The sequence below is a fragment of the Streptomyces sp. NPDC045967 genome, assembly GCF_056430495.1.
The window spans coordinates 280,855-338,525 of the sequence record NZ_JBWKLE010000006.1; the positions used below are offsets into that span (position 1 = coordinate 280,855).

The 57,671-nt window shown below is 72.9% G+C and carries 47 protein-coding genes and 1 pseudogene (1 of these 48 running past the window's edge); 31 read left to right on the forward strand and 17 right to left on the reverse strand.

Annotated elements, in window-relative coordinates:
• The first annotated feature begins 124 nt into the window (after nt 1–124).
• The 4 genes from AC07FY_RS15960 (at nt 125) to AC07FY_RS15975 (ending at nt 3,986) form a co-directional block, all read left to right on the forward strand.
• The gene (locus AC07FY_RS15960; protein WP_479006131.1) at nt 125–604 is read left to right on the forward strand and encodes an Lrp/AsnC family transcriptional regulator; all 480 of its coding nucleotides are present in this window, start codon (nt 125–127) and stop codon (nt 602–604) included.
• A gap of 45 nt (nt 605–649) precedes the next feature.
• Entirely contained in the window at nt 650–1,327 is a 678-nt protein-coding gene (locus AC07FY_RS15965) for an HAD family hydrolase (protein ID WP_479006133.1), read from the forward strand.
• Nucleotides 1,328–1,414: 87 nt separating this feature from the next.
• Nucleotides 1,415–2,812: a cytochrome P450 gene (locus AC07FY_RS15970; RefSeq protein WP_479006136.1), complete on the forward strand. Its 1,398-nt coding sequence runs from the start codon at nt 1,415–1,417 to the stop codon at nt 2,810–2,812.
• 85 nt (nt 2,813–2,897) lie between these two features.
• Nucleotides 2,898–3,986 (forward strand): FAD-dependent oxidoreductase, encoded by a 1,089-nt coding sequence (locus AC07FY_RS15975; RefSeq protein ID WP_479006367.1) that lies wholly within the window; start codon nt 2,898–2,900, stop codon nt 3,984–3,986.
• Here AC07FY_RS15975 and mltG read toward each other — a convergent pair.
• Both mltG and AC07FY_RS15985 read right to left on the reverse strand, forming a co-directional pair.
• Entirely contained in the window at nt 3,953–4,825 is an 873-nt protein-coding gene (mltG, locus tag AC07FY_RS15980) for an endolytic transglycosylase MltG (protein ID WP_479006138.1), read from the reverse strand. The genes AC07FY_RS15975 and mltG overlap by 34 nt on opposite strands.
• 63 nt (nt 4,826–4,888) lie before the next feature.
• Entirely contained in the window at nt 4,889–6,751 is a 1,863-nt protein-coding gene (locus AC07FY_RS15985) for an ABC transporter ATP-binding protein (protein ID WP_479006141.1), read from the reverse strand.
• A 94-nt stretch (nt 6,752–6,845) separates the two neighbouring features.
• Between AC07FY_RS15985 and AC07FY_RS15990 the strand changes: the two genes are divergently transcribed.
• From AC07FY_RS15990 to AC07FY_RS16005, 4 genes and pseudogenes are all read left to right on the forward strand, one after another.
• The gene (locus AC07FY_RS15990; RefSeq protein ID WP_479006144.1) at nt 6,846–7,298 is read left to right on the forward strand and encodes a MarR family winged helix-turn-helix transcriptional regulator; all 453 of its coding nucleotides are present in this window, start codon (nt 6,846–6,848) and stop codon (nt 7,296–7,298) included.
• Nucleotides 7,299–7,341: 43 nt separating this feature from the next.
• The gene (locus tag AC07FY_RS15995) at nt 7,342–10,278 is read left to right on the forward strand and encodes an FAD-binding and (Fe-S)-binding domain-containing protein (protein WP_479006146.1); all 2,937 of its coding nucleotides are present in this window, start codon (nt 7,342–7,344) and stop codon (nt 10,276–10,278) included.
• Between the two features lie 160 nt (nt 10,279–10,438).
• Nucleotides 10,439–12,256 carry an ABC transporter transmembrane domain-containing protein gene (locus AC07FY_RS16000; protein ID WP_479006148.1) on the forward strand — a complete coding sequence of 606 codons (1,818 nt, stop codon included), beginning with the start codon at nt 10,439–10,441 and terminating at the stop codon, nt 12,254–12,256.
• Nucleotides 12,253–14,031, forward strand: a pseudogene (locus AC07FY_RS16005) (ABC transporter ATP-binding protein); the annotation flags it as partial. The gene AC07FY_RS16000 and the pseudogene AC07FY_RS16005, both read left to right, overlap by 4 nt.
• 68 nt (nt 14,032–14,099) lie before the next feature.
• On the opposite strand, the gene AC07FY_RS16010 reads toward AC07FY_RS16005, so the two are convergent.
• Nucleotides 14,100–14,891 carry a metal-dependent hydrolase gene (locus AC07FY_RS16010; RefSeq protein ID WP_479006151.1) on the reverse strand — a complete coding sequence of 264 codons (792 nt, stop codon included), beginning with the start codon at nt 14,889–14,891 and terminating at the stop codon, nt 14,100–14,102.
• Between the two features lie 157 nt (nt 14,892–15,048).
• On the opposite strand from AC07FY_RS16010, the gene AC07FY_RS16015 reads away from it, so the two are divergent.
• The 3 genes from AC07FY_RS16015 to AC07FY_RS16025 all read left to right on the forward strand — a co-directional run bounded on the left by AC07FY_RS16015 (nt 15,049) and on the right by AC07FY_RS16025 (nt 19,002).
• Entirely contained in the window at nt 15,049–17,571 is a 2,523-nt protein-coding gene (locus AC07FY_RS16015) for a DEAD/DEAH box helicase (protein WP_479006153.1), read from the forward strand.
• An 88-nt stretch (nt 17,572–17,659) separates the two neighbouring features.
• Nucleotides 17,660–18,550 (forward strand): acyl-CoA thioesterase, encoded by an 891-nt coding sequence (locus AC07FY_RS16020; RefSeq protein WP_479006155.1) that lies wholly within the window; start codon nt 17,660–17,662, stop codon nt 18,548–18,550.
• A gap of 50 nt (nt 18,551–18,600) precedes the next feature.
• Nucleotides 18,601–19,002 carry a YchJ family protein gene (locus AC07FY_RS16025; protein WP_479006158.1) on the forward strand — a complete coding sequence of 134 codons (402 nt, stop codon included), beginning with the start codon at nt 18,601–18,603 and terminating at the stop codon, nt 19,000–19,002.
• Here the strand turns inward: AC07FY_RS16025 and AC07FY_RS16030 are convergent.
• Nucleotides 18,966–19,931, reverse strand: coding sequence for a DUF6397 family protein (locus tag AC07FY_RS16030; RefSeq protein WP_479006161.1), 966 nt, complete (start codon nt 19,929–19,931; stop codon nt 18,966–18,968). The two genes, AC07FY_RS16025 and AC07FY_RS16030, sit on opposite strands and share 37 nt — an antisense overlap.
• Nucleotides 19,932–20,014: 83 nt before the next feature.
• On the reverse strand, nt 20,015–20,413 hold the full coding sequence (locus AC07FY_RS16035) for a roadblock/LC7 domain-containing protein (RefSeq protein ID WP_479006164.1): 399 nt from the start codon (nt 20,411–20,413) through the stop codon (nt 20,015–20,017).
• 107 nt (nt 20,414–20,520) lie between these two features.
• On the opposite strand from AC07FY_RS16035, the gene AC07FY_RS16040 reads away from it, so the two are divergent.
• A complete protein-coding gene (locus AC07FY_RS16040) occupies nt 20,521–20,958 on the forward strand; it encodes a PPOX class F420-dependent oxidoreductase (RefSeq protein WP_479006167.1) in 438 nt (145 codons plus the stop codon).
• A 36-nt stretch (nt 20,959–20,994) separates the two neighbouring features.
• On the opposite strand, the gene AC07FY_RS16045 is transcribed toward AC07FY_RS16040, so the two are convergent.
• From AC07FY_RS16045 to AC07FY_RS16065, 5 genes are all read right to left on the reverse strand, one after another.
• Nucleotides 20,995–21,636, reverse strand: coding sequence for a GTP-binding protein (locus AC07FY_RS16045; RefSeq protein WP_479006170.1), 642 nt, complete (start codon nt 21,634–21,636; stop codon nt 20,995–20,997).
• The gene (locus AC07FY_RS16050; RefSeq protein ID WP_479006173.1) at nt 21,636–22,016 is read right to left on the reverse strand and encodes a DUF742 domain-containing protein; all 381 of its coding nucleotides are present in this window, start codon (nt 22,014–22,016) and stop codon (nt 21,636–21,638) included. Before AC07FY_RS16050 ends, AC07FY_RS16045 begins: the two co-directional genes overlap by 1 nt.
• A gap of 17 nt (nt 22,017–22,033) precedes the next feature.
• On the reverse strand, nt 22,034–22,480 hold the full coding sequence (locus AC07FY_RS16055; RefSeq protein WP_479006176.1) for a roadblock/LC7 domain-containing protein: 447 nt from the start codon (nt 22,478–22,480) through the stop codon (nt 22,034–22,036).
• Nucleotides 22,480–25,140 (reverse strand): sensor histidine kinase, encoded by a 2,661-nt coding sequence (locus tag AC07FY_RS16060; protein ID WP_479006178.1) that lies wholly within the window; start codon nt 25,138–25,140, stop codon nt 22,480–22,482. Before AC07FY_RS16060 ends, AC07FY_RS16055 begins: the two co-directional genes overlap by 1 nt.
• Nucleotides 25,141–25,254: 114 nt before the next feature.
• Nucleotides 25,255–26,034 (reverse strand): MHYT domain-containing protein, encoded by a 780-nt coding sequence (locus AC07FY_RS16065; protein WP_479006369.1) that lies wholly within the window; start codon nt 26,032–26,034, stop codon nt 25,255–25,257.
• Nucleotides 26,035–26,211: 177 nt separating this feature from the next.
• On the opposite strand from AC07FY_RS16065, the gene AC07FY_RS16070 reads away from it, so the two are divergent.
• Nucleotides 26,212–26,811, forward strand: coding sequence for a class I SAM-dependent methyltransferase (locus AC07FY_RS16070; RefSeq protein WP_479006181.1), 600 nt, complete (start codon nt 26,212–26,214; stop codon nt 26,809–26,811).
• Between the two features lie 65 nt (nt 26,812–26,876).
• Here the strand turns inward: AC07FY_RS16070 and AC07FY_RS16075 are convergent, their stop codons facing one another.
• On the reverse strand, nt 26,877–27,791 hold the full coding sequence (locus AC07FY_RS16075; protein WP_479006184.1) for an oxygenase MpaB family protein: 915 nt from the start codon (nt 27,789–27,791) through the stop codon (nt 26,877–26,879).
• Between the two features lie 134 nt (nt 27,792–27,925).
• Here AC07FY_RS16075 and AC07FY_RS16080 point away from each other — a divergent pair, with 134 nt between their 5' ends.
• Nucleotides 27,926–28,714 carry a hypothetical protein gene (locus AC07FY_RS16080; RefSeq protein ID WP_479006185.1) on the forward strand — a complete coding sequence of 263 codons (789 nt, stop codon included), beginning with the start codon at nt 27,926–27,928 and terminating at the stop codon, nt 28,712–28,714.
• Nucleotides 28,715–28,790: 76 nt separating this feature from the next.
• On the opposite strand, the gene AC07FY_RS16085 is transcribed toward AC07FY_RS16080, so the two are convergent.
• Entirely contained in the window at nt 28,791–28,973 is a 183-nt protein-coding gene (locus AC07FY_RS16085) for a hypothetical protein (protein WP_479006187.1), read from the reverse strand.
• 154 nt (nt 28,974–29,127) lie between these two features.
• A complete protein-coding gene (gene recQ / locus AC07FY_RS16090; protein WP_479006189.1) occupies nt 29,128–31,113 on the reverse strand; it encodes a DNA helicase RecQ in 1,986 nt (661 codons plus the stop codon).
• A 179-nt stretch (nt 31,114–31,292) separates the two neighbouring features.
• Here recQ and AC07FY_RS16095 point away from each other — a divergent pair, with 179 nt between their 5' ends.
• From AC07FY_RS16095 to AC07FY_RS16115, 5 genes are all read left to right on the forward strand, one after another.
• Nucleotides 31,293–33,533, forward strand: coding sequence for an MMPL family transporter (locus tag AC07FY_RS16095; protein WP_479006191.1), 2,241 nt, complete (start codon nt 31,293–31,295; stop codon nt 33,531–33,533).
• A gap of 66 nt (nt 33,534–33,599) precedes the next feature.
• Nucleotides 33,600–38,330: an aminotransferase class I/II-fold pyridoxal phosphate-dependent enzyme gene (locus tag AC07FY_RS16100; RefSeq protein ID WP_479006192.1), complete on the forward strand. Its 4,731-nt coding sequence runs from the start codon at nt 33,600–33,602 to the stop codon at nt 38,328–38,330.
• A gap of 10 nt (nt 38,331–38,340) precedes the next feature.
• A complete protein-coding gene (locus AC07FY_RS16105; protein ID WP_479006194.1) occupies nt 38,341–39,006 on the forward strand; it encodes a 4'-phosphopantetheinyl transferase family protein in 666 nt (221 codons plus the stop codon).
• A gap of 105 nt (nt 39,007–39,111) precedes the next feature.
• Nucleotides 39,112–41,511: a SpoIIE family protein phosphatase gene (locus tag AC07FY_RS16110; RefSeq protein WP_479006197.1), complete on the forward strand. Its 2,400-nt coding sequence runs from the start codon at nt 39,112–39,114 to the stop codon at nt 41,509–41,511.
• 187 nt (nt 41,512–41,698) lie between these two features.
• Nucleotides 41,699–41,929, forward strand: a complete 231-nt coding sequence (locus AC07FY_RS16115; RefSeq protein WP_479006200.1) for a response regulator transcription factor — start codon at nt 41,699–41,701, stop codon at nt 41,927–41,929.
• Between the two features lie 19 nt (nt 41,930–41,948).
• Here AC07FY_RS16115 and AC07FY_RS16120 read toward each other — a convergent pair whose 3' ends face one another.
• The 4 genes from AC07FY_RS16120 to AC07FY_RS16135 form a co-directional block, all read right to left on the reverse strand.
• Nucleotides 41,949–42,953 carry a serine/threonine-protein kinase gene (locus AC07FY_RS16120; RefSeq protein WP_479006203.1) on the reverse strand — a complete coding sequence of 335 codons (1,005 nt, stop codon included), beginning with the start codon at nt 42,951–42,953 and terminating at the stop codon, nt 41,949–41,951.
• Nucleotides 42,954–43,081: 128 nt separating this feature from the next.
• On the reverse strand, nt 43,082–43,666 hold the full coding sequence (locus AC07FY_RS16125; protein ID WP_479006206.1) for a hypothetical protein: 585 nt from the start codon (nt 43,664–43,666) through the stop codon (nt 43,082–43,084).
• Between the two features lie 95 nt (nt 43,667–43,761).
• Complete coding sequence (locus AC07FY_RS16130; RefSeq protein WP_479006209.1) at nt 43,762–44,238, reverse strand: hypothetical protein; 477 nt, start codon at nt 44,236–44,238, stop codon at nt 43,762–43,764.
• A gap of 87 nt (nt 44,239–44,325) precedes the next feature.
• Nucleotides 44,326–44,880: a hypothetical protein gene (locus AC07FY_RS16135; protein ID WP_479006212.1), complete on the reverse strand. Its 555-nt coding sequence runs from the start codon at nt 44,878–44,880 to the stop codon at nt 44,326–44,328.
• 321 nt (nt 44,881–45,201) lie between these two features.
• Here AC07FY_RS16135 and AC07FY_RS16140 point away from each other — a divergent pair, with 321 nt between their 5' ends.
• From AC07FY_RS16140 to AC07FY_RS16195, 12 genes are all read left to right on the forward strand, one after another.
• A complete protein-coding gene (locus tag AC07FY_RS16140; protein WP_479006216.1) occupies nt 45,202–46,269 on the forward strand; it encodes a hypothetical protein in 1,068 nt (355 codons plus the stop codon).
• 198 nt (nt 46,270–46,467) lie between these two features.
• Nucleotides 46,468–47,556, forward strand: coding sequence for a hypothetical protein (locus tag AC07FY_RS16145; RefSeq protein WP_479006219.1), 1,089 nt, complete (start codon nt 46,468–46,470; stop codon nt 47,554–47,556).
• 23 nt (nt 47,557–47,579) lie between these two features.
• Nucleotides 47,580–48,308: a hypothetical protein gene (locus AC07FY_RS16150; RefSeq protein WP_479006222.1), complete on the forward strand. Its 729-nt coding sequence runs from the start codon at nt 47,580–47,582 to the stop codon at nt 48,306–48,308.
• A gap of 13 nt (nt 48,309–48,321) precedes the next feature.
• Complete coding sequence (locus AC07FY_RS16155; protein WP_479006225.1) at nt 48,322–49,089, forward strand: hypothetical protein; 768 nt, start codon at nt 48,322–48,324, stop codon at nt 49,087–49,089.
• Nucleotides 49,090–49,191: 102 nt separating this feature from the next.
• Complete coding sequence (locus AC07FY_RS16160) at nt 49,192–50,301, forward strand: M14 family metallopeptidase (protein ID WP_479006228.1); 1,110 nt, start codon at nt 49,192–49,194, stop codon at nt 50,299–50,301.
• 78 nt (nt 50,302–50,379) lie between these two features.
• Complete coding sequence (locus AC07FY_RS16165) at nt 50,380–51,729, forward strand: MFS transporter (RefSeq protein ID WP_479006231.1); 1,350 nt, start codon at nt 50,380–50,382, stop codon at nt 51,727–51,729.
• A gap of 38 nt (nt 51,730–51,767) precedes the next feature.
• Nucleotides 51,768–53,006 (forward strand): ATP-grasp domain-containing protein, encoded by a 1,239-nt coding sequence (locus AC07FY_RS16170; RefSeq protein WP_479006234.1) that lies wholly within the window; start codon nt 51,768–51,770, stop codon nt 53,004–53,006.
• Nucleotides 53,007–53,197: 191 nt separating this feature from the next.
• On the forward strand, nt 53,198–54,508 hold the full coding sequence (locus AC07FY_RS16175) for a hydroxyacid-oxoacid transhydrogenase (protein ID WP_479006237.1): 1,311 nt from the start codon (nt 53,198–53,200) through the stop codon (nt 54,506–54,508).
• Nucleotides 54,509–54,552: 44 nt separating this feature from the next.
• Nucleotides 54,553–56,010: an aldehyde dehydrogenase family protein gene (locus tag AC07FY_RS16180; RefSeq protein ID WP_479006239.1), complete on the forward strand. Its 1,458-nt coding sequence runs from the start codon at nt 54,553–54,555 to the stop codon at nt 56,008–56,010.
• 168 nt (nt 56,011–56,178) lie between these two features.
• On the forward strand, nt 56,179–56,559 hold the full coding sequence (locus AC07FY_RS16185) for a helix-turn-helix domain-containing protein (protein WP_479006242.1): 381 nt from the start codon (nt 56,179–56,181) through the stop codon (nt 56,557–56,559).
• Nucleotides 56,560–56,655: 96 nt separating this feature from the next.
• Complete coding sequence (locus AC07FY_RS16190) at nt 56,656–57,615, forward strand: GlxA family transcriptional regulator (RefSeq protein ID WP_479006245.1); 960 nt, start codon at nt 56,656–56,658, stop codon at nt 57,613–57,615.
• A gap of 49 nt (nt 57,616–57,664) precedes the next feature.
• On the forward strand, nt 57,665–57,671 hold the start of the coding sequence (locus AC07FY_RS16195) for an aspartate-semialdehyde dehydrogenase (RefSeq protein ID WP_479006248.1). It continues 1,043 nt past the right edge of the window; only the first 7 of its 1,050 coding nucleotides appear in the window; it begins with the start codon at nt 57,665–57,667; its stop codon lies beyond the right edge, outside the window.

Consider the following 57,671-nt stretch of genomic DNA (forward strand, 5'->3'; position numbering starts at 1 on the left):
CCGCGGTGCGTCCGCCCCTGACGGGGCTCATGCCCGAGCTGACGTGGGTCACCGGGCCGCCCTGGTGCACCGGTCCCCCCGCGGTCCCCCGCCGGCCGAACCGGGCCGTTGGTACAGTCGCGGCATGGCGGTGGACGAGCTGGACACGAGGATCCTGCGCCTGCTGATCGAGCGGCCGCGCACCAGCCTCCGCGAGTACGCGCGCATCCTCGGTATCGCCCGCGGCACGCTCCAGGCCCGGCTGGACCGGCTCGAGCGCACCGGGGTGATCACCGGCACGGGGCCCTCCCTGTCCCCGGCCGCGCTCGGCCACCCCGTCCTGGCCTTCGTGCACATCGAGGTGACCCAGGGGCACCTGGACGACGTGGGCGAGGCGCTGGCCGAGGTGCCCGAGATCATCGAGGCCTTCTCGATCACCGGCGGCGGTGACCTGCTCACGCGCGTGGCGGCTCGGGACAACGCCCACCTGGAAGACGTGATCCAGGGGCTGATCCGGCTGCCGGGGGTGGTCCGCACGCGCACCGAGGTCGCCCTGCGCGAGCGGGTGGCGCACCGCTTGCTGCCGTTGGTGGAATCGGTGGGAAGGACCGCCCGCAAGACCTGAGCACATGCCACGGACAGGACACGACCGGCAGGACGGGCACAACGGATGATTTCCGTCATATTCGATCTCGACGGCACGCTCGTGGACAGCGAGCCGAACTACTACGCCTCGGGGCGCCGCACCCTGGAGCGCCACGGCGTCCGCGGGTTCACGTGGGAGCAGCACGCCCGGTTCATCGGCATCGGCACCCTGGAGACGCTGGAGATCCTCCGCGAGCGGTACGCGATCCGGGCGCCGGTGGAGCAGCTGCTCGCCGAACAGAACGCCGCCTACCTGGAACTGGCCCGTACGAAGACGGAAGTCTTTCCGCAGATGCGGACGTTCGTGCAGCGGCTGCGCGCCGAGGGCGTGCCGATGGCCGTGGCCTCCGGATCCTCGCGCGAGGCGATCGACGCCGTACTGTCCGGCACCGGTCTGGACGCCCTGCTGACGACGGTGGTCTCCGCCGAGGAGGTCGCGCACGGCAAGCCGGCTCCCGACGTCTTCCTGGAGGCGGCCCGCCGGCTGGGCGCCGAACCGTCCGACTGCGTGGTCGTCGAGGACGCTGCGCCGGGCGTCCTGGCCGCCCGCGCGGCCGGCATGGCCTGTGTGGCGGTCCCGTACGCCGCGCAGACCGCCGGTGACGAGGCGTTCGCGCACGCCGGACTGCTCTTCCCGGGCGGGCAGCAGGAGTTCACCGCGGACGCCGCCTACGACTGGCTGGCCGCGCTCCCGGCGGCCTGATCCCAACCTGATCCCCGCGAGCACCCGGGGGCGGTCCCTCGGCAGGAGGGGGCGGCCCTCTGGTGCCCGGGCACGGCGGCTGCCACGATGCACTCCGTGACCGCCACCACGCTGCCCCGGGGCGCCGGGAGCGGGCCGCGCCCGTGGCCCCTGCTCGGCAACCTGCCCGCCTTCGCCCGCGACCCGCTGGCCTTCTTCGAGTCACTGCGCGACGAGCACGGGGACTGGGTGCCGTGGGCGCTCGGACCCAAGCGCAACGTGCTGCTCTCGCGCCCCGAGCACGCCGGCGAGCTCCTCGGGGCCGTCGAGGACACCTTCACCCCGATGGAACTGGGCTGGGCGTTCCACCAGTTGCTGGGGGACGGGGTCGTCGTCGCCACGGGTGAGGACTGGCGGCGCAAACGCGCCCTGGTCCAGCCCGCCGTGCGGCCGCGCCAAGTGCGCGCCTACGCCGCCACGATGGTGGAGTGCGCGGACGCGCTGGCCCGGACCTGGCGCGAGGGCGAGCGGATCGACGTGCAGCGGGAGATGGCCGGGCTCACCCAGCGGATAGCGGTGCGCACGCTGTTCGGGGGCGACGCAGCCGGCCGGGAGGCGCCCATCAGCGCGGCCATGGCCACGGCGCAGCGGGAGCTGGGGGCCGAGTTCCGGGGGGTGACGCTGTTCCTGCCGCCGTGGGTGCGGACGCCGGGGCGGCGCCGGCTGCGCGAGGCGGTGGCCGTCCTGGACCGGGAGATCGCGCACGTCATACGGGAGCACGAGGCGGCCTCGGCTGCCGGAGCCGAGCGGGACGACCTGCTGAGCCGGCTGCTGGCGGCCCGCGACGAACACGGCGCGCCGTTGTCCCGCAAGGAGCTGCGCGACGAGTCGATCACCCTCTACATCGGCGGCCACGAGACCACCTCGACCACGTTGACCTGGGCGTGGCAGCTGCTGGCGGGGGCGCCCGGGGCGCGGGCCCGGCTGACGGAGGAGCTGGACCGGGTGCTCGGCGGGCGGCTGCCGACGTATGACGACTACGCTCGCCTCCCCTGGACCCGGCAGGTGGTCAAGGAGTCGCTGCGGCTCTATCCGCCGATCTGGCTGATCTCGGCGATGGCCGGGGAGGGGGCGAGCATCGGCGGGCGCCCGGTGCCCGCGGCGACGGGCGTGTGGATCAGCCCGTGGTCGATGCACCGGGACGCGCGCTGGTTTCCCGACCCGGAGTCCTTCCGGCCGGAGCGGTGGGACGCGGACGCACCGCACCCGGTGCCCGAGCACGCCTGGATCCCCTTCGGCGGGGGCCCGCGAGCCTGCCTGGGCGCGCGGTTCGCCCTGGTCGAGGCCGCGCTGGTGCTGGCGGTGCTGGGGCAGCGGTTCCACTTGGACAGCGGGGGCGATCGAGCGGGGACTTTCCCGGGGCTGACCCTCCAGCCGGCCGGGCCGGTACGGGCGACGCTGCGAGCGGCAGCGGGCGGGGAAGATCCGGCCGCACACCGTAGTTAGTAGAACCGTGAACGATCTGACGTGGGACGCCGAGCCGGCCCGGGACGCGCGCCCCACCCCGCCCTCCCCCGATCCGGCCGCCGACGTGGACGTGGTGGTGGTCGGGGCCGGGCAGGCCGGCCTGTCGGCCGCCTACCACCTCACCCGGGCGGGGATCGACCACGTGGCCTTGGACCACGCGCCGCGTCCGGGCGGTGCCTGGCAGTTCCGCTGGCCTTCGCTCACCTACGGCCGGGTCCACGGAATGCACTCCCTGCCGGGCATGGAGCTGACCGGCGCCGACCCCGGGCGGCCCTCCTCCGCGGTGATCGGGGAGTACTTCGCGGCGTACGAGGAGCGCTTCGGCCTGCGCGTACGGCGTCCCGTGGACGTCTCGGCGGTCCGCGAGGGCCCCGGCGGGCGGCTGCTGGTGGCATCCTCGGCCGGCGCCTGGTCCGCCCGGGCCCTGATCAACGCGACCGGCACCTGGGACCGGCCGTTCTGGCCGCGCTACCCGGGCCAGGAGACCTTCCGCGGCCGGCAGCTCCACACCGCGGACTACCCGGGGCCCGGGGAGTTCGCGGGGGCGCGCGTGATCGTCGTGGGCGGCGGCACCTCGGCGGTGCAGCACCTGCTGGAGGTGGCGGAGGTGGCCGCCTCGACCACGTGGGTGACCCGGCGGCCCCCGGTGTTCCGCGACGGGAGCTTCGGCGAGGCCGAGGGCCGGGCCGCGGTCGCCCTGGTGGACGAGCGCGTCCGCCGGGGACTTCCCCCGCGGAGCGTGGTCAGCGTGACGGGGCTGCCGCTGAACGAGGCCGTACGGGCCGGGATCGCCTCGGGCGTGCTGGTCCGCCGGCCGATGTTCGACCGGATCACGCACACGGGCGCGGCCTGGGCCGACGGCGGCCGGGTCGAGGCGGACGTCATCCTGTGGGCGACCGGGTTCCGTCCGGCTGTCGACCACCTGGCGCCGCTGCGCCTGCGCGAACCGGGCGGCGGCATCCGGCTCGAAGGGACCAGGGCGGTGCGCGACGAGCGGATCCACCTCGTCGGCTACGGCCCGTCGGCGTCGACCATCGGCGCCAACCGCGCGGGCGGCGCGGCGGTCCGGGAGATCCGCCGCCTGCTGGCCCGCGAACGGGCCGGAGGGCCGGTCGGCCGTCAGCGAGCCGCAGAGCCGGTCGGGGCTCCCTGACCCGGTCGGGAACCGGCCTGCTCGCGGAGCCGGTTGAACTCCGCGACGTGCTTGCGGTGCTCCTCGTACGTCGTCGAGAAGCGGGTGTCCCCCGGTTTCACGGTGACGAAGTACAGCCAGCTGCCGGGCGTCGGGGTGACCGCGGCCCTCATGGCCTCCAGTCCCGGGTTGCCGATCGGCGTGGGCGGCAGCCCCTGGCGTTCGTAGCTGTTGAAGGGACTGTCGATCCGCGTGTCGCTCAGCGTGGTGTCCAGGGTGCTGCGGTTCAGCGCGTAGTTGATGGTGGAGTCCATCTGCAGCGGCATCGACCTCGCCAGCCGGTTGTGCACCACCCGTGCGACCTTGCCCATGTCGGCGCGGCTGTCGGCCTCCGCCTCGATCACGCTGGCCAGGGTGGCCGTCTGGTACGGGGTCATCCCGTGGGCCCTGCCGCCCTCCGCGACGGCCGGGGTGGCGAGCTTCTCGTTGGCCGTCCGCACCATGGAGGCGAGCAGTGCGCCCGGGGTGGTCTGCGCGGTCACCGGATAGGTGGCCGGGAAGAGGAAGCCCTCCGGGTTGCCCTTCGCCTCGGCCGGCAGGGCCGGTTCCCCGGTGGCCAGGGCCGCCTTGGCCGAACCGTGCGGGAGCTTCAGCTCGCGGTCGATCGCGGCGTACACCTGGGAGGCGCGCCAGCCCTCGGGGATCGTCAACCGCCGTGGCTGCTCGGGCGCTTCGCCGCCCCGCAGCAGCGGGACCAGGAGGGCCGCCCCGATCGCGAGCAGCGTGGCGAGCAGGAGTGCCACCCGGCCCCGGCGAGTGAGCCGGGAACGGCGCCGTGGCGGCCGGTGCTCATGACTCATGCGGGAACGCTAACCCGCACGTCCGTCCCGGCCCGGCATCCGACCCCTGCGCCGGTCATACGATCACACGTTCACCGGAGCCAGCTCGGCGTCCGGTGCCGGCTCCCCCGGCAGCGCGGCGTCCCGGTCCCGGCGGACCAGCGCGGCGTAGCGGCCGTCCGCCTTCAGCAGTTCCTCGTGGGTGCCGCGCTCGGCTATCCGCCCTCCGTCCAGGACCACGATCTGGTCGGCGTCGCGGACGGTGGAGAGCCGGTGCGCGATGGTGATCGTGGTGCGGCCCCGGGAGAGGTTGTCGATGGCCCGCTGGACGGCGTGCTCGGTGCGGGTGTCGAGGGCGCTGGTGGCCTCGTCCAGGATCAGCACCGGCGGGTCGCGCAGGATGGTCCGGGCGATGGCGAGGCGCTGCTTCTCGCCGCCGGAGAAGCGGTAGCCGCGTTCGCCCACCAGGGTGTCGTACCCGTCGGGCAGGGACTCGATGTGCGCGTGGATCTGGGCGGCCCGGGCCGCCTCGGTGATCTCCTCGTACGTCGCGTCCGGCTTGGCGAAGCGCAGGTTGTCCGCGACCGAGGCGTGGAACAGGTAGGTCTCCTGGGAGACCACGCCGATGGACCGGGCCAGCGAGTCGAAGTCCAGGTCGCGCACGTCCACCCCGTCGAGGGTGACCCGGCCGCCGGTGACGTCGTACAGCCTGGGCACGAGGTAGCTGAGCGTGCTCTTGCCGGAGCCGGTCGGGCCCACCACGGCGAGCGAGCCGCCGGCGGGGACGGTGATGTCGATGCCGGTGAGGGTCGGGCCGCTCTCGGTGTCGTAGGCGAAGTGCACGTCCTCCAGGCGCACCTCCCCCTCGGCCCGCTCCAGGCGGACCGGATCGGTGCGCTCCGTGATGTCCACCGGGAGGTCGAGGTATTCGAAGATGCGGGCGAACAGGGCGAGCGAGGTCTGCATCTGCACGCCGGTCGACAGCAGGCTGACGGCGGGCCGGAACAGGCCCTGCTGGAGGGTCACGAAGGCGACGAGGGTGCCGACGGAGAGCGAGGGGGCGCCCGTCTGGAGGGCCAGGCCGGCGGCCCAGTAGATGAGCGCGGGCATGGCCGCCATGACGATGCCGATCGTGGACATCCGCCAGCGCCCGGCCATGCTGGAGCGCACCTCGAGGCCGACGAGCTTCTCCGACTCCGCGGAGAACGCGGCGGTCAGGGACGCGCTGCGGCCCATGGTGCGGCCGAGCAGGATCCCGCTCACCGACAGGGACTCGGTGACGGTCGCGGCCATGGCCGCCATCTGCTTCTGCCGCTGCGTGGTGATCCGCTTGCGCTCCCGGCCGACCCGGCGGCTGATCCACACGAACAGCGGGAGCAGGAGCAGCGAGACCAGGGTGAGCCGCCAGTCGAGCGCGAGCATGGCGACGACCGAGGCGATGACCGCCGTCAGGTTGGAGACCAGGGAGGTCGCGGTGGAGGTGACGGTGGCCTGCATGCCGCCGATGTCGTTGGCTATGCGCGACTGCACCTCGCCGGTGCGGGTCCGCGTGAAGAAGGCCAGCGGCATGCGCTGGAGCTGCCCGTACACGGCGGTGCGCAGGTCGTGCATGACGCGCTGGCCGACCGTGGTCGAGATCAGGGTCTGGAGCACGCCGAAGACGCTGGTGACCACGGCGGTGAGGATCATGCCGAGGGCGAGCAGGCTGAGCAGCCCAGTGCGGCCCTGGGGGATCGCGACGTCGAGGATCTCCTTCAGCAGGAACGGCGAGGCGACGCCGACCAGCGAGGAGGCGCCGACCAGCAGGCCGACCACCGCGAGGCGGCCGCGGTAGGGGCGGAAGAGCCCCACGATCCGGCGGAGCTGGCGGGGCTGGTCCGCGGGGGCGGGGCCGTGCGGGTCGAGGGATTCCGTCGACGGGGTCCATTTCGGTTCGTCGTGCGGCATGGGCACCCTCTCGGGGTCGGAGGTGGAGGACGGCGGAGCACAGGCCATTGTTACCTATGCTCACAATGAACGGCATCCTGTTATTGTTCCCGGCATGAGCTCCGCCGCCGACACCGACCGCCTCCTCGCGGAACAGCTGCTGCGCCTGACGCGCAGGCTCCACCGGATCCAGAAGCGCTACCTGGAACCGCTCGGGATCACTCCCGCCCAGAGTCGGCTGCTGCGCCTGGTCTCGCACCACGAGGGCGACCCGGCACCCCGAATGGCGGATCTCGCCGCCCGGCTGGAGGTCGTCCCGCGCGCCGTCACCACCCTGGTGGACGGGCTGGAGGCGGCCGGGTGCGTGCGCCGCGCGCCCGACCCCGCCAACCGCCGGGTCGTCAGGATCGAGCTCACCGACACCGGCCGCGCCACGCTGCGCCGCCTGCGCAACGCGCGGACCGACGCGGCAGAGGAGATCCTGGCCCCGTTGACCGCCGATCAGCGCGAGGTGCTCGGCGGCCTGCTCAACGCCCTGTCGGACGCCCCGGCGGAGCGCCGCTGCTGACACGGGGCCGCCCGTGGGCCGCCACGAGGCGAGGGGTTCGCACATGCCGCTGCTGGAACCGGAGCCGGGGGCCCTGCGCCCGCGCGGCGTCGGCGCTCCCGCCCCCGACCGGCTCCCGGACCACCGGTCCGCCGGCACCCCGGAGCCGCTGCGCACCGAGCTGACCGAGCTGCTCGGGGCCGAGAAGGTGCTGTGGAAGGTCTCCGACCTGGTCCGCTACGCCTCGGACGCCTCCCCCTACCGCTTCGTCCCCCAGGTCGTGGTGGTCGCCGAGGACATCGACGACGTCTCCGCCGTCCTCTCCTACGCCCGTGGCCGCGGGCGTGAGGTCGTCTTCCGTGCCGCCGGCACCTCGCTCAACGGTCAGGCCCAGGGCGAGGACATCCTGGTCGACGTACGCCGTCACTGGGCCGGCATCGAGGTGCTCGAAGGAGGCCGGCGCGCCCGGATCCGGCCCGGCACCACCGTCCTGCGGGCCAACGCCGCCCTCGCCCGGCACGGCCGCGTCCTCGGCCCCGACCCGGCGAGCGCGGCCGCCTGCACGCTCGGCGGCGTCGTCGCCAACAACGCCTCCGGCATGACGGCGGGCACCACGAGGAACTCCTACCGCACGCTGTCCTCGCTCACCCTCGTCCTGCCGGGCGGCACGGTCGTCGACACGGCGGACCCGCTGGCCGACGAGGAGCTGGCACGCGCCGAGCCCGCCCTGTGCCGCGGGCTGATGGAGATCAAGGAGGAGATCGAGGCCGACCCGGAACTCGTGGCCCGGATCCGCGCCAAGTACGAGATCAAGAACACCACCGGCTACCGGCTGGACGCCTACCTGGACGGCGCCACCCCCGTCGAGGTCCTGCGCGGCCTGGCCGTCGGCTCGGAGGGCACGCTGGGGTTCATCTCCGAGGTGGTCTTCGACACCCTCCCGCTGGAGCGGGAACGGTGCACCGCGCTGCTGTTCTTCCCCTCGCTGCCCGCCGCGGCCGCCGCCGTGCCCCTCTTCAACGAGGCGGGCGCCCTCGCCGTGGAGCTGATGGACGGCAACACCCTGCGCGCCTCGGTCAGCGTCGCGGGCGTCCCTGCCGACTGGGCGGACCTGCCCAAGGACACCGCCGCCCTGCTCGTGGAGTTCCGCGCGCCGGACGCGGCGGGCGCCGAGGCGCATGAGAGCCGCGCGGCCCGGCTGCTCACCGGGCTCGACCTGGTGGCGCCGGTCGCCTCGGTCACCAACGCCTTCACCCGCGACGCGCGCACCGCCAACGGCTACTGGACGGCCCGCAGGGCCTTCGTCACCGCCGTGGGCGGCGCCCGCGCCGCCGGCACGACGCTGATCACCGAGGACTTCGCCGTACCGCCGCCGCGTCTGGCCGAAGCCTGCGAGGCGCTCCTCGACCTCCAGGCACGGCATGGCTTCGACGCGGCCGTCGCCGGGCACGCCGCCCACGGCAACCTGCACTTCCTGCTCGCCTTCGACGCCGCCGACCCGGGGGACGTCGAGCGGTACGCGGCGTTCATGGACGCGTTCTGCCGGCTCACCGTCGAGCGCTTCGACGGCTCCCTGAAGGCCGAGCACTCCACCGGCCGCAACATGGCGCCCTTCCTGGAACGGGAGTGGGGCAGCAGGGCCACCGAGCTGATGTGGCGCACGAAACGCGTCATCGACCCCCACGGCGTGCTCGCCCCCCGCGTCCTCCTCGACCGTGACCCGCGGGCCCACCTGCGGGGCCTGAAGACCATTCCGCGCGTGGAGGCGGCGGCCGATCCGTGCATCGAGTGCGGGTTCTGCGAACCGACCTGTCCCAGCGGCGACCTGACGACCACTCCGCGCCAGCGGATCGCGCTGCGCCGCGAGATGACGCGCCAGCAGCCCGGCTCCCGGGTTCTGGACGGGTTGCTGGGCGCCTACGGCTACGACGCCGTCGACACCTGCGCTGGCGATTCCACCTGCGGGCTCGCCTGCCCGGTCGGCATCGACACCGGCGCGCTGATGAGGGAGTTCCGCCACCGTCGGCACGGTGCCCGCGAGGAGCGGGCCGCCGCCCTGGCGGCGGAGCGGTTCGCGGCCGTGGAGTCCGTCGCCCGGCTGATGGTGGCCCTCGCCGACCGGCTGCCGGACCGCGTCCGGGACGGACTGCTCGCCGCCGTCACGGGCGCCGCCCGCAGAGCCGTGAGCCCGGAGCTGGTCCCGAGCTGGCTGCCGCAGATCCCCGGCGCCGCCGCGCGCAGGCTGCCCGCCACCCGGCGGACGGGCGCCGCGGCCGTGTACTACCCGGCCTGCGTCAACCGGATCTTCGCCGGTTCCGGCGCCCGGCCCGGCCCCTCCCTGCCGCAGGCCGTGGTGGCCGTGTCGGAGCGGGCCGGGAAGCCCGTGTGGATCCCGCCGGACGTGACCGGCACCTGCTGCGCCACCATCTGGCACTCCAAGGGCTACGAGGCGGGGAACCGGCTGATGGCCAACCGCACCGTCGAAGCGGCCTGGGGCTGGACCGCGGGCGGCCGGCTGCCGCTGGTCGTCGACGCGTCCTCCTGCACGCTGGGCATCGCGCGCGAGGTGGTCCCCTACCTGACGGAGCAGAACCGGGCCCTGCACAGCGAGCTGCGCGTCGTCGACTCGGTCGTCTGGGCGGCCGAGGAACTGCTGCCGCACCTGGAGATCCGCCGCACGGTCGGCTCCGCCGTCCTCCACCCCACCTGCTCCATGCGGCACCTGGGCGACGAGCCGCAGCTGCTGGCGGTCGCCGGGGCCTGCGCGCGGGAGGTGGTGGTCCCGGACGACCTCGGGTGCTGCGCCTTCGCCGGGGACCGGGGCATGCTGCACCCCGAGCTGACGGCCTCGGCGACGGCGCGGGAGGCCGCCGAGGTGACCGCCCGGCACTTCGACGCGCACCTGTCGGCGAACCGGATGTGCGAGGTGGGCATGGACCGGGCGACGGGACGGTCGTACTCTTCGGTCCTGCTCGAACTGGAGCACGCCACCCGCCCCTGAGCGCCGGTGCGCGCGGCCTGTCTGACCAGGTGCGACGCCTCCGGTGCGGTCAGCAGGACTCCTCGTCGCGGGTCCTCGCCGAAGGAAAACCGATTGCCCGGCCCCGGCCCGAAAGGCGAACCTTGCACGGTTCGGACCACTCGAGCAGTCATGGGGCGTCATGCAGATCAGTGATCTTCCGTACCGGGATCCCGGAGTGGCCGACGCCCGCTCCGGCCCCCGTTTCCTGCTGTGGCTGGGCCGGGGCCAATTGGGCGGTCAGTTCAAGAGCCTGTGCTGGGGGCTGCTGCACTTCTGCGGAGTCGCCGGGCTCCCCTACACGGTGGGCACGGGGGTCGAGGCGGTCGTCGACCGCGACGGCGGCCGGCTGCTGCTGGCCGGCGGGCTGCTTCTGCTGCTCGGCGTCGCCATCTCGGTCGGCGACGCCATGCTGCACCGCACCGCCGTCACCAACTGGATCACCGCCGCGGCCCGCGTGCAGCAGCTGCTGGCGCGCAAGACCGCCGAGCTGGGCTCGGCGCTGACCCGCCGGGTCGCCGCGGGCGAGGTGGTCGCGGTGTCCACCGGGGACGTGGAGAAGATCGGATGGTTCGTCGAGGGCGTCTCGCGCTTCCTCGCCGCGCTCTTCTCGGTCGTCCTCGTCTGTGTCGGCCTGCTCTTCTACGCACCGGAGCTGGGCGTGGTGGTGGGCATGGGCGTACCTCTGGTCGCCCTGGCGGCGCTGCCCCTGCTGCCGCGCGCCACCCGGCGCGCCGACGTCCAGCGGGAGATGGCGGGGAAGGCGACCGAGCTGGCCTCCGACACCGTCGCGGGACTGCGGGTCCTGCGGGGCATCGGAGGCGAGGACCTGTTCCTCGACCGCTACCGCGCGGCCTCCCAGGAGGTCCGCAGGGCGGCCGTGCGCAGCGCCCGGATGTGGGCGGCGATTTCCGCGATCCAGGTGCTGCTGCCCGGCGCGCTGATGATCACGGTGGTCTGGTACGGCGCCGGACTCGTGGTCGACGGGCGCATCGCGGTCGGCGAACTCGTCGCGGCGTTCAGCGCGGTGGCGACGCTCCTCTACCCGCTGCGGCACTTCGAGGAGATCGCCATGGCCTACTCCTTCTCCCGGCCCTCCGCGCAGCGGGCCGCCCGGGTGCTGTCGCTGACCCGTACGGACGCCGGCGAGCGTCCGGGGGTCGCCGCGGCGGCCCCCGCCCCGGGCGGTGACCTGTACGACCCGGAAACCGGACTGCTGGCCGCGGCGGGCCGGTTCACCGCCGTCGTGTGCGGGGACCCGGATGTGGCGGGCCGGCTCGCGGAGCGGCTCGGCGGCCATCCCACGGACACGGCCGCCGGGCCCTCTGTGCTGCTCGGCGCCGTCGCCTTGGACGAGCTCGAACTGGATACCGCGCGCACGCTCGTCCTCGTCCAGGACAAGGATCCGGTGCTGCTGTCGGGAACCCTGCGCGAGCTGTTCGCCGTCCCGTGCTCGGGCGCGGTCGAGCCCGCTGCCGCGCTGGCGGCGGCGCAGTGCGCGGACGTACTGGAGGCGCTGCTCCAGTCGGCGCCGGACGGGGTGGACGACCCGATGGACGTGCGGATCACCGAGCGCGGCCGCTCGCTGTCCGGCGGGCAGCGCCAGCGGCTGGCCCTGGCGCGGTCCCTGGTCACCGATCCGGAGGTGCTGGTGCTGGACGAGCCGACCTCGGCGGTCGACTCGCACACCGAGGCACGGATCGCGGACGGGATCGCGAGGCTGCGGGCCGGGCGCACCACGGTGGTACTGGCGTCCTCGCCCCTGCTGCTGGACCGCGCCGACCGGGTCGTCCTCGTCCACGAGGGCGCGGTGGCGGCGGCGGGAACCCACCGCGAACTGCTGCACCGCGAACCGCTCTACCGGGCGGTGGTGACCCGCGAGACGCAGGACGGGCAGCAGCCGGCCGGCGGGGAACCGGCGTACTTCGACGTGCTCACGGAAGTGGAGGAATCCGCATGATCGGCGTGGCGCCGCCGGACTACGACCCGGCGGCCCCGGAAGCGGCCGCCACCCTGCCCGTGGGCACGCCGGTGACCGTACGGGCCTATGTGCGCGGGCTGTTCCGGCGCCACCGGCGGGCCTTTGTGGCGCTTGTGACGGTCAACGCGGTCGCGGTGACCGCCTCCATGGTCGGCCCGTACCTGCTGGGCCGGGTCGTGGACGATCTGGCGGCGGGGGTCCGCGAGCTCCCGCTGGGGCGTGTGGCGGTGCTGTTCGCGCTGGCGCTCGTCGTGCAGGCCCTCTTCGTCCGATTGGTCCGGCTGCGCGGGGCGATGCTCGGCGAGGAGATGCTGGCCGACCTGCGCGAGGACTTCCTGGTGCGGTCGGTGGGGTTGCCGCCGGGTGTACTGGAGCGGGCCGGTACGGGCGATCTGCTGTCGCGGGTCACCACCGACATCGACCGGCTGGCTAACGCGATGCGCGAGGCCGTTCCGCAACTGGCCATCGGCGTGGTGTGGGCGGGTCTGCTCTACGGGGCGCTGGCGGTGACGGCGCCGCCGCTGGCCCTGGCCGCGCTGGTGGCGCTGCCGGTCCTGGTGGTCGGCTGCCGCTGGTACTTCCGGCGGGCCCCGTCGGCGTACCGCTCCGAAGCCGCCGGCTACGCGGCGGTCGCGGCCGCGCTGACCGAGACGGTTGACGCGGGCCGCACGGTCGAGGCGCACCGCCTGGGCCCGGGCCGCATCGCGCTGTCGGAGCGGCGGATCAAGGAGTGGACGGCCTGGGAGCGCTACACGCTCTTCCTGCGGACGGTCCTGTTCCCGGTCGTCAACGTCACCTATGTGACCATCCTCGGCTCCGTGCTGATGATCGGCGGCTACTGCGTGCTGCGGGGCTGGATGTCGGTGGGGCAGCTGACCACGGGCGCGCTGCTGGCGCAGATGATGGTCGATCCCATCGGCCTGATCCTGCGCTGGTACGACGAGCTGCAGATCGCCCAGGTGTCCCTTGCCCGGCTGGTGGGCGTACGGGAGATCGAGCCGGAGGCGGGGGACGCGACGGTGGGGCCCGAGGGCCGGGACGTCCGGGCGCGGGAGGTCCACTTCGGCTACCGCGAGGGCGTGGACGTCCTGCACCGGGTGTCCCTGTCCGTGCCGCCGGGGACCCGGATGGCGCTCGTGGGCCCCTCGGGCGCCGGCAAGTCCACGCTGGGCCGGCTGCTCGCGGGCATCTACGCGCCGCGGTCCGGTGAGATCACCCTGGGCGGGGCCCGGTTGTCGCAGATGCCGGCCGAACGGGTGCGCGAGCACGTGGCGCTGGTCAACCAGGAGCACCACGTGTTCGTGGGTTCGCTGCGCGACAACCTGCGGCTGGCCAGGGCGGGCGCGGGGGACGCGGAGTTGTGGGCGGCACTGGGCTCGGTGGACGCGGACGGCTGGGCGCGCGCCCTGGAGGCCGGTCTGGACACGGGGGTCGGTTCCGGCGGGGCGGCGCTGACCCCGGCGCAGGCCCAGCAGGTGGCGCTGGCCCGGCTGGTACTCGCGGACCCGCACACGCTGGTACTGGACGAGGCGACCTCGCTGCTGGACCCGCGGGCCGCACGGCACCTGGAGCGGTCCCTGGCCCGGGTGCTGGACGGGCGCACGGTCATCGCGATCGCCCACCGTTTGCACACCGCGCACGACGCGGACGTGATCGCGGTGGTCGAGGACGGCCGGATCAGCGAACTCGGTTCGCACGACGAACTCGTCGCGGCGGACGGAGCGTATGCCGCGCTGTGGCGGTCCTGGCACGGTGGGCCGCGGCGCCGGGGTCCTGTCGTCGAAGTGGCGCCGCGGGCCAGGCGCCGCTTCGACGACAGGACCTAGACGAAACCGAGCGCCGAGGCGCCCCCGTAGCCGCCGAGCAGGACGAACACCGGCATGAGCAGCTTGAGCTCCACCCAGCTCCCGGCCCGGAAGCGCATCATCTTGGGCGGGCCGATCGGATACCAGCGCTTGCCCGCGATCGGGAGGGGCCACAGGATCGGGCAGCCCGAGACCGTCAGGGCGTCGCCGATGTCGTGGACGAGGGCGCCGAGCACGATCGGCAGGCCGAGCCAGAGGTACTCCTGGCCCGGGCCGGTGAACAGCCAGCCCGCCCCGTTGCCGGGCTGGTCGAGCACTCCGGCCAGGATCCACGCGCTGGTGGCACCCAGCAGCCAGACCAGGACGTCGCTGGACATCCGGGCAGCCCGCCAGAGCAGCCCTTCCACCGCCAGCACCAGATGGACGAAGAGCAGGGCGAGCACGCCCCAGCGCTCGGCGGTCACGGCGAGCGCCGAGGCGCCCCCGCCGATCAGGACGGCCCAGAGCCAGGTGTGGGTGAGCGTGCGGTGGCCGCCGGTGCGGCGGGCGTCCTTGCGCGAGCGGGTGGCCTTGTAAACGGCGTAGGAGATCTTGTCGACCACCTCGCACAGCCCCTTGGACAGCGGCCCGAAGGCGCGCGAGATCGTGGCCGACTTGTGGTCGAGGTCCGGCGCGAGGGCCGCTCCGGCGCAGATCAGCGCGCCGACGACGAGCACGGGCCAGGGCATGGGATGCCCGGCCGCCGCGGTCGCCGCACCCACCCCCAGCCAGGCCGCCGCCCCCGAGAGTGAATGCGCCGGACCCATCATGGTCGTTCCCCGCCCCGGTGGTGTGATGTGTGATGTCGTACTCGGGCCGCGTCGACGGTTTCGCCCGGGGCCGTTCCGACGGCACAGCGTACCGCCGATGATCTTCCCTGGGTCGGCCGGTTCCCTCATCCGGGGCGAAGCCAGGCAAGATGGGGGCGTGACCCTCATTGATCAGCTCCCGCCGAACGCCGACCCCGACGCCCTCTTCGAGGCTTTCTCCTCGTGGGCGGAGGACCAGGGCATCACCCTGTACCCGGCTCAGGAGGAGGCGCTGATCGAGGTCGTCTCCGGGGCGAACGTGATCCTGTCCACCCCGACCGGCTCGGGCAAGAGCCTGGTCGCGGCGGGCGCGCACTTCACCGCCCTGGCGCAGGACAAGGTCACTTTCTACACCGCCCCGATCAAGGCCCTGGTGTCGGAGAAGTTCTTCGACCTGTGCAAGCTCTTCGGCACCGAGAACGTCGGCATGCTGACCGGCGACGCCTCGGTGAACGCCGACGCCCCGGTGATCTGCTGCACCGCCGAGGTGCTGGCCTCGATCGCCCTGCGCGACGGCCGGCACGCCGACATCGGCCAGGTCGTGATGGACGAGTTCCACTTCTATGCCGAGCCGGACCGCGGATGGGCCTGGCAGATCCCGCTGCTGGAGCTGCCGCAGGCCCAGTTCGTCCTGATGTCGGCGACCCTCGGCGACATGAAGCGGTTCGAGGAGGACCTGACCCGGCGCACCGGGCGGCCCACCTCCGTGGTCCGCTCCGCGAATCGGCCCGTCCCGCTGTCGTACGAGTACGTGACCACGCCGATCACCGACACGATCACCGAGTTGCTGGAGACCCGGCAGGCTCCCGTCTACATCGTGCACTTCACCCAGGCCCAGGCGGTCGAGCGGGCGCAGTCGCTCATGAGCATCAACATGTGCACCCGCGAGGAGAAGGACAAGATCCAGGAGCTGATCGGCAACTTCCGCTTCACCACCAAGTTCGGCCAGAACCTCTCCCGCTACGTCCGGCACGGCATCGGCGTCCACCACGCGGGCATGCTGCCGAAGTACCGGCGCCTGGTCGAGAAGCTCGCGCAGGCCGGTCTGCTGAAGGTGATCTGCGGGACCGACACCCTCGGCGTCGGGGTCAACGTCCCGATCCGCACCGTGCTGTTCACCGCGCTCACCAAGTACGACGGCAACCGGGTCCGCACGCTGCGCGCCCGCGAGTTCCACCAGATCGCCGGCCGCGCCGGCCGGGCCGGTTTCGACACGGCGGGCTATGTCGTCGCGCAGGCGCCCGAGCACGTCATCGAGAACGAGAAGGCGCTCGCCAAGGCCGGCGACGACCCGAAGAAGCGCCGCAAGGTCGTGCGCAAGAAGGCCCCGGAGGGCTTCGTCGCGTGGTCGGACACCACCTTCGAGAAGCTCATCGCCGCCGACCCCGAGCCGCTGACCTCGCGGTTCAAGGTCACCAACATCATGCTGCTGTCGGTCATCGCCCGTCCCGGTGACGCCTTCCAGGCGATGCGCCACCTCCTGGAGGACAACCACGAGCCGCGCAAGGCGCAGCTGCGGCACATCCGCCGGGCCATCGCGATCTACCGTTCGCTGCTCGACGGCGGCGTGGTGGAGAAGCTGGACACCCCCGACGCCGAGGGCCGTACCGTCCGGCTCACCGTCGACCTCCAGCAGGACTTCGCCCTCAACCAGCCGCTGTCCACCTTCGCGCTGGCCTCCTTCGACCTCTTGGACCCCGAGTCCCCTTCCTACGCGCTGGACATGGTGTCCGTCGTGGAGTCGACCCTGGACGACCCGCGTCAGATCCTGGCCGCCCAGCAGAACAAGGAACGCGGCATCGCGGTGGGCCAGATGAAGGCCGACGGGATCGAGTACGAGGAGCGGATGGAGCGGCTCCAGGACGTCTCCTATCCCAAGCCGCTCGAAGAGCTGCTCTTCCACGCCTACGACGTCTACGCCAAGAGCCATCCGTGGGTGCGCGACCACCCCGTCTCCCCCAAGTCGATCGTCCGCGACATGTACGAGCGCGCGATGACCTTCACCGAGTTCACCTCCTTCTACGAGCTGGCCCGCACCGAGGGCATCGTGCTGCGCTACCTGGCCGGTGCCTTCAAGGCGCTGGACCACACCATCCCCGACGACCTCAAGTCCGAGGACCTCGAAGACCTGATCGCCTGGCTCGGCGAACTCGTCCGCCAGGTGGACTCCAGCCTGCTCGACGAGTGGGAGCAGCTGGCGAACCCGGAGGTGGAGACCGCGGAGGAGGCCCAGGAGAAGGCCGACCAGGTCAAGCCGGTCACGGCGAACGCACGCGCCTTCCGCGTCCTGGTGCGCAACGCGATGTTCCGCCGGGTGGAGCTGGCCGCCCTCGACCACGTCAACGTGCTGGGCGAGCTGGACTCCGAGTCCGGCTGGGACGCGGACGCCTGGGGCGAGGCCATGGACGGCTACTGGGACGAGTACGACGACCTCGGCACCGGACCCGACGCCCGCGGCCCCAAGCTGCTCCAGATCGAGGAGGACCCGGCGCACGGCCTCTGGCGCGTCCGGCAGACCTTCGCCGACCCCAACGGGGACCATGGCTGGGGCATCAGTGCCGAGGTCGACCTCGCGGCCTCCGACGAGGAGGGCCGGGCCGTCATCCGGGTCACCTCGGTCGGCGAGCTCGGGACGCTCTGAGCGCACGACCCGTCCCCGGCGGCCCACCGGCGCCGCCGACTCCCGCTTCCCGCCGGCCCCGCCCGGACCCGACAGTGGAGAACCCCTGATGACGAACCCCGCCGAGAGACTCGTCGACCTGCTCGATCTGGAGCAGATCGAGGTCAACATCTTCCGCGGCGCCAGCCCGCAGGAGTCCCTCCAGCGCGTCTTCGGCGGCCAGGTCGCCGGCCAGGCCCTGGTCGCGGCGGGCCGCACCGTGGAGAGCGACCGCCCGGTGCACTCGCTGCACGCGTACTTCCTGCGCCCCGGCATCCCCGGGGTGCCGATCGTGTACCAGGTGGAGCGGGTGCGCGACGGGCGGTCCTTCACCACGCGCCGTGTCACCGCGGTCCAGCAGGGCAAGACGATCTTCAATCTCACCGCCTCCTTCCACCATCCGGAGGAGGGCGGCATCGAGCACCAGCTGCCTCCTCACCACGTTCCTCATCCGGACACGCTCCCCAAGGTCGCGGACGAGATCCGCGAGCACCTGGGGGCGCTGCCGGAGGCGCTGGAGCGGATGGCCCGCCGCCAGCCCTTCGACATCCGCTACGTGAACCGGCTCCGCTGGACTCCCGAGGAGCTCAAGGACGCCGACCCCCGCAGCGCGGTGTGGATGCGGGCGGTCGGCCCGCTGGGCGACGACCCGCTCGTGCACACCTGCGCCCTCACCTACGCCAGTGACATGACCCTCCTCGATGCCGTGCGCATCCCGGTGGAACCGCTGTGGGGGATGCGCGGGTTCGACATGGCGAGCCTCGACCACGCCATGTGGTTCCACCGGCCGTTCCGGACCGACGAGTGGTTCCTCTACGACCAGGAGTCGCCCATCGCCCACGGCGGCCGGGGGCTGGCCCGCGGCCGCATCTACGACCTGGAGGGCCGACTGCTGGTCTCCGTGGTCCAGGAGGGCCTGTTCCGTCCGTACACCGCCCAGCCTCCCCGGCCCGCCCGGTAAGTCCGCGCGACCCCGCCGCCCCGCCCGCCCACGAGGAACCGAGTCCACCCATGCCCACCCCGGCCCTTCCCTGCCCCTGCGGGCTGCCCGTCGCCTATCCGGAGTGCTGCGGCCGCTTCCACTCCGGTGCCCAGCCGGCCCCCACCGCCGAACGGCTGATGCGCTCGCGGTTCAGCGCCTTCGCCGTCGGCGACACCGCCTACCTGCTGCGCTCCTGGCACTCCTCGACCCGCCCGGCCGGGCTCGACCTGGATCCCGGACAGCGCTGGGAGCGCTTGGAGATCCTCGCCACCGAGCGCGGCGGCATGTTCGAGACGGAGGGTTCGGTGGAGTTCCGGGCGCACTACCGCGCGGGCGGACACACGGGCTCGCTGCACGAGCACAGCGCCTTCTCCCGCGAAGCCGGAGCCTGGGTCTACGTCGGCCCGCTGTCCCCCGTCGACTTCGACTGACCGCGCGCCCCGGTCAGCGCGAACTCCAGACTGGTGCGGTACCAGTGGATCTCGTCCGGCGGCCCGGCCTTGAGCAGCCGCAGCGCCACGGCCGCGGCAGCCGCGGCCTGCGGGTGCCCGTACGGAAGGGGCGGGGCGAGGGCCGCCAGGACGATCCGCTCCGCCGAATCGGGCACGGCGAGCAGCAGTTCCGGCTCCGGTAAGACGGAGGCCAGGACCGCGGCCCGCTCCCACGGGTCGGCGGTCCGTCTCAGCAGGAGCCCCACGTGCCTCCCCCGCCATGTCCGGGGGCGCAAATCTTCCTTGGCCTCGAGCAGTTTCCGGTCGTCCGGGGGCGCCACACCGCGCAACCGCGCCGGCTCGTGTGCCGCGAACTCCCGCAGTTCGGCGGTCAGGTAGAGCCACACCACCGCGCGGTACCGGTTGATCCGGTAGCCGACCGGAGTGAGGTGCCCGCACCGGGCGAGCCGGGTGAAGCGGCTCGGTCCGATGCCCAGCACGCCGGCGGCGGCCTCCGCACCGGCCACGGTCGCCACCGCTTCCCGCAGTGCCTGCGGCCCGCCCTCTCCCGGCCTGCTGCCGGCGGACCTGACCCGGTCCAGCTCGGCCCGCGTGAAGCGCGCGGCCCGGCCGGGGGCCGAGGGCCCCGCCCGCACGATCCCGAGCTGGACGGCCCTGGCGAACTCCGGGCGGGTCAGACCCAGTTCCGCCGCGGCCCGCGCACCGCCCACCAGCTCCGCGGCCCCTGCACCAGCCCCTGCCTCCGCCCGCACCTCGGCAGGGGCTCCGGAAGGGACATCGGCCGACGGCATCGGCATGGCCGCCGCCCTCATGGCCGCCATCGGCATGGCAGTCGTCGGCACGCCAGTCGTCGGCACGGCCGCCGTCATGGTCGTCGGCAGGATCGTGGCCATGGTCGTGGTCGTCATCACGGTCTCCTTCACAAGCGCTGATCACTCTGTGTGAAGACCGTAACTCACAGCAACGACACCGCGAGAGCCCTGTGGATAACTCAGCCCCCGGTGATTCGCCGCTCGGCGACCCCCAGGTGCTCACCCACCCGGTTGACCAGCAGGGTCATCTCGTAGGCGACCTGCCCGATGTCCGACTCCGCCGCGCTCAGCACGCACAGGCAGCTGCCCGCGCCCGCGGCCATGACGAAGAGCACCCCCTCGTCGTACTCGACCATCGTCTGGCGTACCTCCCCGGCCCGGAAGTGCCGCCCCGAGCCCTTGGCCAGGCTCTGCAGTCCGGCCGAGACGGCCGCCAGGTGCTCCGCGTCCTCCCGCGCCAGCCCCGCGCTCGCGCCGGTCACCAGGCCGTCGTTGGACAGCACCACCGCGTGCCGCACCTGCTGGACCCTGCGCGTCAGGTCGTCCAGCAGCCAGTCGAGCTGCTTGTCCAGTGCCATTTCCGAGCCCCTCCCCGTCGACGCACCCGCATGGCCCCCGCCGCGCCCCGCGTAGTCGTCCCGCCAGCCTTCCCCACCAGTGCCTTTCCGGCAAGGAGGATGTCCTCATGGCGAAGAAGATGACCGAACAGGAATGGCGGGAGTTCGTCTCGCACTCCACTCGCACCGGAAAGCTCTCCACCGTCCGCGAGGACGGCAGTCCCCACATCGCCCCCATCTGGTTCGTGCTCGACGGCGACACGTTCGTGTTCAACACCGGCAAGGACACGGTGAAGGGCCGGAATCTGGCCCGTGACGGCCGGGTCGCCCTGTGCGTCGACGACGACCGACCCCCGTTCTCCTACGTCGTGCTCCAGGGCCGCGCCGAGATCATCGAGCACGCCGACGACCCACGGCAGAACCTGCACTGGGCGACGCGGATCGGCGCCCGTTACATGGGAGAGGATCGCGCGGAGGCCTTCGGCCGCCGCAATGCCGTCCCCGGCGAGCTCCTCGTCCGCGTCCACATCGACAAGGTGATCGCCCTGGCCGGCATCTCCGACTGAACGGCACCGGATCTCCGGCCCGGGGCCGCGGCCGGCTCACACCGAACCGGCCTGCGGCTCCACCGACTCCAGCAGCCTGGCGGTGTGCACCCGCCCCGCGTACTCGACCAGTCTGATCAGCACTTCCTTTCCCGAGTCCTTGTCCCGCGCGTCGCACAGCACCACCGGAGTCCCCTGATCCAGGTCCAGCGCCCTCGACACGTCATGGGCGCCGTAACTCCGGGCGCCCGTGAAGCAGTTGACGGCCACCACGAACGGGATGCGCCGGTGCTCGAAGTAGTCCACCGCCGGAAAGCAGTCCTCCAGGCGCCGCGTGTCCGCCAGCACCACCGCCCCCAGCGCCCCCTGGGACAGCTCGTCCCACAGGAACCAGAACCGGTCCTGCCCCGGGGTGCCGAACAGGTAGAGGGACAGTCCGGAGCGAATGGTGATCCGCCCGAAGTCCATGGCCACGGTCGTGGTCCTCTTCTGGTCCACGCCGCCGGTGTCGTCGACGAGTTCGCCCGCCTCACTCAGCTGCTCCTCCGTCCGCAGCGGCCGGATCTCGCTCACCGCGCCGACCAGCGTCGTCTTGCCGACCCCGAAGCCGCCGGCCACCAGGATCTTCAGCGCGAGCGCCGCCAGTTCGGGGTCGTCCCCATGACCGGCATCCACCGGCCCGCCCTCGTGCAGTCCCATCACAGCGCTCGCAATCCCTCGATGACTTCCCGCAGAATCCGTTCGTCCGGCAGCTGCGCGGGTGGTACCGGCCTGCTGACCTTGACGTGCCCGCCCTCCAGCAGGTCGCCGAGGAGCACCCGAACCACCCCCACCGGCAGGTCGGCGTCGGCGGCGAGTTCCGCCACCGACTGGGTCTCCGACCGGCAGAGGCCGAGCAGTGCCCGGTGTTCCGGACCGAGCAGCGACTCGGCAGCCGCGTCGGTGCCCTCCGGATCCACGACGACCAGGGCGATCAGGTCGAAGCGGACCCCGTGGGGTCCGGGTTTCGTCCGCCCGCCGGTCATCGCGTACGGGCGGACGAGCGGGCCCGCGTCGGCGTCGTACCACTGGCCGTCCATGTTCCGGACCGCCGCCCTCAGCCGGCGGCCGGCGGCCGCGCCGCGAACCGGGGCGGGGTGTAGAGGTGTTCGCCGACCTGCTTCACCAGGCGCGCCATCTCGTAGGCGATCAGCCCGATGTCGGCCCCGGCGCCGCTGAGCACGGCGAGGCAGGAGCCGTCCCCTGCGGCCGCGACGAAGAGGAAGCCGTCGTCCATCTCGACCATCGTCTGGCGCACGCCCCCGGCGTGGAAATGCCGGCCCGCGCCCTTGGCCAGGCTGTGGAAGCCGGAGGCGACGGCCGCCAGGTGCTCGGCGTCCTCCCGGCTGAGCCCGCTGGAGGCCCCCACCGGCAGGCCGTCGTTGGACAGGACCACGGTGTGCCGGACCTCCCGGACGCGGACGACCATGTCGTCCAGCAGCCAGTCCAGTTCGCCCGACCTGCGGGCACCCCCGTCGAGCCCGATTCTCTGGTGGTCGATCATCACACGTCTCCCTTGCTGCCTGCGCCGCCTTCACGGCCTGCACTGCCTGCGCCGCCTTCACGGCCATCACGAGCCTCAGGGGCCGCGTGCGGGTGGTTCTCCTGGGCGCCGCGGACCCATCCGGCGCGGTAGGCGGCCATCCGTTCCCGGGCCTGCTCCGGGCTGCGCCCCGGCGGGTCCTCCGCGACGGGCGGCCCGGTCGGTGCCGTACGGGCCGGTGTCTCGCGCAGCTGCGGGACCAGGCTGGCCTGGCGGACCCGCCGCGGCAGTTCCGTCACCGAGGCGGCCGGTGGCGCGGCTGCGGGCGGGGCCGCGAGCGCGCCGCCCGGGACGCGCGGCCGCAGCGCGGCCACCGGAGCGGGCCGGGGCTGCGGCCGGCGGGCGGCGGGCCCCGGGCCCTCGGGGCCTGACGCGTCCTGCCGTACGACGGTCATCGCGGGCGGCTGCTGCGCCCGCTCGGCCGCCTGCGGCGCGCGGACCGGCGCGGCGGCCGGTTCGGGCGCCGGTACGGGTCCGGGCGCCGGTACAGGCCCGGGCCCCGCGGCCCGTGCTCCGGCGGACGCCCCGGGCCGGGGCTCCGGTTCCGGGGCTCCGGCCGTGATCGCCCCCTGGAGCAGCGAGTTCGGCAGCAGCACCACGGCGGTGGTGCCGCCGTACGGGGAGGTCCGCAGGTGCACCTTCACCCCGTGGCGGGAGGAGAGCCGGCTGACGACGAAGAGCCCGAGCCGGTCGCTGTCGAAGAGGTCGAGCGCCTCGGACTGCTCGATGCGCCGGTTGGCGTCGCTCAGGGTCTCGCGGCCCATGCCGAGCCCGCGGTCCTCGATCTCCAGGACGTACCCGGCGCCGACCGGCTCCCCGCTGACCTGGACCTTGGTGTGCGGAGGGGAGAACTGGGCCGCGTTCTCGATGAGTTCGGCCAGCAGGTGGGTGAGGTCGGCGACGGCTCCGCCGACCACGGCGGCCTCCGCGAGTCGGCGCACCTCCACACGCGGGTAGTCCTCGATCTCCGAGACGGCGGCCCGCACCACGTTCGTGAGCGGAACCGGCATGCGCCAGGCCCGGCCGGGGGCCGCGCCCGAGAGGATGATCAGACTTTCCGCGTGCCGGCGCATCCGGGTGGTCAGGTGGTCGAGGCGGAACAGGTCGCCGAGCTCACCCGGGTCGTCCGCGCGGCGTTCCATCGAGTCGAGCAGGGTGAGCTGCTTGTGTACGAGGACCTGGCTGCGGCGGGCGAGGTTGACGAACACGCCGGAGACCCCGCTGGCCAGTTCCGCGCGTTCCACCGCGGCGCTGAGCGCGGCTCGGTGGACGGTGGCGAGCGCCTCGCCGACCTGGGTGATCTCGTCGTCGCCGGGCGGTCCGGCCGGCGTCTCGGCGTCCACGTCGATGTCCTGGCCGGCGCGCAGCCGGTCCATGGCGTGGGGGAGTTTGCGGTGGGCGATCTCCAGCGCCGTGTTGCGCAGCGAGACCAGCTCCACGACGAGGACCCGGCCGATGCGGACGGAGATGACCAGGGAGGCGGCGACGGCCGCCAGGCCCAGCAGCACGGCCGCGCCGGCCGGGCTGAGCGCACCCTCGGCGAACGGGTCCGCCCGGTCGGCGGCCGCCGCGTGCGCGGCTGTCTCGATCTCGCGCATGGAGGCGGCGATGCCGGTGTGGGCGGCCTCCCATCCGGCGGGCACCCCGCGCGCCTCCTTGGCCGCTCCGGCGGCCAAGGCCCGGTCCTCCGCGGCGGTGAGGTCGGCGTAGGCGGCGCTCTTGGCGACGGACTGCCAGGCGGCCTGCTGGGCGGGAGGCAGGTCGCGGGCCGCGGCGGCGGTCAGGTCGCGGCGGGCCTCGATGGTGCCGGTCAGCTGGCGAAGCGTTTCGGTGCTGCGCGGGCCCGGTACGGCGAGCAGCGCGTCCTCCCGCGAGAGGAGCTCCCCGGCGCGGCCGAACTCCGCCAGGACCCGCGAGGCGGGGCCGAGTTCGGCATCCTCGCCGCCGGTCAGGGCGCCGTCGACGGCGAGCGCCGATTCGATCACGCGCGTGTAGATCTCGAAGGCGGCCGCGGGGGTGGCTCGGCGCCCGGTGATGTCCTTGCGGGCGGATTCCAGTGCTTCGGCGTCGGCGACGAACGCGCCGAGGCGGACCACGACGTCCGAGTCGTAGTCACCGGAGTCGGCGACGGTGTTGCGGTCGCCGAGCCGCAGCCGCCCGGCGGCGGCTTCGGTGCGCCGGGCCTGCTGGTCCAGGACGGCCGGGTCGGCGGCGGGGTCGGCGAGGAGCCGGACGGCGGCCCGCCGTTCCGCCTGGATCTCGGTGACGGCGGCGGCGACGGGGGTGCGTATCTCGCTGTCGACCCGCTGGACGCGGGTGAGCCCGGCGATGTCCTGGGCGGTGCTGACGGTGGCGAAGGCCCAGAGGGCGAGCAGGGAGACGACGGGGACCATCAGCAGCGAGACGATCTTCGCGCGGACGGTGGCGGGGCGCAGCCGCACGCGCGAGCCGCGTCCGTGCGGCTGCGGGGCGGCCTGAGCCGGCTGCGGACGCACCTGTTCCGGGTGTTCGTCGGCCGGCGGCCCGGCGTGGGCGCGGCGGCCCGTGCCCGCGCCGCGGCCGCCCGCCGGCGCGGGGAGCCGTGGCGCCGCTGCTTCCGGTTGTCTGCGGGGTGTGCGCATGGGCTCCTCGTTCCGGGGCGGTGCCGACAGTCGTTCGGGGTGCGGGTGCGGCTGCGGGGTGCGGGTGATCGGTGGATGCGGGTGGGTGGGGGGCGACGTGTGCGCGGGAGGTGTTCAGTGGGCGGTCACGGCCCGCTCCCCCAGGCTCCGGACGGAGTCGGAGGCGGCGCGCTCGTCGGCCGTCGGGGACAGTGCGACGAAGGCGGCGGTGATGAACAGGTACGACCCCAGCCCGACGGCGAGCGGGAAGATGAACTGCATGGCCGTGGCGCCGGGCAGGGCGGCGTCCGAGGGCGAGACGCTGACGGCGACGGCGGTCATCCCCGTGTAGTGCATGCTGCTGACGGCGGCGCCCATGACGAGTGAGGCGGCGGCCACGGCCACCGGCGACTTGATGTTGAGCGCGGCCCACAGCGCCGCGGTGGCCGCCACCACGGCGATGGCGACCGAGAGGCCGACGGTCAGCGGGTCGTAGCTGACGCGGCCGTGCAGGCGCAGGGCCGCCATACCGAGGTAGTGCATGCTGGCGACGCCGACTCCGGTGGTGAGCCCGCCCAGGACCAGGGCCCTGCCGCGGGCCTTGCCGTAGCCCACGGCGAACACTCCGGCCCCGACCACCAGCATGGCCACGACCAGGCTGAGGATGGTGAGCGGCACGTTGTAGTGGATCTCGGTGCCGATGACGTCGAAGCCGAGCATCGCGACGAAGTGCATCGTCCAGATGCCGGTGCCGATCGCGGAGGCCGCGGTGAGCAGCCAGTTGCGCCGGGAGGCGCCCGTCGCAGCGAGCGCGCGGACGGTGCAGCGCAGCCCGAGGGCGGCACCGATGGAGGCCATCACGTATGACAGCACAGGTGTCAGCCAGCCGTGGGCGGCGTGGTCCAGGTGTCCCAGGTGTCCCATGGCCACCGGACGCTAGTCCGGGTGAGGGTGCGAACAGGGGGATCATTTCGAAAGCCGCTGTAACTGCTGGAATATGACAGAGATACGTTCATCTCCGATCACGCGACGTATCACCTTGCGCACGGTCCGCAGGCTCGGGCGGGCGGGCCGGTGCGAGATCATGGGCGCATGAGCGAAGACCACACGCACGTGCAGGAGTTCTTCGGGGCGCGCGCCGCCGACTGGGACCGCAAGTTCCCCGACGACGCGCCCGCCTTCGCGACCGCCGTCGCCGAGTTCGGGCTGCGGCCCGGGGACCGGGTGCTCGACGCGGGCTGCGGCACCGGGCGGGCGCTGGCGCCGCTGCGCGCGGCCGTCGGGCCCACCGGGCTCGTCCTGGGGGCCGACCTCACCCCGCAGATGCTCGCGGCCGCGCGGCGGGCGGGGCGCAGCGCGCAGGGGGCGCTGCTGCTCGCGGACGTGGCCCGGCTGCCCCTCCGCGACGGGGCGCTGGACGCGGTGTTCGCCGCGGGACTCCTCGCCCACCTCCCCGACCCGGAGGCGAACCTGCGCGAACTGGCCCGGGTCGTGCGCGACGGCGGCCGGCTCGCGCTGTTCCACCCGATCGGGCGGGCGGCCCTCGCCGGCCGCCAGGGCCGGGAGCTGACCCCGGAGGACCTGCGCGCCGAGCACAACCTCGGTCCGCTGCTGGCCCGTTCGGGTTGGGCCATGACCTCGTACGCCGATGAGGACGCACGCTTCCTGGCACTGGCCGAACGCCGCGGCTGAGGTGTCCTCGTACACCGGCACCGCGCCCGGACGCGTGCGGACGCCCGCCGCGCGGCGAACCGGGGCTACGCCGGAGGCTGCGCCTCGGCCCCGGTGGGCCGGCGCGGATGCGGGACGGGACAGCCGCCTGCGCCGGACACCGGAAACGTGCCGAGTTCGCCCACGTCGTAACCCCCGGGACGGCTCTTGATGTTCGTGTTCTGCCGGGCGTAGTGCGGGGCCTTGCGCGGGGGCAGCAACCGAACCGCACGGCCGCGCAGGCGCAGCGCGCCCTGCACCAGCCGCCGGGTGCGGGGGTGGGGACGGGGGAACCGGAAGGCGTTCAGCAGCGGCTCGTCGAGGAGGGCGAGGCTCGCGCCGCGGACCGCGGGGGCGAGGGGCGCCGGATACCAGGAGGCCATCAGGTCCAGGGTGGAGTCCGCGACCGCGCGTCCTCCCTCGTCCCAGCCGAAACGAGCCTTCTCGTAGGCGTCGAGCACGGACTCGAACTCCTCGAAGGAGCCGGGAATGTCCGCGATGCCCATATGCCTGCCCAGGGCGGCGTAGTAGTTCGCGGAAGCCCGGCGCTCGTGGTGGGTCAGCGGGCGCCAGCCGTACGCGTCCAGCCAGCGGGAGGGGACCACCACGAACGTGCACAGGACGTAGCGCATGTCGTCGTCGGAGATGTCGTAGCTCCGGTGCATCTGGTTCACGCGGCGGATCGCCGTGCGCGCGGTGTCGCTCTCGAAACCGTGCTCCACGATCGCGTCGAGGAGCAGCGTGGTGTCGTCGTAGCGCCGCTGGGGGCGGTCCGTGAACTCGGCCGTCTCCGCCAGCAGACCCCCGATGGAGGGCACGGCGTAGGTGCGGAACAGTGCCAGCTCCAGGGCGCGGGTGAAGTCCCACGGGAACTCGTAGGTGGCGGTGAGCCGGTAGATGGCGAGGAAGTCCTTGTCGGGGTCGAGAGCGAGGATCTCCCTCAGCCGGTCGTAACGCTGCACCGGTTGCCCTTTCTGTGGCGGAGTGCCAACTCTACGTGCAGGTGGCAGCCTTGAAAATGGTCGGCCGCAGGGCCTCGACGGGTGGGTTACCCGCTGGTTAAGGTGCGCCGACGAGAGAGCGACGGGGAGGCCAGGTGTCCGACGACGAGGGCGACGAGGGGGGCGGCTCGCTGTACGTGCTGACCGCCGTGCTGCTGACCCCCGCGCAGTTCCCCAGCATCCTGGGCGACGACTTTCCCGAAGCCTGCTCCCTGCTGGGCGTGGCACCGAACGCGGAAGGGTACGGGCTGGTGCTCGGTCAGGACGAGGAGGGCGCGCGGTGGACGGTCGTCGTGGACGACGTCTCGCTCGTGGCCGCGGCGATCGCCTCGTGGGACTGCGGCATGGACTACGACCTCTCCCCCGACGAGCGGTCGATCGTGGTCTCTCTGGCAGGGTGGCCGCTGGAGCTGTCGGTGGCGGCCTCCGGGATCCCGGAACCCCACGATCCGGAGCAGGGCGCGGACGGCACCGGGCGGGTGCCGCTGGCGCCTCCCTCGGCGGAGACCTGGGGGCCGGTGCAGCGGCGGATGGCCGCGGACCAGATCGCCCGGCAGTGGGACGACTGGCACGAGCGCGAGGCGCTGGACGGCGGCGCGGCCGCCGCCGCGCACCCCGGGCTCGCGCGGGCCCTGGCCGAGGCGCAGGCGTACACGCAGACCGCGCCACCGCCCGGCCGGGTGCGCTCCTCCTTCGCCGGTGAGGAGGTCCGGACCCTGCGGGCGGACGGCCCCGGCTGGTCGCTGGTGGCCCGTACCGCCGGCGCCGCCTTCGTGCTGCTCGACGAGGAACCGGGCGGCGTGCTCCCGGTTCCGCGCGAGGGGAAGACCGACCTGCCGGCGCTGCTGACGGCCCTGGACCGCGTCGCGGTGCGCCCGGCGTGATGTGCGCGGACGGGATGGGACCGGCTCGGGCATCAGGGCGGGAACCGGTTCGGTGTCAGGGCACGGCGCGCGGCCGTCAGCGGCCGATCTGCTTCCTGGAGACGCCCCGCAGACGACGCCTCTGAGAAGAGTCCAGCAGGAGGTACGCGGCTGCGGGCACGCCGATCAGGACCAGCAGCCCCACCCAGAACCCGACCGTCCAGAACAGCACGATGGCTGCCACGACTCCGGCAACCGCGACTTTTCCGCTCGTGGACATCAGCGGACACCTCCACCCGTCGTCAGACCACTACCACCACTAGACCACTACCACCACTGCCCCCTCAACGCACCGGGCCGCCCGCGCGTTCCCGCACCGCCCGGACCGTCGGCTGTGCCGGCACGTCGTTCGGGGGCGAGGTGGGAGACGGTTGCTACTGCCAGTCGTCCCACGGCGGGTTCGTCTCGTCGTCCAGATCGAAAGGCGGCTCGTCGTCGTGCGGGGCCGCGGCGGCCGGCGGGGGTTCGGGGGCCGCCGCAGGGGCCGCCGCGGGGGCCGGCTCATCGGCTGAGGATCGGGCGAGGGTGTCCAGGACGCCCTCGCCGTACTTGGCGAGCTTGGCCTCGCCGACCCCGCCGATCGTGCCCAGCTCCTCCACGGTGCCCGGCAGCCGCGTCGCGATCTCGCGCAGCGTCGCGTCGTGGAAGACCACGTACGCCGGGACGCCCTGCTCGCGTGCCGTCGCCGCCCGCCAGGCGCGCAGTGCCTCGAAGAACGGTACGGCGGCCGCCGGCAGGTCGGCCGGGATGCGGGAGCCCTTGCCCTTGCCCGAGCCGGAGTCCTTGCGGGCCGGGGCCGTGGCCGCCTTCTCCTTGCGCAGCTGCACGCTGCGCCGCCCGCCGAGCACCTCGCCGCTGGCGTCGGTCAGCACGAGCGTCCCGTAGTCGCCCTCCACCGCCAGCAGCCGCAGCGCCAGCAGCTGGCGCACCACGCCGCGCCATTCCGCTGTGCCCAGGTCCGCCCCGACGCCGAACACCGACAGGGCGTCGTGGTCGAACTGGATGACCTTGGCGGTCTTCTTGCCCTGGAGGATGTCGATGATCTGGCCGGCGCCGAACTTCTGGCGCCGCTCCTTCGCCAGCCGCCACACCGTGGACAGCAGCTTCTGCGCGGCGACCGTCCCGTCCCAGGACTCCGCGGGCGTCAGGCACGTGTCGCAGTTGCCGCACGGCTCGCCCGACTGCCCGAAGTACTCCAGCAGCCGCACCCGCCGGCAGTCGACCGTCTCGCACAGCGCGAGCATCGCGTCCAGGTGCATGCCCAGGGCGCGGCGGCGCGCCTCGTCGCCCTCGGAGCCGTCGATGAGTTTGCGCTGCTGCACCACGTCCTGCAGGCCGTACGCCAGCCATGCCGTGGCCGGTTCGCCGTCGCGCCCGGCGCGACCGGTCTCCTGGTAGTAGCCCTCGACCGACTTGGGCAGGTCCAGGTGGGCGACGAAGCGCACGTCCGGCTTGTCGATGCCCATGCCGAAGGCGATCGTGGCGACGACCACGACCCCCTCTTCCCGCAGGAAGCGCGCCTGGTTGTCGGCGCGCGTGCGGGCGTCCATGCCGGCGTGGTAGGCCACGGCGTCGATGCCCTGCTCCACCAGGGCGGCCGCGGTCTTCTCCACCGAGGCCCGGGAGAGGCAGTAGACGACTCCGGCGTCGCCCTCGTGCTCGGTGCGGATCAGCTCCAGCAGCTGCTTGAGCGGGTTGTCCTTCGGGACGATGCGGTACTGGATGTTCGGCCGGTCGAAGCTGGCGACGAAGTGCCGGGCGTCCTCCAGGCCGAGCCGGGCCACGATCTCGGCGTGGGTGGCCTCGGTGGCCGTGGCGGTGAGCGCGATCCGCGGCACCTTGGGCCAGCGCTCGTGCAGCATCGACAGCGCCAGGTAGTCCGGCCGGAAGTCGTGGCCCCACTGGGCGACGCAGTGCGCCTCGTCGATGGCGAAGAGCGACACCCTGCCCCGGTCGAGCAGCCGCTGCGCGCTCTCGGTGCGCAGCCGCTCGGGAGCCAGGTACAGCAGGTCGAGCTCGTCCGCGAGGAAAGCCTGCTCGACGGCCTGCCGCTCGTAGGTGTCCTGCGTGGAGTTGAGGAAGCCCGCCCGCACCCCGAGCGCATTGAGCGCGTTCACCTGGTCCTGCATCAGCGCGATCAGCGGCGAGATCACGATGCCCGTGCCGTCTCTGACGAGCGCGGGGATCTGGTAGCAGAGGGACTTGCCGCCGCCGGTCGGCATCAGCACGAGGGCGTCACCGCCGCCGACCACCTGCTCGATGATCTCCTGCTGCTCGCCGCGGAAGGAGCTGTAACCGAAGACGCGGTGCAGTACCCGCAGTGCGTCGGTGGTCTCGGGGGGCGCGTCCGGAAGGGCCATCCACGAAGCCTAACGGCTCCCGCCGACACCCCCGGCCCGTCCGCCCGGACCTGTGGACAACCGCCTGTCAAGTAACGAATAGCCGGGTCTACGGCCGTCCCCCCTCCTGCGGGCACGGTGGAAGCCGAACGTCCCGCCACCCGGTGGGGCCGGCCCGCCACCCGGAACGGAGGCCCTCGATGGAGCGTCGTGCAGGGGTCTTCGTGACCCGTCGGCCCCGGCTCGTCCTGCTGGCCGCCCTCGCGTTCCTCGTCCTGTCCGTCGTGTTCGGCGCGGAGGCGACCGGTCGGCTGAAGACCGGCGGGTACGACGATCCGCGATCCGAGTCCAGCCGCGCGGCCGCGGTGGCCTCCGAGCACCTGGGGGCGTCCCCCAACCTCGTCCTCGTCGCACAGGCGCCCGGCGGTTCCGTGGACGATCCGGCGGTCCGCAGCGAGGGCGAGGCCCTGACCAGGCGCCTGGCCACGCGGGCGGGCGTGTCCGCCGTGAGCTCGTACTGGAGCGGCGCGGCGGCGGAGCTGCGCAGCCGGGACGGCCGCGCGGCCATGCTGGTCGCGCACGTGGAGGGCGAGGGGGAACGGCTCGCGGCCCGGGCCGGGCAGCTGCGCGAGGAGTTCTCCACCCCGGCCCCGGCCGATCCCCGGGCGCCGCTGACCGTGCGGGTCGGCGGGTCGGCGCTCGTCGACGCCGAACTGCAGGACATCGCGGAAACCGACCTGAAGCGCGCCGAGTCCGTCGTCCTGCCCGGCACCCTGATCCTGCTGGTGCTGGTGTTCGGCAGTGTCGTGGCCGCCGCGCTGCCCCTGCTGATCGGGGTGCTCTCCATCGCCGGGACGCTGCTGGTCCTGCGCGTCCTCGGTTCCGTCACCGACGTGTCGGTCTTCGCGCTGAACCTCACCACGGCGCTCGGGCTGGGCCTCGGCATCGACTACGGGCTGCTGATCGTCTCGCGGTTCCGGGAGGAGCTCGCCGCCGGGTACCGGCCGCGCAACGCCGCCATCCGGACCGTGCGCACGGCCGGCCACACCATCGGCTTCAGCGCCGCCACGGTGTCGGCAGCGTTGGCCACCCTGCTGGTGTTCCCGCCCTACTTCCTGCGCTCCTTCGCCTACGCGGGCATCGCCGTGGTGGCCATCGCGGCGGTCAGCGCCGTGACCGTGCTGCCCGCGCTGCTCGCCCTGCTGGGCACCCGGGTGAACGCCTGGGCCGTGCCGTGGCGCCGTCGGGCCCGCTCCGGCTCGGAGTCCCGGTTCTGGGCGGGGCTGGCGCGGATCGCCGTACGCCGTCCGCTGCTCGCGGCGCTGCCGGTGGTCGGCCTGCTCCTCGTACTCGCCGGGCCGTTCGCCCACGCCGGTTTCGCCACGCCCGACGACCGGGCGCTGCCGCTGAGCGCGTCCAGCCGGCAGACCGGGGACCTGGTGCGCGGCGCCTTCGACGGGAAGGGCTCCAGCGCGGTCACGGTCGTCATGACGGGTGCGGCGTCGCCGTCGGCGCGGGAGGAGTACGCCCGCCGGCTGGCCGCGCTCAGCCACGTCGCGCAGGTCTCGCCGGTCGCTGCGCCGGCCGGCGACGGTCCGGCCCGGCTCTCCGTAATACCGCGGGTCGACCCCCAGTCGAGCGCCGGCCAGCGGCTGGTGCGCGACGTCCGCGAGGCTCCGGTCCCCGAGGGCACCGAAGTCCTGGTCGGCGGGCCGAGCGCGGTGCTGGTCGACGCGAAGGCCACGGTGGGAGACCGGCTCCCGCTGGCCCTGTCCGTGATCACCGCGACCACGTACCTGCTGCTGTTCGGCTTCACGCGCAGCCTGCTGCTGCCGCTGAAGGCGATCGCGCTGAACGCGCTGAGCCTCGGCGCCGTCCTCGGCGCCATGGTCTGGGTCTTCCAGTCGGGCCATCTGCGCCACCTGCTCGACTTCACGCCCGGACCGCTCAGCACGACCATGCCGGTGCTGCTGTTCTGCATCGTCTTCGGGCTGTCGGTGGACTACGAGGTGTTCGTCCTGGCGCGGATCAAGGAGGCGCACGACGCGGGGCAGGACAACGCCCGCTCGATCGTCACCGGCCTCGCCCACACCGGCGGGATCGTCACGACCGCCGGTGCGCTGCTCGCCTTCACCCTGCTGAGTTTCGGCACCTCCCAGGTCTCCCTCCTGCAGTTCTTCGGGATCGGCGCGGGTCTGGGAGTGCTCCTCGACGCCACGCTCGTACGGGGCGTCCTCGTCCCGGCACTCATGCGGCTGGCGGGTGACCTGAACTGGTGGGCGCCGCGGCCGCTGAGGCGCACGACACCGCCCCCGGCGCCCCGACCTCCCCCCGGCGCCGGGGGGAGGTGCCCGCCGGCGCGCGGCCGGACCCCGCTCCACACCCCCCTCTGCACGCGGTCCACGGCGCGCTCCCGCGCGCACGCCCCGGCGTGCCGCTGACCGCCGCCCCCATTTCTCCACCCGCCTCCACCCCCGCACGCCTCCACCCGACAAGGAAGAACCGACATGTCTGACATCGCCATCACCGGCCTCGGCTGCCGCTTCCCCGGCGCCCCCGACCTCCACGCCTACTGGGAGCTCCTGCTGAGCGGGGAACGGCAGTTCTCCCCGGTCCCGAAGGAGCGCTGGAACCACGAAACCTTCCACGCGAGCGGCGACCGGTCGGCTCCGAACGCCGCCTACACCGACCAGGTCGCCTTCCTCGAGGACGTGGACCGCTTCGACGCCCTGCACTACGGGGTGCCGCCGGCCCGGGCACGGGCCATGGACCCGCAGCACCGGCTGATGCTCGACGTGGCCCGCGAGGCCCTCGAGGACGCGGGGATGGGCCGCGGGGACTTCGACCGGGAGAACACCGGGGTGTTCGTCGGGCTGTCGGTGTCCGACTACAAGGACCTCATGGCGGCCCCGATCCGGGCCATCAGCCTGGCCGAAGGGGCCCTCGCCGGGGACGACCGCAGCGGCCTGGACGCCGTCCGCGAGCAGGCGGGCCGGCTCGGTACGGTCCAGAGCTTCACCCTGCCGGGCAGCCTGCTCAACATGGCCCCCGGCACCATCAGCCGGCAGTTCGACCTCGGCGGCCCCAGCTTCGCCGTGGACGCGGCCTGCTCGGGCTCACTGGTCGCCCTGGACCAGGCGATGGCCCACCTGCGCCAGGGCAGCTGCCGGATCGCGGTCGTCGGCGGGGTGTACCTCAACCTCACCCCCGACAGCCTGGTCGGCTTCTCCCGGCTCCGCGCCCTGTCCGCCACGGGGGTGTGCCGCCCGTTCGACGAGGCGGCCGACGGGTTCGTCCTCGGCGAGGGCGCCGGCGCCGTCGTGATCCGTCCGCTGGCGGACGCGCTCGCGGCCGGCGACCGGGTCTACGCGGTGATCAAGGGCATCGGCTCGGCCAACGACGGCGCCTCCCCCGGGCCGCTGGTACCCACCCCGGAGGGCCAGCTGCGCGCCATGCGCCGGGCCTACGACGACGCGGGGGTGGCACCCTCCTCCGTCGGTTTCATCGAGGCCCACGGCACCGGTACCGCCATCGGCGACCGGGCGGAGGTGGAGGCGCTGCGGCGGTTGCGCACCGAGTACCCCGACGACGACCCCTCACTGTGCTACCTCGCCTCGGGCAAGGCGCTGATCGGGCACTCGCTGTCGGCGGCGGGCATCGCGGGTCTGATCAAGACGGCCCTCGTCGTGCACCACGGCACGATCGTGCCGCAGCCGCGGACGGCGCCCCACCCTGACCTGGGCATCTCCGCGGCGGGCCTGCGCATCGCCGACAGCGCGCGACCCTGGGCGGGCGCGGGCGCCCCGCGGCGCGCCGCCGTCAGCTCGTTCGGGTTCGGCGGCACGAACGTGCACGTGGTGCTGGAGGAGCAGCCCGCCCCGGCGGTGCGCCGCCTCGGGGTGCGGACCGAGAGCCGCGTGCCCCGTCTCGTGATGCTGTCGGCGGGCAGCCGGGAGCTGCTGGACCGGCACATCGGCGAGGTGCTCGACACCTTGGACCGCGGCCCGCGCCTCCCCCTCGCCGCGCTGGCGCACACCTTCGGCGGGCGACGGCCGCTGTCGGCCCGGCTCGCGATCGTGGCCTCGGACACGGAGGAGTTCACCGAGCGGCTGCGCCACGCCCGCCGGCAGCTCGCCGACGGGGCCGGCGGCGAGCTCGGCGACGGCACCGGGGGCGACCTCGGCGAGGGGGCCTTCGCCGCCGACGCCCCGCTGCCGCCCGAGCGGCGCCACGTCGCCTTCCTCTTCCCCGGTCAGGGCAGCCAGCGGCCGGGCATGATGCGGGACTTGTACGAGCGGTTCACCGGCTTCCGTTCGGCCGTCGACTCCCTCGGCGCCGTGGCGCGGCGGGACGGTGGCCCCGACCTCGCCGATCTGCTGTACGGCGGGGCTTCGGCGGACGCCGAACCGGAGGAGCTTGGGCGGCGGATCTCCGCCACCGAGGTCTGCCAGCCGCTGCTCGGAACCGTCCAGATCGCGGCCACCCGCCTCCTCGCGGACTGCGGGGTCACCCCCGACCTGGTTCTCGGCCACAGCGTCGGCGAGTTCGCGGCGGCGGCCGCCGCCGGCGCGCTCACCGGCGAGGACGCCGTCCGGCTCCTGGTGCACCGGGGGGCGGCTCTGCGGGACGCCGGATCGGACCTCGGCGGCATGCTCGCCGTACAGAGCGACGCCGAGACGTGCCGCCGGCTGCTGCACGGCATCGACGACGTGTGGCTCGCCTGCTTCAACCAGCGGCGGCAGGTCGTGGTCAGCGGTACGCCGCGCGGGCTCGCCGCCCTGCGGCGGGCCTGCGCCGACGCGGGGATCGTGACGGCGGCGCTCGACGTGTCCCACCCCTTCCACTCCCCGCTGCTGGCCGGCGCCGACGAGACGCTGCGCGCGGACCTCGCCGGCCGCCCGATCAGCGGTCCCGTCCTGCCGTTCGTCTCGTCGGTGGACGCAGAGCTCTGCGGCGACCCCGGGCGGCTGCGCGAACTCTGGGGCCGGCACGCCTCCGCGCCCGTCCGGTTCAGCGACGCCGTCGCCACCGCCCACGCGCAGGGCGCCCGCGTCTTCGTCCAGGTGAGCGGCGGCGGCACGCTGCTCACCTCGGTCCGCCGGGACCTCGCCGGGCACGGTGACGTCCATGTCGTGCCCGCGACGGGCGTGGCCCCGGACCGGGGACGCGACCTCGTCCTGGCCCTCGCCCGGCTCGCCGTCATGGGTGTACCGGTCGATCCGCGCGCCCTGGTCGACCGGGAGGACCGCCGGCTGCTGGACCTCCCGGTGGCGCGGCTCGCGACCCAGTCCTACTGGGTGGCCGCCCGGCGCCCGGCGCGGCGGGACACCTCCGCCCGCCCGGACGCGCACCGGCCCGCACCCTCCGCGAAGACCCCGGTGCGGCAGCCCGTGGGTCCGGACGACGCGGCGCGGTCCCTCGACCCCGCCGCCGTTCCCGTACACGAACTGCTGGAACTGGCCCGGCGGCAGGTGATGCTGCTGACGCGTATGACGGAGACCCTTCCGGCCCCGGCGACCCCGGTCCCCCCGACGGCACCCGTCGCACCCGTGGCGCCCGCCGCCGCCGTCACACCCCTCGCATCCGTCGCACCTGTCACACCCGTCGCCCCCGTCACACCTTCCGCCGAGGAGCCGCCGCCGGCGGAGGAGCCGTCCCCCGGGGACATCGGCGCGGTCACCACCGCGGTGCTGGAGCACGTGGCGCGGATCAGCGCCTTCCCGGTGGACCACCTGCGTGAGGACCAACTCCTCGTCGACGAGCTCGGGTTCGACTCCCTGATGCTGACCGACCTGTTCACCTCGCTCAGCCGGCAGTGGCCGTCCTGGACGTTCGACGACACGACCGCCGACCGTCCGACGGCGGGCAGGATCGCCGCCCTGATCGCCGGCGCCTCCCCCGACTCCGTGCCCGCAGCCGTCCCCGCCCAGCGCGGCCTCCACGCCGCCCCAACCCCGGAGGAGGTGCGCGGGCCGCAGGCGGGCGAGCCGGCTCCCGCCGCGGCTGCGCTGCCCGAGGAGCACACGCGGATCGAGTGCTTCCCGGAGGTCACCGCCCACGGTGAGCGGGTCGCCGCGCTCACCGGGCTCGGGCTGCCGAACCCGTACTTCGTCGTCCACCAGGGGGCGATGACCGACACGACCGTCGTCGACGGCCGCGAACTGCTCTCCTTCTCCAGCTACAACTACCTGGGCCTCGCCACGCACCCCCGGGTGAGCGGAGCCGCCCGGGAGGCGATCGAGCACTACGGCACCTCGGTGTCCGCCAGCCGGCTGCTCTCCGGCAGCCGCCCGCTCCATCAGGAACTCGACACCGAACTCGCCGGTCTGCTCGGCTGCGAGGCCGCGCTCACCCTGGCCAACGGGCACGCCACCAACGTGACCGTGATCGGGCACCTCGTCGGCCCCGGGGACCTGGTCGTCCACGACTCCCTGGCCCACGACAGCATCCTGCAGGGGTGCAGGCTCTCCGGCGCGACCCGGCGGCCGTTCCCCCACAACGACGCGGCCGCCCTCGACGCGCTCCTGAGCCGGGTCCGCCACCAGTACCGGCGGGTGCTCGTCGTGATCGAGGGGGTCTACAGCATGGACGGCGACATCGCCGACCTGCCCGCCCTGGTGGAGGTCAAGGACCGGCACGCCGCGCTGCTGATGATCGACGAGGCACACAGCATCGGCACGATCGGCGCGACGGGACGCGGCATCGGCGAGTACTTCGGAGTCGACCGCCGGGCGGTGGAGCTGTGGTCGGGCACCCTGTCCAAGGCGATGGCGAGCTGCGGCGGCTACGTGGCCGGCAGCCGTACGGTGGTCGAGTACCTGCGCTACACCGTTCCCGGCTTCGTCTTCAGCGCCGGCATGACCCCGGCCGACACCGCCGCCTCCCTGACGGCCCTGCGCGTGCTGCGCGAGGAGCCGGAGCGCGTCGGGCGTCTGGCACGGAACGCCGCGCTGTTCGCGCGTCTCGCACGCGAGGCGGGCATCGACATCGGGGACAGCCACGACACGGCGATCGTCCCGTGCATCGTCGGAGACTCGGTGAGGACCCTGCGCCTTGCCGAGGCCCTGTTCGAGCAGGGCATCAGCGTCAATCCGATCCTCTACCCGGCGGTGCCCGAGGAGATGGCCCGGCTGCGCTTCTTCATCACCCGTGACCACACCCCCGACCAGATCCGGCAGGCCGTGACCGCGCTGGAGCGCGAGCTGCGGCGTCCGGACCCCGTCCCCGCGGCCGCCTGACCCCCGCGTGATGGACACCGACCGCAGCCTCTTCCCGCCGATCGCGCCGGGACACCCCCACCGGTGGGGCGGAGCCCTCCTCGCCGTGGTCGGCCGGGGCGGGCTCCCCCCGCGGGGACGGCTGTCGCCCGCCGAGCGCCGTGTGGCCGACGCCCTGCCGGCCCGCCGGCGGGCCGAGTGGACGGCCGGCCGGCTGCTCTCCAAGCACCTGGCCGGCGCATTCCTCGCGGTACCCGCGGACGACGTGGAGGTGCTCCCGCGGACCGACGGCAGCCCGCGCCTCCTGGTCGGGGGCGGCCCCGCGCCCGGCGCACACCTCTCCATCAGCCACACCGCCCACCAGGTCGCCGCCGCCCTCGCGCCGGAGCCGGTCGGGGTGGACCTGTGCCGGATCGCCTCTGCGGACGTCGTACGCCGGGTCGCGGACCGTGTCCTGTCACCCGGGGAACAGGAGCTGATCGGTGCGGACCGGCCCGAGGCCCTGGCCGCCGCCTGGGCGTTGAAGGAGGCCGCGGTCAAGGCCGGCCGCCGCGGCGTCTTCGGCGCCGACCCGCGCGGCGTCGTGATCGGCGGGCTGCGGCCGCCGGTGTTGGACGGGGCCCGCCGCGCGAGGGTGTGGCAGGCGGGGGACGCGGTCCTCGCGCTCGTGCTCGCGCCCGGGACCCGGCCGTGGTGACGGCGCTGCGTTGGTGCTCCTCGCCCGGCCGGATCATGCTTGTCAGTGGAGCCCCTGGCCGTGCACGTTGCCGTGGATCAGCGGCGGAGGAATAGCGAGGGTGAGATGACCGACGCCTCCCATGAGCCGGCCTACACCGCCACGGCCACCCTCAGCGAGCAGGGCGTCGTGACCGAGTGGAGCGAGGAGGCCGGTCGGCTGCTCGGATACGCGGCCTCCGAGGTGGTGGGAATGCCCGCGTCCCGCCTGCTCGCCGACGGCGCCGGTGACACCGGTGACACGGCTTGGCGGATGCCGCCCGGGCAGGAGCGCTGGAGTGGCACGGTGGCGCTGCGGCACCGGGACGGACGGCGGCTGGAGGCCGGGCTGCTGGCGCACCGGTGGACGTCCACCGCCGGCAGCGCCAAGTGGTTCGTGGTGTCCGCGGTCCCGGGTGCCGGGCGGACGGGCGGGGGCGAACCGGTCGAGGAGTCGGCGTTCACCCAGTCCCCCTGCTTCCTGGCGGTCTTCGACGAGGACCTGCGGCTGGTGCGGGCGAACGCGGGGATGGAACGCACGCTGTCCCTGAGCGAGGCCGAGATGCGCGGGCTGCGCCTGCCGGACATCGCACCGGATCCGGTGAGCGACGAGACCGACCGCAAAATGCGCCTGGTCATGGAGACCGGTGAGCCGCAGCAGGTACAGGCGTTCGTGCGGCCCGCGGGGGCGAGCACCGAGCGCGGCTGGGCGACCTCGCTGGCTCCGTGGCGGGGCCGGGACGGCCGGCTGCGGGGGGTGTTCCTGGCCGCGCACGACAAGACCGGGATCGAGGCGGACCGGGAGCTGATGCTGCTGCCGGACGACGGCGGCGCCCGGATCGGCACCACGATGGACAGCGCCCGCACCGCCCAGGAACTGGCCGAGGCCGCCGTGCCGCGGTTCGCGGACTTCGCGTTCGTCGACCTGCTGGAGCCGCCCCCGCGCGGCGACGAGCCCGGCGGGCCGGTGGCCGGGCCGGTCAGTGTGTCCCGTACCGCCGCCCGGTCCGTTCTCGAGGGCGTTCCGGAGTCGCGGGTCGCGGTCGGCGGGACGACCGTCTACCCGGCGCTGTCGCCCCCGGTGGAGTGCCTGGCCGCGGGCCGGGGCGCGGTGTACGCGACGGCCGACCCGGCGGTCGCCCGGTGGGCGGCCGAGGACCCGGGCGCCGCCTGGATCAGCGAGTACGGGACCCATTCGATGATGGTGGTGCCGCTGCGGGCCGGAGGGGCCGCGATCGGCCTCGCCCTCTTCGGCCGGCACCAGCGCCGGGAGCCCTTCCAGCCGGAGGACCTGTGGCTGGCCCAGGAGCTCGCGGGGCGGGCCGCCGTCAGCATGCAGAAGGCGCGCCGGTTCCACCGTGAGCACACCAGCACCATGACGTTGCAGCGCAGCCTCCTGCCCCGGACGCTGCCCGCGCACCCGGCGCTCGAGACGGCTTCCCGCTACCTGCCGGCCGGCACCGATGCGGGTGTGGGCGGCGACTGGTTCGACGTGATCCCGCTGTCCGGCGCCCGGGTGGCGCTCGTCGTCGGCGACGTCGTGGGCCACGGCATGCGGGCCGCCGCCACCATGGGGCGGTTGCGCACGGCGGTGCGCACGCTGGCCGATGTCGACCTGCCGCCCGACGAACTGCTCACGCACCTGGACGACCTGATCATCCACCTCGCCGCCGACGACGCCGACCGGGACGCCGCCGGGGACGCCGCCGGGGGCATCGGCACCACCTGCCTGTACGTGGTCTACGACCCGGTCACCCGGCACTGCACCGTGGCCCGGGCCGGCCACCCCCCGCCCGTGGTGGTCTCGCCCGAGGGCTCGGTGTACCTCCTCGACGTCCCGGCGGGCCCGCCGCTGGGCCTGGGCGGCCTGCCGTTCGAACCGGTCGACGTGGAGCTCCCCGAGGGCAGTGTCATCGCCCTCTACACCGACGGGCTGCTGCAGGCCCGCGAGCACGACATCGACGAGGCACTGGACGGGATGTTCGCGGCCCTGTCCCGCCCGGCCGGGACACTGGACACGGTGTGCGACCGGGTGCTGACGGCGATGCTGACCCATCCGCCCGAGGACGACGTGGCGCTGCTGGTGGCCCGTACCCGGGCGCTGCACGCCGACAAGGTGGTCGTCTGGGACCTGCCCTCCGACCCCTCGGTCGTGGCCGGTGCCCGCCGGTACACCACCGAGCAGCTGACGGCCTGGGGGCTGGACGAAGCCGCCTTCGTGGCCGAGCTGGTGGTCAGCGAACTGGTCACCAACGCCATCCGCTACGGCCGACCGCCCATCCAGCTGCGGTTGATCCACGAGAACAACACCTTGATCTGCGAGGTGTCCGACTCGAGCAACACCGCCCCGCACCTGCGACGGGCGCGGACCTTCGACGAGGGCGGGCGCGGCCTGCTGCTGGTCGCCCAGCTAGCCCACCGCTGGGGCACCCGGCACGCGTCCATCGGCAAGACGATCTGGGCCGAGCAGATCCTGGTCGGGCAGTGAGGCGGTCTCGCGGAGCAGGCGCGCCGGGCGGCGGGGGCCCTGTGACACGGCTGTGACAGTCGGGGGACAGGGTCATGAAGAGGCTCTAGCAGTCTCTTTAACAGGGACATACAGCGACATTCGCTGACAAGTCCCCTGCTTCCGAGGACGTGAGCAGTGATGACCGCACCGCTCGTCGGAGGAAATCATGAGCCTCACCCTCGTCGCCCCGCACGCCGAAGCCCCCGCACCCGCGCTGGCCCCGCGTGAGCAGGAAGCACTGCGGCACATCGCCGCCGGGTGCACCTACCTGCAGACGGCCCGCAACATGGGGCTCTCCAAGCACACCGTCGACGCCTACCTCCGCCGCATCCGCGCCAAGCTGGGCGCCAACACCACGGCGGAGCTGACCCGGCTGGCGATCTCCCTGGGGATGTGACCGCTTCCGCCCGAGGTCCTCACAGCGGCCGGCGGAAGACCGGTCCGGCCCAGGCCGGGGGCTCCGGCAGGGGCGCCCCGGTCTCCGGGCTCCCGGCGGGCGGGTCTTCCCCGGCGGGCAACGGATCGGTGCGGCGCCCGCCCCCGGTCCCGGTGGCGGCCCGCAGGGCGCCCACGAACTCCAGGCAGGACCCGTAGCGGTCCTCGGGCACCTTCGCCAGGGCCTTCGCCATGACCTCGTCGACGGCACGTGTGATGTCCGGCCTCCTCTCCGCCAGGAGAGGGGGCTGGTCGTATTGGTGCGCCCACAGCAGGGCCGCGGCGTCGTCGCGCTCGAAGGGCGGCGCGCCGGCCAGGGTCTCGTAGACGACGCACGCCAGGCTGTAGAGGTCGCACCGGCCGTCCACCGGCCGGCCGGAGATCTGTTCCGGCGCCATGTAGTCGAGGGTGCCGACGAACTCGCCCGTGGTGGTGAACCCGGTGAGCGCCAGCGCCTTCTTCGTCAGCCCGAAGTCCGTGAGGTAGATGTGCTCGGGGTGTTCGCTGTCGGTGCCCGCCGCGACCAGGATGTTGCCGGGCTTGACGTCCCGGTGCACCAGGTCGTGTTCGTGGGCCGCGTCGAGGGCGGAGGCCACCTGCGCGGCGACCCGCAGCGCGGTCGCGACGGGGAGCGGGCCCTCCCGGTCGAGCAGCACGCGCAGGTCAAGGCCGGAGACGTAGCGCATGGCGATGTACAGGACGCCGTCGGTCTCGCCGGCTTCGAAGATGGGCACGATGTGCGGGTGGTCGATCGACGCGGCCACCCGGGATTCGTGGGTGAAGCGGCGCCGGAAGGTTTCGTCGCGGGCCCGCTCCGGGGCGATCAGCTTGAGGGCGACCGTACGGTCCAGGCGCAGGTCCTTGGCGCAGTAGACGACGGCCATGCCGCCGCGGCCGAGCATGCGCTCGATCCGGTAGCCCGCTATCTGCTTCCCGATCAGGGCGGAGGGCCGGCCCGTGTAGCTGCTCAGGTTCGGTGCCGTCATGCCGACCCCGTCCTCGCTCGTCCGTGACCAGCTGTACGGAGAAGTCTATCGAGCGGTCCACGGGCGTGCCCGCCACCCGCCGGAGCGGGTGACGGGCACGGGGTGGCGGGCGGTCTTCCCGCCACGGCTCAGCCCTCTCCGCCGTCCCCGCCGCGGCCGCCCTGGCCGCTGGTCTGGCATCCGACGCCGACGCAGATGCCGCCGTCGCCGCCGAGGCCGCCGGTACCGCCGTCACCGCCGGGCCGCGCGGCCCCTCCGTTGCCGCCATTGCCTCCGTTGACGCTGCCGTTGCACACGCCCACGCAGACCCCGCCCTTGCCGCCGTTGCGGCCGTCGCCGCCGGTCCCGCCGTTGGCGCCGCTGCCGCCGTTGCCGCTGCCGTTGCACAGGCCGGCGCACACGCCGCCGTTGTTTCCGGTGCCCTTGGTGCCGTTCACCGAGCCGTTGCACTTGCCGGCGCACACCTTGTCCCCGACGCGGACGCTGCCGTTGCCGACGGCGACGTCGCCGAACTTCCCGCTGCCGAATCGGCTGCCGCCGGGCCTGCTGTCACCGGCGGAGGCGGCGGCGTACTGCTGGACGTCGAGCGCCTCGACCGTCCGGGCGGAGGCGGCCGGGGCCGCCATCGCGGCGGGCGTCATGGCCCCGGCGCCGAGCAGCGTCGTCGATATGACGAGACCGAGGCGGAACTTCCACGTACGACGCATCTGCATGAGCTTCTCCTTTGTCTGGACATCGGTTTCGAGAAACGGGCCGGCGGTTCGTCCGCCGGCCCGCCGTCCCCGCGCTCAGGTCGCCCCGAGCTCCCTCACGTGGTGGCGAGGTTGCTTCCCATCAGGGCGAACCAGTCGCCGTCGACGTAATTCCGCTTCCAGGAATCGATCTCCTCCGTCGAGATGTCGTACTTCTCGGCGATCTTCTCCTTGGTCTTGTCCGAGTCGTCGGCCAGCAGGGTCAGCACGATGCGGACCTTGTCCACCACCGTCAGCTCCGACTTGTGCTTGTCGGGCAGCTCGTCGAACCGCAGAAGGCAGCCCACTCGGCCGGGCTTGCCGGGCTCGCCCGGCTGACCGGGCCGGCCGCCCTTGCCGCCCTCACCGCCCTTGCCGCCCTTCCCGCCTTCGCCGCCCCCGGTGCAGTGGGTGGAGAGGTCGGCCACGGCAGCCGTGCCGGTGCCGGACGGAGCGTGGTGCTCCGACGCCTGCGCGGCGACTGCCGTGCCGGTGACCAGCGCGAAGGTGGTCGCGGCCAGGATGAGCGGGCGCTGCCAGGAATTCGTGAACATGGGGTTCTCCGGGGTGTGATCAGGAAGAGGGGGGTCGGGGGGGTGGAGGCCGAGGGGGCCTCCACCCCGTGGGGCCGGGCAGGTCACTCAGAAGAGGGAGCCACCACCGTTTCCGGCGTCGCCGCCGCGGCCGCCGAACAGTCCGCCGAAGCCGCCGTCGCCGGCGTCCCCGCCCTTGCCGCCCTTGAAGATGCTGAAGCCTCCGTCGCCGCCGTTGCCGCCCTTGCCGCCGACCTTCCAGCCGTCGCCGCCGCCGCCACCGCCGCCGCCCTCGCCGCCTTCGAGGATTCCGGTGCCACCCTTGCCGCCGTTGCCGCCGGCGCCACCGACGCGGCCCTCGCCGCCACCGCCGCCACCGCCGCCGCCACCGCCGACGAGGATCCCGTCGCCACCGGCGCCGCCGTCCCCGCCCTTGCCACCGGTGCCGAGGACGCTGCCGCCGCCGGCACCGCCGGAGCCGCCGCCGCCGCCGATGAGGCCGCCGCCGCCCTTGCCGCCCTTGCCTCCGGCCCCACCGTCCTCCACCAGGGAGACGACGTGTCCGGGCATCGGAGCCGCCATGGCGGTCGTGGGGAGGGCGATCCCTCCACCGATCACGGCGACGGAGGCGACGAGCGTGGCGAATCGAATCTTGCGGTTCATGATTTTCTCCTAGTTATTCGGGGTTGCCATTCGAGGTGCCCCGGGGATTCGGGGCGGTGCGGTTGTTGTTGCCTCATTTCGTTTCCGGTGAGGCCCGCACCACAAATAAACCCCGGGGGCCGTACCCGGGTCACGTTCCGGAAACTCGGGACTTGACACGCCCGTACACGTCGGATAAAACCCGCCCGCCCCGGCCCGCGCACCGCTTCGAACGGGTGCGGAGGGGCCCCGGGACATTGGTCCTATAGCGAGCGGCACCCCCCGGCGGCCACAGTAGTGACCACGGCGAGGGCGACCGGCACAGGCCACGAGGGAGTGATCATGACTCGGATATCCATAGATCCCGGACGCTTCAGCCAGTTCGGCGAGGCCACGGGAAGCACTTTCTGCCTGGTCACGAACCCCGAATTGGTCGATCAGTTCGAGATCGTCGAATCCGCCGCGTACAAGAGCTACCTCACGATCCCGCTGGGCACGGGCGACCGTTTTGAGGACATCCTGGAAAAGCGGATCCCGGAACCGGCCCACATTCTCGTGGTCTCACCCCACCGGTTCTTCGAGTCCCCCGACCCCGATCTGGTGGGGCAGCGCAAGATCATGGGCATGGCGTGCAACTCGACGCCCACCACCCTCGATGAGATCCGGCACTTCCTCGGGGTCATGGAGCGGACCTCCTCGGCCGACCAGGCGGCGTTCTGCGACACCTTCTTCGAGCTCGCCGAAGAGGCGGAGCACCTGGTGTACGCCGACCCCGTGCACGGCACCCGCGCCGTACTGGACCACCTCCGCGACGGCCTGGTGTGGAACCAGCAGGCCGGCCCGCTCGAGTGGGGTGACCAGCAGATCGTGCCGTCCGGGGAGATCAGCGTCCTGCCGGTGGAGATCAGGGAGTTCGACGAGGCCCTGAAACTGCCGCTGGAGGGCGAGATCACGCTGCGCGGCTACCCCATCCTGCACAACGGCACCCCGTCCTTCTCCCGCACCGACCAGGCCCGCATCCACTCCCAGCTCTGGGCGATGCGCGACAACGCCATCAAGGCCAGGGTCGAGGACGGCAGGATCACGCACCTGGAGGCGCTGGATCCGGGAGCCGCGCCCGCCGTGGCGATGCTGGAGCAGATGTTCGCGGTGGATTCCCGCTACCGGATCGTCTGGGAGATCGGCCACGCGCTGAACACGTCCCTCGACATCCTGCCCGGCAACCACGCCATGAACGAGGTGTACGGCGGCACGGAAGGCTGCCTGCACTACGGCCTCGGGCTGACTCCGTACACCCAATACCACCTGGACATCATTTCGCCCGACACGCGCGTCCTCACGAGCAATGGACTGGCGCTGATCGGACACCCGGACCACCCCACGGTGGAGAGGGTCGTCTCCGCGGACTAGCGGGTTCGACCATCGGACCGTTCGGGGTGAATGCAAGGCAATCCATTTCCAACAGGAGGTGAATGTCATGAAGAAGATCAAGGTGCAGAAGAACCGCAACTACCTGGGCACGCTCCTGGGCTGAGTACCGACCCGTGGCGGGGCATGCGAATGCCCCGCCACGGGGTTCTCGTCGTCTTCACCGTAGGGAGTTCGCCCGTGTCACCGCTGGATCTCACCACCCATGACTTCGGTCAGTTCGGCGAGCCGGTCGAGACGTTCTGTCTGATCACGAGTGAGGACGGCGGCGAGCCCCTCTCGCTGCTGCCCGGCGACGGTTGCGCGCGCGTGGTCCACCTGGCACTGCCGCGCGACACACGGCTGGGCGCCCTCATCGCGCACAGCGTTCCGCCGGACGCGCACGTGCTGGCCGTGTGCCCCGGCCGCTTCCTCGACTCGCCGACGCCGCAGGAGCTGGGCGCGCGCAAGCTGGCCGTGCTGCCCGCCGGCTCCACCCCGCTCACCGACGAGTACGTCCGGTACTTCCTGCGCAGCGCGGCCAAGACCGACATCGCCCAACAGGCGGCCACCGCCGAGGAGTTCTTCGATCTGGTCGGCGACAGCGACCGGCTGGCGATCGTCGACGACGCCTCGGGCACCGAAGCCGAGTTCGACCACACGGCGGGCGACTGCGTCTGGAACCAGCAGGCGGGCGTCCTCGAGCCGGGCGACCAGCAGATCTTCCCCTCCGGCAAGCTGAGCGTCACCGCCGCGGAGATCACCACCTTCGAGCCGGAGGCCCGGTTGCTCGGCCTCTCCGGGGACCTGACGCTGCGCGGGTGGCCGATCGTGCACCGGCACGCCGACCCCGCCGACGGCGCCGAGCAGCAGCGGCTGTTCGAGGCCCTCTCCCCCCTCGTCTCGCACGCCGTGACGCTCCACGTCACCGCCGGCAGCATCGAGGGCGTCACCCCGCAGACCGCGGGGGCCGCGTCGGCCGCCGCGGAGCTGGACAGGCTCCTCACCGAGGACCCGCGGTACCGCGTCATCTGGGAACTCGGCTTCGGGATCAACACCACCACCGAGGTCATCCCGGCGAACTGCGGACCCAACGAGGTGTACGGCGCCACCGGCGGCGTGGTCAACCTCGGGATCGGCATCACCCCGGCCACGCGCTTCGCCCTGGCCTTCCTCTGCCCCCGCAGCTCGCTGCTGACATCGGACGGAACCGCCGTCCTCGGCGCCCGCAAGGCGGTGCGCCGCGGCCGGATGCAGCGCGTCTCCAGCGCGAGCTGCGGCTGCCACTGACCCCACAGGAGGGAAGCAACCCCATGACGATCAACCCGGAACTGCGCAAGCGGGTCGACGCGATCCTCGACACCTTCATCAAGGACTTCTACGAGACGGTCCCGTTCGCCCAGCACCAGAAGAACGCCGCCGAGCTGAACCTGGACTACTACAAGCGCCACAACATCGAGACCATCCTGCGGCTGCGCCGCAAGCGCACCATCGACGCGCTGGCCATCAAGTACTTCACCAAGGTCGACCCGGTGCAGGCCAAGGCCTGGGCGCACTACACCGACGACGAGATGCTGCACGACCGGCTCTTCGCGGCGGACCTCGCCAAGGTCGGCGTCACCAAGGACCAGATCTACTCCACCGAGCCGATGCTCTCCACGAAGCTGCTCACCGGCTACCTCCAGTACGGCATGGAGTTCGAGGACAGCCCGCTCGCGCTGATCACCAGCGTCTACTTCGTGGAGTACGTGACCACGCGCACCCAGCCCGAGTGGCTGGACAACCTGGAGAGCGTGCTCGGCCAGGAGAACGTGAAGGGGGCGCGCGCCCACGTCAACACCGACCTCGACGACGACCACGACGACTTCGTCTGGCGGGTGATGTCGACGCTGGTCACCTCGGAAGGGGACGAGCAGAAGGTCGTCGAGCACCTGAACCACGTCTACTGGCTGTGGAAGCTGTACTTCGTCGAGCTGCACCAGCTCACCGTGCTCGGCCGCACCGAGGGGCAGATCCCGCTGCCCACCGCCGCCGACGTCTGAGCGGGGGTCGTCCGTGCCGGACAAGGACCGGGCCGCACGGCCGAACGGGCGGCGGGGAGTGGAGGTACTGGCCCTGCCGCCCGGCCGGGAGCTGCCCACCGCGACCGAGAAGTGGATCGTGGACGGCCTGGTGGAGACCATGCCCGGACTGAGGGCCCGCCAGCTGTTCACGCTCCGCCGCGACATGCTGACCGAGGCCGACTACGTCGTCGTCGGGGTGGACCGGGAGCGCGACCGCGTCGTGTCGCTGCTCACCTCGCACTGGGCGCCGATTCCTTCCGGGCGCCCCTGCCTGCACGTCATGATCCAGTTCGTGGGCGACGACTACCGCAACGGGCCGGTCTTCGGTGAGAGCTGGTCCGTCCACTTCGCCCGGCTGCTGGCCGACGGCCGGCCGTTCCCCGAGGTGATCGCGCTCAAGACGTACAACCCCGTGGTGCACTGCGCGATGTCGGCGTTCAGCGGGCATCCGGACATCGCCATGTACCCGGATCTGGCCGGTGCGGACGACAGCCGTGAGGCGCTGGCCGCCGAGGTGGCCGCGGCGCTCGCACCGGGCGCGGCCTTCGACGCGGCCCGGGGCGTCTTCCCGGGCATCGGCCGTCCGCGCGATCTCTACCGGGAGCGGCCCACGAGCTACGTGCCCGAGGCGAACGCGTACTTCGAGAAGCACGCGGCTCCCGGGGACCGGGTGCTGTGCATGCTGCACGTTCCCACCCGGGACGGCGCGCACGCGATCCTCTCGGCCCTGGGTGTGCCGCTGCCGTCCGGGCGCGGCTGAGGCCCTACCGCAGTGCCGGCCGGCCGGCCCGCGCCGTGCTGCCGGGCTCGCCGGCCCGGACATCTCACTTCGGACCTCCAGGAACAGGAACGCGAGAGAGCCATGGCAGACGTCGCCTTTCCCCCCGACTACGCGCGGGCCCGCGCGGACTTCCTGCGCGCCGCCGAGGCGGCGGACGCCAGGCTGCGGACGTTCGTGCTGCCGGGCCACCGGGGGCCGGACGGCGGTGAGCTCTGCGTCGACACCGCCTACGTGGGGCCGCCCGGTCCGCGCAAGCTGCTGGTGACGGTCTCCGGCACGCACGGCATCGAGGGCTTCTGCGGCTCGGCGTGCCAGACCGGGATCCTGCTGCGGGAGGGCATGGCGAGGGAGGCGGGACCGGAGACGGGCGTGCTGCTCGTGCACGCCCTCAATCCGTACGGCTTCGCGTACCTGCGCCGGGTCAACGAGGACAACGTCGACCTCAACCGGAACTTCGTCGACCACTCCGCCCCGCCGCACAACGACGCGTACGACGCGGTCCACGCGGCCCTGGTGCCGCCGGACTCCCCCGCCTTCGCCCCGCGCGAGCTGGTGGCGGGGCTGAACGCGCTGCGCGACCGGCTCGGGCCGCAGACGCTGCAGGAGGCCGTCACCCGGGGGCAGTACCGGCACGCCGACGGCCTGTTCTACGGCGGAGTGCGGCCCGTCTGGTCCCAGCGGGTGTTCCGGACGGTGGTGGCCGAGCAGATCGCCGGCGCGGAGCACGTCGCCTACATCGACCTGCACACGGGGCTCGGCGAACGGGGGGTCGGCGAGCCGATCTTCCGCGGCGGCCGTGACGCCCATGCCCACGAGCGGGCCCGGCGCTGGTACGGCGACGCGCTGACCGCCTCGGAGCTGGGCACCTCCTCGTCCACGCCGATCGTGGGCAACACCGCGACCGCGGTGGCCGACGGGCTGGGCCCCGGCAGCCGGCTCACGGCCATCACCCTGGAGTTCGGCACCCAGCCCGGACCGGAGGTGCTGGTCGCGCTGTGCGCGGACGCCTGGCTGCACCGGCACCACGCACCCGCCGAAGCGGTCCGCTCCGAGCTCAAGCAGCTCATCCGTGCGGCGTTCTGCCCGGCGCAGGACGCGACGTGGCGCGAGCGGATCGGCCGACGGGCGCGCGAGGTGTTCGGGCAGGCCCTCGCCGGACTCGCGGACGCGAAGCCGGGGGACGCCGGATGACAGCGCGTGGCAGGAAATCGTGGATGGACGTCAGTCTGGCCACTGTCGCCCTGGCCTGCACCATCGCAGAGTAATCCCATGGCAAGCAGCGATGCGTCCTCCGCGGGCAACGACACGGAGCCCGAACCCGTGCACGTCGGGGTCAAGACGGTCTGGCGGGAGTCACCGACGGCGGTGAAATCCCTTCTGGTGGGCACCGCGGTGAACAGACTCGGCGGTTTCATCCAGGTCTTCATGGTGCTGTACATGACGCAGCGCGGGTTCTCCGACACCCAGGCCGGCATCGCACTCGGCGTCTACGGCGCGGGGACCGTGCTGGGGGTGCTCACCGGCGGCTGGATGTCCGACCGGGTCGGCCCCCGCCTGACCATCATGTCGACGCTGGTGGGCTCGGCCCTGCTGTTCCCGGCGGTCCTCTACCTGGACAGCTATGCGGCGATCCTGGTGGTCATCGGGGTCGGCGCGGCCCTCAGCCAGGCCTACCGCCCCGCCTCCACGAGCATGATCAGCCAGCTCATCCCGGCCGAGCGGCAGGTCATGATCTTCGCCATGGTCCGCCTGGCGATCAACCTCGGCACGACCGCCGCCCCGCTGCTGGGTGCGGCCCTGGTCCAGGTGTCGTGGGACTTCCTCTTCTGGGGCGAGGCCGCGGCGATCCTGGTCTTCGCGACCGTGGCCGGGGTGACGCTGCCCCGCGGCCAGGTCGGGGCCGGGGAGAAGGAGGCGGCGGGGGGCCCGCAGGCGGAGGGGGCGGCCGTGCGCAAGCCGAGCTACCTCGCGGTGCTGTCGGACGGCCGCTACCTGCTGTTCCTGCTGGCGATGTTCGCGAGCTCCGTCATCTACATCCAGTACGTCTCGACCCTCCCGCTGACGGTCAAGGAGCTCGGTCTGAGCACCGGCGTGTACGCGGCGATGGTCGCGCTCAACGGCGCTCTCGTCATCACCTGCGAGCTGCTGGTCGCCAAGGTGGTGCAGCGCTGGCCGGCCAGGATCGCGGTGATCGCCGGCGTGGCGCTGACCGGCATCGGGATGAGCCTGTACGCCCTGCCGTGGGGTATTGCCGCGCTGGTGATCGCGACCCTGGTCTGGTCGCTCGGCGAGATCATCGGCTATCCCACGCTCTTCTTCGCCTACCCCGCGCAGGCCGGGCCGCCCGAGCTGCGCGGCCGCTACCTGGGCGCGTCGAACTCGCTGTACGGGCTGGGCACCGCGGTGGGCCCGTTCCTCGGCGTGATGCTCTGGAACCGGTTCGGAGACGGCCTGTGGCTCGGGTGCGGGGCCGTCGGGCTGCTCGCGGTGGGCGCCGCCTGGCTGGGTGTGCGTCCCACGGGCGCCGCCGGCCGCACCCCGCCGCGTACAGAGCCTGACGGCGGCGCCGGGTCCGGGGAGGGCCTGGGCACCGGCGCGGAGGCCACCGTCGGCAAGTGAGGCAGGCAGCGCCCGCGCACTACTCAGGAGGAAGTCACATGCCCCGCTACGTCATTCTCGTCGACCCCTACTCCGGCGCGGCCGAGTACGCCAACGCCTTCCGGGAGCGGGGCGTCGAACCGGTGGCCGTGCTCAGCACGCCCGGTCCGCTGAACTCCTACCGGCGCACCTGGAATCCGGACGCCTTCTTCCGAACGCACTACCACGACGGCGACTTCCAGGAACTCGTCCGGACGGTGAAGGGATACGACCCGGTCGCCGTCGTCCCGGGCAACGAGTCCGCCGTGATGCTGGTCGACGCCCTGATCGAGCAGCTGATGCCGGGCACGGGCAACGTGTTCGAACTGTCCGAAGCCCGCCGGGACAAATGGCCCATGGGGCAGGCGGTCGCGGCCGCCGGCATCCCGCATCTGCGCCAGATCGCCACCGCCGATCCGGAGGAGGTCGCCGCGTGGATCCGGGACAACGGCCTCGAGGGCCGGCCGCTGGTCCTCAAGCCCCGCCGCAGCGGGGGCACGGACGACGTGCACAAGGTCGGCGCGCAGGAGGACTGGCGCCCCTACTTCGACCGGCTCCTCGGCTCGGTCAACCGCTTCGACATCCGCAACGACACCGTCCTGGTCCAGGAGTTCGCCGAGGGGACGGAGTACATCGTCGACACGTACTCCGTCGACGGTAAGTTCGGGCTGGTCTCGGTCAGCCGCTACAGCAAGTCGGCGAAGAACGACCGCATCGGGATCTACGACGCGGTCGACTACCTGGCCCCGCAGGACCCGGTCGCGGTGATGCTGGGCGAGTACACCCGCCAGGTGGCGCAGGCGGTCGGGATCCGCACCGGCTGCACGCACACGGAGGTCATGCTCACCGCCGACGGCCCGCGGCTGATCGAGACGGCCGCCCGGCTGGCCGGCAGCTGTCTGCAGTACTCGGCGCGGCTGGCCACCGGGGACTGCCAGATCGACCGTACGGTCCGCCACCACCTCGACGGCACGTTCACCCCCGGCTACGAGATCGTGCGGCCGGTGCGCGTCGTGTGGCTGTCCAGCCCGCGCGAAGGGGTCCTGCGCAATGCCGAGGTACTGGACGCCGTCCGGGACCTGCCCACCTTCCAGCGCCTGGGTCTGCCCTACGCCAACGGCGAGGTGGTGCCCTGCACCGAGGACCTGTTCACCAGCCTGGGCTGGGTCATCCTCGCCGGCACGAGCCAGGAATCCGTTGACGCCGACACCGTCCGTGTCAAGGAGATCGAGGCAGAACTGACGGTGGAATCCGCCTGACGGGGGGACCGAGGGGGCGGGGGGACGGCAAGGGGCGGGGTGGGAATTCGGACACCCCGCCCCTTTCCGTATGGGACGAGAGTCCTATGGTGAGGGCGAATTGGCCGGACTAGTGTGGCTCTCACCTGATCACATGCGGATTGAATATGCAGCGCAATGTTGCCGATCGGTGAAGAGGGCGAGGGCAGACGGTGGAGCCGGTTGCGTGGGTCGGCGGAAGTTCTCCAGAGCGCGAGAGGATCATCGGCTGGCAGGCCCCGCCACTGAAATTCGGTGTCGGCGCCACGCGGGAAATCGGCTACGAGCTGCGCAGGGCCGGCGTCCGGTCGGTCCTGCTGGTGACCGACCGGGTGCTGGCCGGCCTCGGCCTGCCGGGCCGGGTCGCCAAGCTGATCGAGCAGGAGGGCATCGCGGTGTCGGTCTTCGACCGCGCCCGGGTGGAGCCCACCGACGAGAGCGTCACCGAGGCCGCCCGCGAACTGGCCTCCCTGCGGGTGGACGGCTTCGTCGGGCTCGGCGGCGGCAGCTCCATCGACACCGCGAAGATGCTGAACCTGCTGCTCACCTACCCCGGCCGGGAGGTGCGCGACTACCTCAACGCACCGATAGGCGTCGGGGCCAGGATCCCCGGCCCGCTCAAGCCGCTGGTGGCGGTGCCCACCACGGCGGGGAGCGGCAGCGAGTGCACCGCCATGGTCGCCCTCGGTGTCTCGGGGCTGAACGTGAAGACGGGCATCAGCGATCTGCGGCTGCTGCCGTCCCTGGCCCTGATCGATCCGGCCAACACGCTCAGCATGCCGCCCGCGGTCACCGCGTCCTCCGGGTACGACGTGCTCACGCACGCCTGCGAGTCGTATACCGCCCGCCCCTACGACCGGCGCCCGCCCTACCCCGCGCCCGGTGACCGGCCGCTGTACGTGGGGGCCAATCCGATCAGTGACGTGTGGGTGGAGCAGGCGCTGCGACTGGTCGGCCGCTACCTGCGGCGGGCCGTGCTCAACCCCGACGACCTGGAGGCCCGGATCGGCATGAGCCAGGCCGCGAGTTATGCGGGAATGGGATTCGGCAATGCCGGCACCCATATTCCGCACGCCTGCGCCTATCCGATAGCCGGACTCGTGCGCGACTACCAGCCGGAGGGTTATACGGTCGATCACGCGATGGTGCCGCACGGCGCCGCGGTCGTTTCCACCGCGCCCGCCGCGTTCGAGTTCACCTATCCGACATCTCCCGAACGCCACTTGCGGGCGGCGGAGTTGCTCGGCGCGAATATGAACGGCGTGTCGACGGCGACCGGGGCGGATGTACTTCCGGCCACGTTGCGGCAGCTGGTGGCGGACACCGGCGGCCCGGGCGGCCTTGCGTCCTTCGGTTATTCGGGCAAGGATCTGCCTGCCCTCGTCGATGGTGCGCTCAAACAGCAGCGCCTGCTGGTCTGCTGTCCGCGCGACGTCGCCTCTCGTGATCTGAAGAGAATTCTCGGCGGTTCGATGACCGGCTGACCGACGAGTGTCGCGGTCCCCCACGCTAGGAGCTTGAGGCCCCCGTGAGCGAAGCAGACTTAACCGAGTACACGGCCGTCATCGCGGGAAAGAAGGTCCCCGCGGCGGCGTGGATCGACGTCCTCGATCCGTCGAACGGCCGCCCTTTCGCACGAGTGGCCCGCTGCGGCGCGGCCGAGGTCGCGGACGCCGTGGACGCCGCGCGGCACACGTACGAGTCCTCCTGGCGGTTCGCCACGGTGGCCGAGCGGTCAGGGGTGTGCCGCAGGATCGCGGCGGCGATCCGCGCCGCACGCCGGGAACTGGCCGCGCTGGAGACCCTCGACACCGGCAAACCGCTGAGCCAGGCCCTGGTCGACGCCGACGTCGCCGCGCGCTACTTCGACTTCTACGCCGGTGCGGTGGAGGCACTGGGCGGAGAAACGATTCTGCACCAGGCGGGCCGGTTCGCCTTCACCCTGCGGGAGCCGTACGGGGTGTGCGGGCACATCATCCCCTGGAACTACCCCCTGCAGATCGCCGCGAGGACCGTCGCCCCCGCCCTCGCGGCCGGAAACTGCTGTGTGCTCAAGCCGGCCGAGGACGCGCCGTTGACCTCGCTGCGCCTGGCCGACATCGTTTTGGAAGCGGGCCTACCGGCGGGCGCGCTGAACGTCGTGCCGGGTTACGGAGAGGAGGCGGGCGCCGCACTGGCCGCACATCCCGGAGTGGACCGCCTGGCCTTCACGGGCTCGCGGGAGACCGGTGAGGCCGTGATGACCGCGGCCGCGCGCAACATCGTGCCGGTCACCCTGGAACTCGGCGGCAAGTCCGCGCACATCGTGCTCCCCGACGCCGACACCGCACGCGCGGTACCGCTCATCGTCGACTCGATCACCGAGCACGCGGGACAGAACTGCTCGGCCGGCAGCCGGCTGCTCGTGCACCGGTCCGTCCACGGAGAGCTGGTGGCGGCCCTCACCGACGCGTTCCGCGCCCTGCGCATCGGGCCGGGGAGCGACGATCCCGACATGGGACCGCTCATCTCCGCCAAGCAGCGCGACCGGGTGCTCGGCTACCTGGCCGAGGGGGCCCGGCACGCCGTGGTCCGCACTGGCGGCAAGGCGCCGGCGGGCACGGCCGACACCGGGGGGTTCTACGTGGAGCCGACCCTCCTGGACCATGTGACGCCCGAGCAAAGGGTGTTCCAGGAGGAGATATTCGGCCCGGTCCTGTGCGTGTCGGTCTTCGACACCCTGGACGAGGCGGTCGAGCTCGCGGAGAACACCACCTACGGGCTGGCCGCCGGAGTGTGGACCTCCGACGTGACCACCGCCCACTGGCTCGCCCAGCGGCTGCGGGTGGGGCAGGTCTTCGTGAACAACTACAGCGCGGCCGGCGGCGTGGAGCTTCCCTTCGGGGGTTACAAACGCTCGGGGATAGGCGTGGAGAAGGGGCTGGAGGCACTGCGGGAATACACCCGCTGCAAAACGGTCGCCCTTCACACGCACCTTCCCTCTTGAGCCATCAGCGAAAAGAGCGGTTCGGTTATCACATCTGCATCAAGGGGAGTGCACCTGATGGCACGTGTCGTGCAGAGGCGAGTCGTTGAGTTGAGTGGCAAGAGGTGCTGTGAATTCTGCGGTGCGCCACCGCAGCCCGTCACCGCTCTGGCCGAAGCGGTCGACAGGATGCACGAGGCCCTCGGTGCGGTACAGGACGCACTGGAGGCCCAGGAGCAGATGATCGAGGGCATGCGCACGGACCCCGGCGACGTGCGGGAGGCGTGCCCCGACCCCGAGGGAGTGCCCGCGGATCCGGACCCCGCCCCGGACCCCGCCCCCCTGCCGGCGTCCCGGGCACCCCTTTCCTCGCTCACGGCACGCGAGCGGGAGATTCTGGTCCTCGTCTCCCAGGGCAAGTCCAACCGGCGGGTGGCCAGCTCGCTCGGGATATCGGAGAAGACGGTGCGCAATCATTTGTCCGCCGTCTTCTCCAAAGTGGGTGCCTCCGATCGCACGCAGGCCGTCGTCATGGGAATCCGCGGCGGCATCGTCTCGATCGGCGAGTGATTGCGGGTTTGCATGCCGCCAGTGTGCGGGACCTTTTGGCCACCTGACAGGGGTGGGACTGTCAGAACACCACGAATCCCTGCCACATTGGATCCCATGCTGAAGAACGTAGCCGCTGTGCTACTCGACAACGTCCACCCGTTCGAACTGGGCGTCGTATGCGAGGTGTTCGGGATCGATCGCCAGGAGGAGGGACTGCCCGCCTACGACTTCGCGCTCGTCGCCGCGGAATCCGCGTCCGTGCGGGCGGTCCCCGGCTTCACCATCAGCACCCCGTACGGCCTCGACCGGCTCGCGGACGCCGACCTCATCGCCATCCCCGTCGGGGACGACTTCCACACCAGGGACTTCCCACCGGACCTCCTGGAGGCCCTGCGCCAGGCGGTGGCGCGCGGGGCGCGGGTGCTCAGCGTCTGCGTGGGCGCCTTCGTCCTGGGCGCGGCCGGGCTGCTCGACGGGCGGCGCTGCACCACGCACTGGCGATACGCCGCCGCGCTCGCCGAGCGGTACCCGAAGGCCGAGGTCGAGCCGGGCGTGCTGTACGTGGACGAGGATCCGATCTTCACCTCGGCCGGCACCTCCGCCGGGATCGACGCCGCCCTGCACATGGTGCGCAAGCTCCAGGGCAGCGACGTCGCCAACGCCATCGCCCGGCGCATGGTGGTGCCCCCGCACCGGGACGGCGGCCAGGCCCAGTACATCGAGAGGCCGGTGGCGGAGTACCGCGAGGACGGCGTGCGCGACGTGCTCGCCTGGGCCGAGCAGCACCTCGACCAGGAGATCAGCGTCGAGCAGCTGTCGGCGCTGGCCTGCATGTCACCGCGCACCTTCGCCCGCCGCTTCCGGATGGAGACCGGCACCACCCCGTACCGCTGGCTGCTGGCGCAGCGGGTCCTGAGCGCCCAGCGGCTCCTGGAGAACACCGACGAGACGATGGAGGCCGTGGCCGCGCGTACGGGATTCCCCAACGCGGCGGCCCTGCGCCATCAGTTCGTGCGCTCGCTGAACACCACCCCGAACGCCTACCGGCGTGCCTTCCGGGGCTCTCTCACCTGACGGACACACAGCCTCGGGCGCCCGCCCGGGCGGGAACTGGAGGACGGGAATGCTGC

Bases quoted from the DNA above. Each gene is read 5' to 3' on its own strand.
- AC07FY_RS15960 (WP_479006131.1), top strand. From the start codon at position 125: ATGGCGGTGGACGAGCTGGACACGAGGATCCTGCGCCTGCTGATCGAG.
- AC07FY_RS15965 (WP_479006133.1), top strand. From the start codon at position 650: ATGATTTCCGTCATATTCGATCTCGACGGCACGCTCGTGGACAGCGAG.
- AC07FY_RS15970 (WP_479006136.1), top strand. From the start codon at position 1,415: ATGCACTCCGTGACCGCCACCACGCTGCCCCGGGGCGCCGGGAGCGGG.
- mltG (WP_479006138.1), bottom strand. From the start codon at position 4,825: ATGAGTCATGAGCACCGGCCGCCACGGCGCCGTTCCCGGCTCACTCGC.
- AC07FY_RS15985 (WP_479006141.1), bottom strand. From the start codon at position 6,751: ATGCCGCACGACGAACCGAAATGGACCCCGTCGACGGAATCCCTCGAC.
- AC07FY_RS15990 (WP_479006144.1), top strand. From the start codon at position 6,846: ATGAGCTCCGCCGCCGACACCGACCGCCTCCTCGCGGAACAGCTGCTG.
- AC07FY_RS15995 (WP_479006146.1), top strand. From the start codon at position 7,342: ATGCCGCTGCTGGAACCGGAGCCGGGGGCCCTGCGCCCGCGCGGCGTC.
- AC07FY_RS16000 (WP_479006148.1), top strand. From the start codon at position 10,439: ATGCAGATCAGTGATCTTCCGTACCGGGATCCCGGAGTGGCCGACGCC.
- AC07FY_RS16010 (WP_479006151.1), bottom strand. From the start codon at position 14,891: ATGATGGGTCCGGCGCATTCACTCTCGGGGGCGGCGGCCTGGCTGGGG.
- AC07FY_RS16020 (WP_479006155.1), top strand. From the start codon at position 17,660: ATGACGAACCCCGCCGAGAGACTCGTCGACCTGCTCGATCTGGAGCAG.
- AC07FY_RS16025 (WP_479006158.1), top strand. From the start codon at position 18,601: ATGCCCACCCCGGCCCTTCCCTGCCCCTGCGGGCTGCCCGTCGCCTAT.
- AC07FY_RS16030 (WP_479006161.1), bottom strand. From the start codon at position 19,931: ATGACGACCACGACCATGGCCACGATCCTGCCGACGACCATGACGGCG.
- AC07FY_RS16035 (WP_479006164.1), bottom strand. From the start codon at position 20,413: ATGGCACTGGACAAGCAGCTCGACTGGCTGCTGGACGACCTGACGCGC.
- AC07FY_RS16040 (WP_479006167.1), top strand. From the start codon at position 20,521: ATGGCGAAGAAGATGACCGAACAGGAATGGCGGGAGTTCGTCTCGCAC.
- AC07FY_RS16045 (WP_479006170.1), bottom strand. From the start codon at position 21,636: ATGGGACTGCACGAGGGCGGGCCGGTGGATGCCGGTCATGGGGACGAC.
- AC07FY_RS16050 (WP_479006173.1), bottom strand. From the start codon at position 22,016: ATGGACGGCCAGTGGTACGACGCCGACGCGGGCCCGCTCGTCCGCCCG.
- AC07FY_RS16055 (WP_479006176.1), bottom strand. From the start codon at position 22,480: ATGATCGACCACCAGAGAATCGGGCTCGACGGGGGTGCCCGCAGGTCG.
- AC07FY_RS16060 (WP_479006178.1), bottom strand. From the start codon at position 25,140: ATGCGCACACCCCGCAGACAACCGGAAGCAGCGGCGCCACGGCTCCCC.
- AC07FY_RS16070 (WP_479006181.1), top strand. From the start codon at position 26,212: ATGAGCGAAGACCACACGCACGTGCAGGAGTTCTTCGGGGCGCGCGCC.
- AC07FY_RS16085 (WP_479006187.1), bottom strand. From the start codon at position 28,973: ATGTCCACGAGCGGAAAAGTCGCGGTTGCCGGAGTCGTGGCAGCCATC.
- recQ (WP_479006189.1), bottom strand. From the start codon at position 31,113: ATGGCCCTTCCGGACGCGCCCCCCGAGACCACCGACGCACTGCGGGTA.
- AC07FY_RS16095 (WP_479006191.1), top strand. From the start codon at position 31,293: ATGGAGCGTCGTGCAGGGGTCTTCGTGACCCGTCGGCCCCGGCTCGTC.
- AC07FY_RS16100 (WP_479006192.1), top strand. From the start codon at position 33,600: ATGTCTGACATCGCCATCACCGGCCTCGGCTGCCGCTTCCCCGGCGCC.
- AC07FY_RS16105 (WP_479006194.1), top strand. From the start codon at position 38,341: ATGGACACCGACCGCAGCCTCTTCCCGCCGATCGCGCCGGGACACCCC.
- AC07FY_RS16110 (WP_479006197.1), top strand. From the start codon at position 39,112: ATGACCGACGCCTCCCATGAGCCGGCCTACACCGCCACGGCCACCCTC.
- AC07FY_RS16115 (WP_479006200.1), top strand. From the start codon at position 41,699: ATGAGCCTCACCCTCGTCGCCCCGCACGCCGAAGCCCCCGCACCCGCG.
- AC07FY_RS16120 (WP_479006203.1), bottom strand. From the start codon at position 42,953: ATGACGGCACCGAACCTGAGCAGCTACACGGGCCGGCCCTCCGCCCTG.
- AC07FY_RS16125 (WP_479006206.1), bottom strand. From the start codon at position 43,666: ATGCAGATGCGTCGTACGTGGAAGTTCCGCCTCGGTCTCGTCATATCG.
- AC07FY_RS16130 (WP_479006209.1), bottom strand. From the start codon at position 44,238: ATGTTCACGAATTCCTGGCAGCGCCCGCTCATCCTGGCCGCGACCACC.
- AC07FY_RS16135 (WP_479006212.1), bottom strand. From the start codon at position 44,880: ATGAACCGCAAGATTCGATTCGCCACGCTCGTCGCCTCCGTCGCCGTG.
- AC07FY_RS16140 (WP_479006216.1), top strand. From the start codon at position 45,202: ATGACTCGGATATCCATAGATCCCGGACGCTTCAGCCAGTTCGGCGAG.
- AC07FY_RS16150 (WP_479006222.1), top strand. From the start codon at position 47,580: ATGACGATCAACCCGGAACTGCGCAAGCGGGTCGACGCGATCCTCGAC.
- AC07FY_RS16160 (WP_479006228.1), top strand. From the start codon at position 49,192: ATGGCAGACGTCGCCTTTCCCCCCGACTACGCGCGGGCCCGCGCGGAC.
- AC07FY_RS16165 (WP_479006231.1), top strand. From the start codon at position 50,380: ATGGCAAGCAGCGATGCGTCCTCCGCGGGCAACGACACGGAGCCCGAA.
- AC07FY_RS16170 (WP_479006234.1), top strand. From the start codon at position 51,768: ATGCCCCGCTACGTCATTCTCGTCGACCCCTACTCCGGCGCGGCCGAG.
- AC07FY_RS16185 (WP_479006242.1), top strand. From the start codon at position 56,179: ATGCACGAGGCCCTCGGTGCGGTACAGGACGCACTGGAGGCCCAGGAG.
- AC07FY_RS16190 (WP_479006245.1), top strand. From the start codon at position 56,656: ATGCTGAAGAACGTAGCCGCTGTGCTACTCGACAACGTCCACCCGTTC.